Source organism: Aequorivita vladivostokensis (assembly GCF_000952855.1).
GTDB lineage: Bacteria > Bacteroidota > Bacteroidia > Flavobacteriales > Flavobacteriaceae > Aequorivita > Aequorivita vladivostokensis.
Window position 1 is genome coordinate 1 of record NZ_JSVU01000001.1, and the last position, 57,671, is coordinate 57,671.

The window sequence follows — 57,671 nt, forward strand, 5'->3', positions numbered from 1 at the left end:
AGGATCCTTTACCTCATCAAGAAAGTCTTCGGCTTCCTTGATTAAACCTTTCATGGCCTTACAGGTTTCCCCTTTTGGATCTATATCCAATTCGTCACAGATTTCCTCCAGTCGGGCCTTGTGTTCCTTAGTTTCCTCCAAATGGTCCTCAAAAGCCTTTTTCAACTTCGAGTTGTGGGCATTCTTCACCATTTTAGGCAAAGCTTTTGTCAATTGATCTTCAGCGCTATATAAATCCTTTAGCTGATGTTCAAAAAGTTCTTCTAAATTTTTCATGCTTATATTTTTTTTGGTTTAGCCTAAAATTAGTTTGAATGTTGACAATACAAAACAACCTTAAATTTATTTTAACAGCGTGGGGGGAAATGAGTTAAATTTTTCCGCTAATGAAATAATCGTTGGAGCCATAACAAATTTGAAAAAGCCTATCTGCTATTTTATATCCGTTAAACCGTAGTCCGTTAAAACACTGCACCCACCATAGATATGGCCTGTAAAATAGTGCCGTTTCCTATTAAAATGCCAAGAAGGAAATGGTCCCACCCAAGTTCATTTATGTAAAAATATTTAGAAAAAAATGTATCCTTTTCCCTCCTTTTCGGTCTTCCTATAAAACCCATAAAATAGTTAAGTTATGAATACTTGTGAATGTACCCAATGCGAATGCCAAAAATGCAACTGTGGCAATTGCCGCGACGCCCAATGTCCGTGCAATAGTTGCAATTGTACCAAATGCAGTTGCTGTTAAATAGCGAATAGGTTGGCCATTGTGCCAACCTTTCCTTATTTTTGAAGTGCTATGGACACACAAACCCTTTGGCAACGCTATGGCGATGGCATCTACTTCTTTATCTTAAAGAGGGTAAATGACCGTGCCAAGGCGCAGGATATTTTTCAAAATACCTTTTTAAAGATCCACTCCCACATCCACCAACTCCGCGATAAGGGTAGCGCCAAATCGTGGGCCTTTCGCATTGCGCGCAACGAGCTTGCCAATTATACAAATCGGGAAGCCTCCTATGCCCCACTCGAAGGGCCCGAATTGACGGAATTTTCTCGTCAGGAGAATGCTTTTTGTTGTTTCGACCGCTTCTTGGACGAATTGCCCGAAACCTATTTCCGCGCGGTACAGCTTGTATATGTGGAAGGCAAAAAGCAGGCCGAGGCAGCCGATATACTGGACATTAGCCTTCCCAATCTAAAGGCCAGATTGCGACGGGCAAAGGAAATTTTAAAAACCAATTTTCAGGAATGCTGCAATTATGCAGTGGATGCTCAGGGCCAACTCACGGGCGAAGCCGATTGCGGCCACTGCGGATAAATTTTTGATCGATTTTTGCCATGAAACGGTTGTGCTGGAAGTCAATTCTGAAAACGTCCTATACGTTCAGCCCCATCAAAAACTTCTTGGGCGTAGTGCCGAACTTCTTCTTAAAGGCAGCAATAAAGTGGCTGGAAGTGCTGTAGCCTACTTTCAATCCCACTTCATTCACATTGTGCGAGCCCGTGGCCAAAAGCTGCCGCGCCACCTCCATTTTATAGTCAAACAGAAAACTGAACACCGAATCGCCATATACCTGCTTAAACCCTTCCTTCAGTTTGTTCAGCGGTAGGTTTATTTCGTCTGCCAGCTGTTGGAGGGTAGGGGGTTCCGCCATGCGCGCAATGATTATCTGCTTCGCCTTTTTTATTTTTGAAACGTTGTCCTCATCGGCCAAAAAGGGGCACTGCTCCACATCGGCATCGGCGGGACGGTTAAAGTACAGGCTTAGCAGCTCGTATGCCTTCGCCTTAAAATAAAGGGGTTTTATGGTGGGGTGCAGGTTGTAGTTCATCAACTGGTTCAGCACTATGGCCATGGAAGGCGAAATCTGCGAATCTTTATAATATTTTCGGTCCTTGTTCTCCTCGCTCAAAAAAGTGATATAATCGGCTTCGGTTGAAAAAAGACTGTGGAATTTATTGATGGGAAGCAATACCGAGAGCACCCACGAATGTGGGTTAAGCGACAGATCCAGCGGCAAATCGCGTTGCGGATTATAGAGCAACAACGAATTCCCTTCCTGTATGGGCAGTTTGTAATTTCCTTCGTTAAAAACAAAGGAAGCCGAGCCCTTTATACAGAAATGAAACTGGATGAAATTGGAACTCACTTCCCGCTTAAAAGTTTGGTTATCATCGGTTTCACTGTTGAATTTTAAGATGAAAAACCCGGGTGAAATCGTTGTTTCTTCATAAAAACCTATCTCCTTGGCGGGTAAACTTTGAGCGACATTTTTTGATGCTTCCATATCAATTCTGAATGTTTTCTATTTAGAATAGTTCTAAATTAAATAGTGTTAACTTTGTCCTGAAACCGCGAATTTAGGGGTAAAAATATGATAATTGTCATATTTTGCCCTTTTTTAACAGCCAACGACATAAAAGATACCGCTGGCGTTATTTTTTAAAAAACAATGCGCTTACATTTGCTCCTGTTTTATATGGAAAACTTGAAAACATATTCTGGCCAATCCCTCGAAGGCAATTTTTACGCCATCGGCCTAAACTACAAAAAAGCAGATGCCGAAATCCGTGGCCACTTCAGCATTAGTGATATTGCGAAGGAAAAAATACTCCTTCAGGCCAAAGCAGACGGCATTCCTTCCCTTACCGTAATTTCCACTTGCAACCGCACCGAGCTTTACGGCTTTGCACAGCATCCATACCAAATTATAAAATTGCTCTGCGAGCACACCAACGGCACGGTGGAGGAGTTTGAAAAAGTAGCCTATATCTATAAAAACCGCGATGCCGTATCGCATCTATTTACGGTTGGTACGGGGCTGGATAGCCAGATTTTAGGCGATTTTGAAATTATAAGCCAACTGCGAAATGCTTTCCGCGAGTCCAAAAAACACGACATCATCAATCCGTTTATGGAGCGGCTTGCCAATGCGGTCATCCAGGCCAGCAAGCGTATAAAGAATGAAACGGAGATTTCCTCCGGCGCTACCTCGGTGAGCTTTGCGGCCGTGCAATACATAATGTCGCGCGTGCCCCATATTTCCGAAAAGAACATATTGCTCTTCGGCACCGGGAAAATAGGTAGAAATACCTGCGAAAACCTGATCAAGCATACCAAAAATGACCATATCACCCTTATAAACCGCACCAAGGAAAAGGCCGAGAAAGTGGCCGGCAAATTCAATTTGGTGGTGAAGGACTATGCCGATATACAAAGCGAAATAGCCCAGTCCGATGTGCTTGTCGTCGCTACTGGCGCGCAACAGCCTACTATTTCCAAAGAGCTTCTGTACTTGAAGAGACCATTGCTTATCCTGGACCTCTCGATTCCGAAAAACGTTTCCGAGGATGTCTTGGAGAACGAATTGGTTACCCTGGTGCATATGGACCATCTTTCTGCGGTAACGGACAATACCCTTGAAAAACGGGCGGCCCAACTTCCGCAGGCGAAGAAAATAATAGCCGAAATAGAAAAGGAATTCAATCAGTGGGCAGACAACCGAAAGTTTGCGCCTACCATTAAGGCCCTTAAAAGTAAGCTGTTGGAAATTAAGGAAGGTGAAATTGACTATCAACGCAAAAAGATTGATGGTTTCAACGAGGCCCAAGCCGAAATAATCAGCGACCGTCTTATCCAAAAAATAACTACACATTTCGCCAATCACCTAAAAGGCGAGGAAGGCGCTGCCGAAAGTATAGAACTCATCCGAAGGGTTTTCCAACTTGAAACTGCCTAATCTTGAAAAAAACAATCCGAATTGGCACCCGCGACAGTGAACTTGCACTTTGGCAAGCCAACACCGTAAAATCCAAACTTGAGGCTTTGGGCTATACCACCCAGCTGGTTCCCGTAAAGTCTGAAGGCGACTTGGTGCTGGACAAGCCCCTTTACGAAATGGGCATTACCGGCATTTTCACCAAAACGCTGGACGTCGCAATGATAAAAGGCACGGTGGACATTGCAGTACACAGTATGAAGGACGTGCCCACGCAATTGCCCAATGGCATCGTGCAGACCGCTGTTTTGGCGCGCGCCTCTTCCGAAGATATTTTGGTGACAAAGAATGTAATAGATTTCGAAAAACCATGCACGATTGCTACCGGAAGTTTACGCCGTCACGCACAATGGTTAAATCGATATCCGCATCATAAAGTTGTGGATTTACGAGGAAACGTAAATACCCGACTTCAAAAATTAAGTGATAATGACTGGCAAGGTGCAATTTTCGCAAAAGCTGGTTTACAGAGATTAGGATATGTGAGCAAAGCGAACATAAAAAGCCCCTCCTTTGGAGGGGTTGGGGAGGCTTTTTGGGAGGTTTTAGACTGGATGCTTCCCGCCCCGGCACAGGGCGCAATGGTTATTGTAACTTTGGAAAATGATGATTTTTGCAAGGAAGCCACTTCAAAATTAAATGATCCCGCTTCCGAAATCTGCACCCATATAGAACGCGAATTTTTAAGAACTCTCGAAGGTGGCTGTACCGCGCCAATCGGTGCGTTTGCTGAAATAATTGAGGACAAGGTCCTCCTAAAGGGCTGCCTATTTTCTTTGGACGGAAAGGAAAAATTGGAGATTGAAAAGGCTGTGGCCAAGACCGATTACCTACATTTTGGAAAGGAATGTGCCTTGCAGATTTTGAAAAATGGCGGCAGCGAATTGATGGCGCAAATCAAGAGCCAGATCAATAAGTAAGTATTTTAAATTTCATTGAAATGAAAAGCGTTCTCTCAACAAAAAAATTGAGTCCTTCTCAAAGGGAACTGCTCGTGAACGCCGGAATTTCTCTCGTAGATTACAATGCCATAAACATTGAATTTGTTCCTTTTAGAGCACCGAATACTGTGGAAAATGCTATTTTCACAAGTCAAAATGCTGTAAAGGCCTATTTAAATGAAAAAGACCATCTCCCCTCTCCTTTGGAAGGAGAGGGGTCGGGGGTGAGGATGTTTTGCGTGGGTGAAAAGACGAAATCGCTTTTGGAGGAAAACGGTTTCAAAGTGGTTAAAATGACCGAATATGCTTCCGAATTGGCTTCGTATTTAGTTGAAAACCACAAAAATGATTCCTTTCACTTTTTCTGCGGAAACATCCGAAGCGATGAAATTCCCTCAAAATTGAAGGAAAACCATATCGCTTTTGAAGAAATTGAAGTATATAAAACAACGTTGAATCCGAAGAAATTTGAAAGGCAGTTTGATGCAATCTTGTTTTTCAGTCCAAGTGGAGTAAGAAGTTATTGCGAGGAACGAAGCAATCTCATTAATGATCAACCAACATTCGTTTGTATTGGCACAACAACTGCTTCCGAAGCAAAAAAATATTCCGAAAATGTGGTTATTGCTAATGCCACAACCGTGGAAAGCGTAATTGCCAAAACAGTCAAAAAATTAAAAACATAGAAATTATATACCTAACAGGTTTTTAAAAACCCGTTAGGTTTGAACTAAAGCTTATGATAAAGAACGATTTATTCTTAAAAGCCCTCCGCGGCGAAACCGTGGAGCGGCCACCTGTTTGGATGATGCGTCAAGCCGGAAGATACTTGCCCGAATTTCAGGAGATAAAAGCGAAATACGATTTTTTCACGCGTTGCCAAACCCCAGAACTTGCAAGTGAAATTACCGTGCAGCCCATTCGCAGATACGGCATGGACGCTGCTATTTTGTTCAGCGATATTTTGGTAATTCCGCAGGCGATGAACATTCACGTTGAGATGAAACCCGGCGTTGGCCCCTGGTTGCCGGATCCAATCCGCTCGAAAAAGGATTTGGAACGCGTAACTGTGCCGGACATCAACGAAACCCTCGGCTATGTAATGGAAGCCATAAAGATGACGAAAGAAAAACTGAACGACGAAGTTCCGTTGATCGGTTTTGCGGGTAGTCCGTGGACCATTCTTTGTTATTGCGTGCAGGGGCAAGGCTCTAAAAACTTTGATAAGGCGAAGGAATTCTGCTTTACCCAACCCGTATTGGCCCACGAACTGCTTCAAAAAATAACCGATACCACCATTCTATATCTAAAGGAAAAGGTAAAAGCTGGCGTAAACGCCGTGCAGGTTTTTGACAGTTGGGGCGGGATGCTTTCGCCCACGGATTATCAGGAATTCAGCTGGCAATATATGCAGCAAATAATTGATGCGCTAAAAGATGAAACGCCCGTTATCGCCTTTGGGAAAGGTTGCTGGTTTGCGTTGGACACTATGGCGAAAAGCGGTGCATCGGCTTTGGGGGTAGATTGGACCTGTTCCCCAAGAAACGCTCGCTATTTGACTGGCGGAAAGATTACATTACAAGGAAATTTCGACCCAACGCGCCTTTTCAGTCCGCCATCCGAAATAAAAAAGATGGTGAAGCAGATGATCGATGAATTCGGGAAAGACCGTTATATCGTGAATTTGGGCCACGGAATCCTGCCCAATATTCCACTTAAAAATGCAGGTGCTTTTATTGAAGCGGTGAAGGAATACAAACAGGAATAGATGCTTTGGCGGATTGTAAGAAATCTGGATTTCAGGCAGCTCTTTGGGTTGCTTGGTCTTTTTCTTAGGAATCCGTTGTACACCTTTCCGACCATTTTCGCCACGAAGAAATGTATGGCAATTGCAGAAAGAGAGTACGGCAGCAAGCATCATTTGGGAAATCCGGCAAATGCATTCCGGCATGCGCTTTGGGTGATTTTGATAACCAAAAAGTGCCTGAAATGGCAAAACAACGAACAAAAGGCAAAAGCTTGGGCAAAGCAGTTTACCGATTGGCACGAGGATTTTTCGCCAAACAAAGCGTTGGAACGCGCCATGGATTTGCACAATAATGCAATGGGACTTCGTTATTTTGAGCAGATAAAAGACAGAAACGAAGCGGAAACGGTTTCATTTTTAAAACAAAGAGCTTCGGAAGCGGTAAAAGTTTTAACGGTTGAAGAGGTTAAAAGTATTGAGGATAAATTAGTTTATATCGATTGAAAAGAACCTAACGGGTTTTCGGAACCTGTTAGGTTTGGATTTAGGAAAATGGTCAAAAACATTCTAAAAGGCATAAAGGCATACGCAGGCACTTTCAAGCTCATTGGCAAACTCGGACTTTGGAAGTACTTCGGCATCCCGATGGCCATTAGTTTTTTGACCGCTGTTTTAATTGGGTTTTCCGCTTGGGGCTTGAGCGATAATCTGGGAGCCTTTATTTCAAAAATCTGGTTTTGGGAATGGGGCGCCGAAACGTTCCGGACTATTAGCGATTTTATTGGCGCACTTATAATCATTGCTTTGGGAATTATTCTATATCGGCATATTGTAATGGCATTGAGCGCACCCTTTATGAGTCCGGTTTCAGAAAAAATTGAAAAGCATTTTTATGGCGAAAACCATTCCCATAGAAATACTTCAAACGCGCAGCAGCTTTGGCGTGGCGTCCGAATAAACTTAAGGAATTTACTGATGGAGCTATTGCTCACACTCCCGATAATCTTGATAGGGTTTATACCCGTTGTGGGAATAATTTCTTCGGTACTTTTGTTTTTGGTGCAGAGCTATTACGCAGGTTTCGGGAATATGGATTATACGTTGGAACGGCATTATAAATATACCGAAAGTATCGAGTTTGTTAAAAGAAACCGCGGCTTGGCAATCGGCAACGGCATGATTTTTATGCTGATGCTTTTGATTCCGGTGATTGGGATTATTCTTGTATTGCCACTTTCGGTGACGGCGGCGAGTACGGAGACATTAAAGGTTTTGGAAACGACCAAGCAAATTGGTTTTAATAGAGATTTGGATAAAAATTAAAAGATACCCGCCTACGCGGGCATGGTGATGAAAGAAAAATTTGTAGCATATATAAAGAATTTGCAGAATGAAATTACTTCCGCTTTGGAGGAAATTGACGGTAAAGCAAAATTCAAGGAAGACAAATGGACACGTGCGGAAGGCGGCGGCGGCCAAACCCGAGTGATCGAAAACGGAGCAGTTTTCGAAAAAGGCGGGGTGAACATTAGTGAAGTCCATGGAAAACTTCCGGAGAGTATGCAGCAATATTTCGGCGTAAAGGATGCCGATTTCTTTGCTTGCGGCCTCAGTTTGGTGCTTCACCCAAAAAGTCCGATGGTACCAACGGTACACGCAAACTGGCGTTATTTTGAAATGTACAATTCCGAAGGAACAATCGTGGACAGCTGGTTTGGCGGCGGACAGGATTTAACGCCCTATTATTTGTTTGAAGAAGATGCCAAACATTTTCATCAAGTCTGCAAAACTGCTTGCGAAAGGCATAATCCGGATTTTTATGAAACTTATAAAAAGCGCTGCGACGAGTATTTTTGGAATGCGCATCGCGAAGAAGCGAGAGGAATTGGTGGTCTTTTCTTTGATTATTTAAAAGAAACGGACACGATGAAAATGCAGGATTGGTACAATTTCGTAACCGAAGTTGGCAACAGTTTCTTGGAATGTTATCTTCCCATTGTTGAAAAAAGAAAAAACCTTCCCTATTCCGAAGAAAACAGAACTTGGCAGGAAATACGCCGTGGCCGTTATGTTGAGTTTAATTTAGTTCACGATAAAGGCACGCTTTTCGGCCTAAAAACAAATGGCCGAATTGAAAGCATTTTGATGAGTTTGCCGCCGGTAGTTCAATGGAAATACGACCATCAACCGAAGTCTGGAAGTGAGGAAGCAAAACTTGTGGAGGTTTTGAAAAAGCCGAAAAAATGGCTAAAAATTTAAATTTGAGATATTATGAAATATGTTTTATCAGTCTTGCTATTAACAATTACAATTGGGTTTTCACAATCTAATCCACAAGAACTTAGTTTTGACACTAAATATTATAATGCTGTAGATAAGTGGATAGCATTTCCCAAAAAAGCAACTGATACATCTTATATCTTCGGATTTATTTATTTGGACGATACGGCGGGTTTTACTTTTAATTATGAATCGAAGTTTATAGAAACGGATAGTGGTCTTAAAAAATTACCAAGGAAGATTGAGGCTGGCTTAAAATCAAGACTTGTAGAAACAACTACTGATGTTGCAGTACTTTCAGATAGTCAACTTACCCAGTTAGAATTACCAAAATTCCCTGAATGGCTTTCGGTATACAAAGCAGATTCAACAAAAGTATCCTATTTAAAAAATATTGGATATCATTATAATCATGTGGGTGCAAACAATTTGGCTCTTAACCCTCTAAAAAAGGCCTACGTGCTAGATCCACATTATGCAGGGCTTGAATTTGAACTTGCATATGCATATAATGCCTTGCATGATTTTAATCAAGCGATTCTAATCCTTCAAGAAGCAATTAAAAATGATCCAAACAACTTTTTATTTTATCGTGAATTAGGTTTCTCTTTAAAAAATATTGGACAAAATGAAAATGCTGAAAAAATTTATAAAAAAGGAATTAATTTGACTGATGATAAATTTCAGAAAAGTGAAATGGCTATAAATATGGCACAATCCTATTATTTAGAAAAGAATCTGAAAAAATTTAAAGAATGGGCCGTAATTACACGGAAGTTTACAGAAAATGATTCCAGATTTGATCAATTTTTAAAAATCTGGGAAAAGGAATTAAAAATTAATTAGGCCTCGACGGCGCTCGACCTGACAAAAAAATTAAGATTATGTACCCACTAAGAAGAAACCGAAGACTGCGAACCAATGAAAGTATGCGAAGCCTGGTTCGTGAAACTATTATAAGCCCCAATGATTTTATTGTGCCACTTTTTGTGGTGGAAGGAAAGGGCGTAAAGGAAGAAATTGCCTCGATGCCTAACTATTACAGACTGAGTTTGGATAATCTTCAAAAAGAGGTAAAAGAGCTTTGGGAGCTCGGTTTGAAATCGGTTTTGCTTTTTGTGAAAGTTGATGATAAACTGAAGGACAATAGCGGAAAGGAAGCCTTAAATGCTGATGGATTGATGCAACGCGCCATAAAAACGGTGAAGGATGCCGTTCCCGAAATGATTGTGATGACCGATGTGGCCCTGGATCCGTTTTCAGTATATGGGCACGACGGAATTATTTCCGAAGGGAAAGTTTTAAATGACGATACCAATGCGGTCTTGGCTGAAATGTCCCTAAGCCACGCCATTGCGGGTGCGGATGTGGTTGCGCCCAGCGATATGATGGACGGACGCATTTTTGAAATCAGAACCCTTTTAGAGGACGAAGGTTTCTGCGATACCGCGATTATGGCGTACAGCGCCAAATATGCTTCGGCATTTTACGGGCCGTTCCGGGACGCGTTGGATTCAGCTCCAGTGGATGTTAAGGATATTCCGAAGGATAAAAAAACTTACCAAATGGATTACGGCAACCGGGAAGAGGCCATTCGCGAAACCTTGATGGACATTGACGAGGGCGCAGATATTGTGATGGTAAAACCCGGACTTTGTTATTTGGACATCGTCCGTGAGATTAAGGATGCCGTAAATGTTCCCGTGGCGGTTTATCAAGTAAGCGGCGAATACGCGATGCTAAAAGCAGCGGCCGAAAAGGGTTGGATAGACCACGATGCCGTAATGCTGGAACAGGTTACCGCCATAAAACGCGCTGGAGCCTCAATGATTGCGAGCTATTTCGCCAAAGATGCTGTAAAACTGATTAATTAGCAAAATTTTATCTTTCCGAATTCATTTTTCGCATACATTTGCGGCGTGAAACATGTTGAAAAACATATAAGTAGGTTACTGGTCTCGATTGCCGTTTTCCTGGTTTTCGGGAATGTGGCTTTTGCCGCCGAAACCTTTTCCGAAAAGAGCAAGAACACCGTTGTTTCTGAACTTCAGAAGGATGACCACAAGCCTTTTGTTTTTAATGAAATTTCTATTGGGGAGGTTTCGCAAACGGTTTCGCAGAATGAATATTTGGGGCTCGGATTGTTTGGAACATTTTATTCCAATCAGGATTTTTCCTTTGTCCGCGAATCTTCTTTAATCAATTCGTCCTTTACCCTAAAGGACAAACGGGAGCTAATCTTCCGGCATCTGTTTCCTTTCCATTTTTTTTGGTGATTTTTTGAGCATGCTTCGGCTTGTTTGGATTGGTTTCCAAGCATTTTCTTATTCAAATTTATTCACCTAAAAATTTATTCATCATGGAAATGAACACCACCCTAATTGGGATAATTATATTGTTATTGATTTTTGTGCCCGTAGGTTATTTAATCCTTAATACCACCGGGCAGGACAAAAAAGCAAAGAAAACCGTATCGCAACTGTCGCAGACCAAGGGCATACAGGTAAAAAATATAGAAGTGATAGGCAACTGCGTAATTGCTGTTGACGAGGCTTCAAAGAAACTAGTTTACACCTCAAAGACCAACCCCAGCGCAGACTTTAAGATTGTGGATATGACCGAGGTGCGCGACTGCAGGGCCAAGAGCATTAAGCAGACCGAAAAGACACTGGATTGGGTAGGGCTGGAACTGCTTGAGAAAACGGGCAGGGTAGAAATACCTTTCTACATTGAGAACGACGAAGAGGGCTATACCAAAGACCCTTTTGTTTGTCTGCAGGACGCAAAGCGATGGGAGGGAACGCTGAGGCCCTTGCTGAAGGCTTCGTAAAACCACTTTTTAAGAAAACCGTCCATTGTGGCGGTTTTTTTATGCAATTAACAAAGTGTTACGCATAAATCAGGTTATAAATCTTTATTTTAGATGAAAATTTCTAAAACCAACTATGACCTTACTGATTGTTTATGCGGTGCTTTCTATTTTCTTCTCCTTTTTGTGTTCTATCCTTGAGGCAGCGCTACTTAGCTTTACGCCCACTTATTTACGAATGAAGGCACAGGCGGGAAAGGTCTATGCCACGACCCTTACCAATTTTAAAAAAGATATAGACAAGCCGCTGATTGCAATCCTCACCCTAAATACCATTGCGCATACCGTTGGTGCCATTTTGGTTGGGGTACAAGCTGAAAAATTGCCTTATAAGGTGGAGCTATGGGGGATGAATCTGGTAGGAATTGTCTCTGCAATAATGACGATGCTTATATTGGTGGTTTCTGAAATTATCCCAAAAACCATTGGCGCTACCTACTGGAAGAAACTTGGTCCGTTTACGGCTATTTTCCTAAAACTAATAATTATCCCGTTAAAATATACGGGAATTCTGTGGCTGCTGATGCTCATTACGCGCTTGGTGGGCAAATCGGCTCATGTGAGTACGATGAGCCGTGAGGAATTTATGGCCATAACCGATGCCGCCGAGGAAGAAGGGGTTTTTGAGGAAAGTGAGACTACCGTTATAAAAAACCTACTTGTTTTTAAGAGCGTGCACGCCAAAGATGTAATGACGCCTTTTACCGTTGTTACTTTGGAAGATGAAACTAAGAGCCTTGATGAATTTCACCAAAACCATAAAAGCCTTCGATTTTCGAGGATACCAGTGTATAAAAACAAAACCCACAACATTACGGGGTTTGTACTTCGTGACGATGTGCTTGAGGAAATTGTGGAAGATCGCGGCGATAAGCTCTTAAGCGATTTAAAACGGGAGATTTTTGTGGTTTCGGCAGAAAAACCCATTCCAGAGCTATTTGAAACCTTTATTAAGCAACGCGTTCACATTGCATCGGTGGTTGATGATTTTGGAAATACCATTGGCGTTGTTACGATGGAAGATATTATTGAGACGCTCCTGGGCCTTGAGATTATGGACGAAAGTGACAGCATTGAGGACATGCAGTTACAGGCTCGTAAAAATTGGGAACGTCGTGCAAAGCGGATGGGAATTGAGATTAACAGAGATATAGAACTGGAACGGGGCGATGATGAACAGGAGCTATGATGATTATGTTGATACTCCCATAGGGATATTAATGCTTTCCTTTAATGAAAAGTTTGAATTGGTTTCGGCTATTTTTCCTGAGGATGAAATAGCGCTTCCCGTAGCCAATGGTTTGGGAAGTGTGAAAATTCAGCGTGTGAAGAAACAATTCGAGGAATACTTTAACGGCACCCGAAAAACTTTTGATATACCGCTTTCGCCGGAAGGAACCGAATTTCAAAAAAAGGTTTGGACGGAATTGTTGAACATACCCTACGGAGAAACTACCACCTATCAACAAATGGCGAACAAGTTGGGCGACCCAAAAGTAATCCGTGCGGCTGCCTCGGCCAACGGCAAGAACCCTATTTCCATAGTCATTCCCTGCCATCGGGTTATTGGCAGCGATGGTTCGCTCACAGGCTATGCGGGCGGTCTGCACCGAAAGAAATGGTTATTGGAGCTCGAAAGCCCTTCCCCCCAACAATCGCTTTTTTAAGATGAAACGTTTCAAGAATTTCCTCAAGTGGCTTTTTATATTGCTTGTCGCCGTGGTACTTGGCCTTTACATTAGCGGGTATGGCTATATTCTGAAAGGCATTTGGGTGGTCTATCTACACGGCCACACCACGGCCTATATTGACGATTTTAAATTTTTTGAAAACGAGACGATTCCCGCGAGCCGCGACCCGCAGCCTTGGCCATTCCATAAAGATTACAACAGCGTTGAGGCCACCAAAGCTCTTTCTGAAATGAACGACACTTTGGGAACGGTTGCTTTTTTAATTATAAAAAATGATAGCATTTGGTTTGAAAAGTATTTTGACGGCTTCACGAAAAACTCGCAGACCAATTCCTTTTCCATGGCGAAGAGTGTTACTTCTGCTTTGCTGGGAAAGGCAATAAATGATGGATATATAAAAAGCTTAGGCCAGCCCGTCGGCGATTTTTATCCGCAGTATGCCGGAACCGGAATGACGGTGGGCGATCTTTCTTCCATGGCTTCGGGGCTAAATTGGGACGAATCGTATTTCAATCCGTTTGGGATGACGGCGCGGGCATACTACGATGCCGATTTGGCCAAAACTATCTTGAAATTGAAAGTGGTAGATACGCCCGGCGTTCGCTTTAAGTATTTAAGCGGAAATACGGAGCTTCTGGCAATGGTTATCCAAAAAGCAACAAATAAAAAGTTGGCAGATTATTTACACGAAAGTTTTTGGCAACCGCTGGGCTTTGAAAATCCTGCGGTTTGGCAAGTGGATGATGAAGAAAACAGATTGGTAAAAGCCTACTGCTGTATTGGCAGCAATGCGAGGGATTTTGCACGTTTTGGGAAATTGTATAAAGAGTACGGCAAGTGGAACGGTCAACAAATTTTGGATTCTGCTTTTGTGGCAAAATCCATTGCACCACGCTTTGCGGAAAGCCCCGAATACGGTTATGGGTTTTGGCTGAGCGATTATTTGGAAAGGAAAATTTTTGTGATGCGAGGTATTCTTGGACAATACGTAATCGTGATTCCCGAAGATGATTTAATTATCGTACGCTTGGGGCATAAACGCGGCAATAAAACCGATTTGCCTTTTAGCAGTGATTTTTATGTTTATGTGAGGGAGGTTTATGAGATGATTGAAAATGGTGGCTCTTAATTCTATTGTTTCATTTTGTATATTTACTTATAAAATAATTTACGACAGATGAATACATCACTATTAAAAGAAGAACTTCATCAATTAATTGAAAAGGGTGACGAAAGTTTCGTAAAAAACTTTTATAAACTCGCTAAGCTATATCTTCAGAAATCTGAAATGGATAAAATGATAATGGATGGCGAGGCGGATATAAAGGCCGGTAGAATATACAGCTCAGAGGAAATGAAGGATTTTATCGATTCTTGGAATTGAACGGAAAACCTACGTATTGGACGCATCGTGCAAAGAGGGATTTGGAAAAAATCTTCCATTTCAATAAAGTATTGTACGGTACCGAAAAAGCAAAAGAGATTTCCTATAGTATTCGAGAAAGGACCTTGCTGCTTGAAAATCCAGAATATGATTTTGAGCGAATAGGGTCCGTGGACGAATCCTTTAACCATTTAAAACACACTTATAGAAAACTAATTGAAGGCTATTGCAAAATAACATATAGGATAGGTAAGAAAAGGATATATATTGTCCGGGTTTTTGATACACGACAGCATCCCTCAAAGAATTTATAAAAAATTGAAATTATTTTTGAATCAATAATTTTCCGTAGCTTTAAGCATCTCCCCAGTTTGAAAATTTCAGAATTATGATCAAGCGAATAAACTTGGAGCATATCCTGTTCTTGGATATTGAGACCGTGCCACAGTACGAAAATTTTGATGAACTGGACGATACCTCAAAAACACTTTGGGAGCTGAAAAGCCAATACCAAAGGAAGGATGAAATTTCCGCGGAAGAGTTTTACGAGCGCGCAGGCATTTGGGCGGAGTTTGGTAAAATTGTTTGCATATCCGTAGGCTATTTTGTGTTGAAAGGCGACGTCCGCAATTTTCGCGTAACCAGTTTTCACGGCGATGAGATTAGCATTTTAAAGGAGTTCAAGGCCTTGCTCGAAATCCATTTCAACAAACCACACCATCTCCTATGCGCGCATAACGGCAAGGAGTTTGACTTTCCGTACATTGCGCGAAGAATGATTATTAACAGTATCGACATTCCTTTTAAACTAGATCTTTTCGGAAAAAAACCTTGGGAGGTACCGCATTTGGACACTTTGGAATTATGGAAATTTGGCGATTACAAGACTTTTACCTCCCTCAAATTGATGGCGCATGTTCTCGGGATTCCTTCTCCAAAGGACGATATTGATGGCAGTCAAGTGCGAAGCGTTTATTACGATGAAAAGGATATTGACCGAATAATTACCTATTGCGAAAAAGATGCGGTTACGGTGGCACAGATTTTCCTAAAACTTCGCAATGAAGAAATGTTGCGGGATGACGAAATACTTTCGGTTTAAATCGCTTTTATGAGCCAACATCATTCTGCAAGGTTTTCTGTCTAAAATTTAGTAGTTTTACCGGCCACATTCAAATATACTTCTATGACATTTTCAAAATTTATCCCAAAATCATTTTTAATCCCTATGGTAGCGGCATTTCCTCTTTTTATGTCCTGCAAGGATGAGAAGGTAGCAGAACAGACGCCCGCAGCCACCCAAGAGGCAACCCTTGAACAGAAGAAACAAGCTTTGGAGAATGCCGCTCCGGCTTCTACTACTATAAACGCAGCAAGTAACGGTGGTGCGGTTAATCCGCCCCACGGGCAGCCCGGCCACGATTGCAAAATTCCAGTGGGCGCTCCCTTGAACGGGGCGGCTGGAGGCACCGACGCTACATCTATGCCAGCGATGAATCAGACCAAGGCTACTCCGGCGGCCATTTCAGGCAATGGCGTAAACCCACCCCACGGGCAGCCAGGCCATAGATGTGATATAAAAGTAGGCGATCCTCTTTAAAAAGAATATTTATAAAGTAAACGGCCCGTTTCATTTTTGAAACAGGCCGTTCTATTATCAATATTAATTAACTACTCTTTTATGAAACGTTTCATAAGCTTGTTGTTGTTGTTGTGGGTATTTACTTCAAGCATATAAACACCACTTCGCAATGAGGAAACATCTAAGCTTTCAGTATAAAGGCCTTTGCCAATAACCTGTCCCATAATGTTATAGATTACATAATCCTTTCCATTTGCCTCAACCAAAGAGATGTTAAGGGTATGTTTGGCAGGGTTTGGATAAATGGACATTTCTGAACTGTTGAAGCCTGTACCTCCAGAAATACCTTGGTTCACTGAATTACTGATGATCACGGTATAATCTTCCACTTCACCATAAGTAAAAGTTTCACAAGAAGTTGGATTTGCGTTATACTTCATAGAAACGCGCATTCTGGTTGCGCCCGAAAGTGCAGATGTAGGAACTGTAAAACTACCGGAAATTGAGGATGCAGTAGTTCTGGAGCGCGAGTAAACCTGCTCGCCAGCATCATTAAAGTCGCCATCCTGGTTATAGTCAATCCATACGCGGTATGCTTCGCTGTACGTTCTACCGGTCCAGCGTGGAGTTATGGTTATGGTATTGCTGCTTCCTTTGGTTAAGGATGTAGAAATACTTGTGAAATTTCCATAGCCACCATTATTTCCAGAAAGATTATTAATGCTTCCCAGTTGGACCCTGTCTATATATTCATCATTTGTATTGTTTCCTTGCGAAGTACAGTATGTAACCGTATTTGATAGAGTGGTAACATTTACAGTATTGCTGAAGCCAGAATTGTTGCCAGCCGCATCGTGTGCACGTACTCTAAAGGAATAAGCGGTAGCAGGTGACAATCCAGTAATGTTTGCTGAAGTGCCTGCAACGCTTCCTAAGTTGGTACTGCCTTGGAAAACGTCGTAGCCCGTTACGCCCACATTGTCTGTGGAAGCATTCCACGAAAGTGTAAGCGTGGTTTGGGTTACATTTGAAGCGGACAGACTTCCCGGCGCAGTTGGAGCCTGCGTATCTGGTGCAGCGCCTCCCAAGTTGATTGTATAGTCTTCTACTTCACCATAGCTGAAAGTTTCACAGGAAGTTGGAATTCCGTTGTATTTCATCGAAACCCTCATTCTTGTTTCGCCGCCAACAGTTCCTGATGGCACCGTGAATGTTCCGCTATTTGGAGTGTCTTTTGATGCGGCTTTGGACCAGACCAATTCGCCTGCATCACCGAAATCGTTATCACCATTGTAATCGATCCATACGGCATAACCTTCATTGTAGGTTGTTCCTGTCCAAGTAGGAGTTACTGTAATAGTGTAAGCGGTGCCTTCGTTTAAAGTAGTAGAAATACTTGTAAAATCTGAATAAAGTTGTGCGCCCGAAGCATTATTGATGGTGTTCAACTGTACGCGGCTTATGTATTCATCATTTACATTGTTACCCTGTGAAGCGCAATAGCTACTTCCCCCACCACCACCGTATGGAGCGCCAACACCTACAGCATACCAAGCGTTAGTGGTGGCAATTTCCTCTGGGCTATCTGCGCCGTAAAGATCTCTTGCGGCTTGAATAGCGCCATTTCTTGCATCGCTGTACTGTGAGTTTGAATTCAAATAGACAGTTAGGTTCCTGTAGGCAATTGCAGCTGCTTTGTCCATCCCGATTCCGGTAACGTTATAGCTGTTGCCTAAATCGTTGGTACCGCTTTTACCCAGGGATAGAACATAAAACCAAAAATTCTGCACCCCGGAGTTTATGTGTACCCCGCCATTATCGCCTGAGCCGGAATACCAATTGGTTCCCAAATACGTGTCTGGATCGCCATAGGCATTTGGGTTGCTCATGGAGCGAAGTGCACCACCGCTTCCGCCAGCACCAATGTCATCACCCATAAGCCAGTCGTTTGTTCCAGAGGCAAACTTTTCAATTGATTCACCGAAAATGTCTGAAAAAGATTCATTCAAAGCTCCAGATTGATAGCTATAAACAAGGTTTGCGGAATATTCGGTAACGCCGTGTGCAATCTCGTGGCCACAAATATCCAAGGATACCAATGGGCCATAGTTTACGCCATCCCCATCGCCGTAAGTCATTCGGCTACCGTCCCAAAATGCATTCACATAATTTGAGGAATAGCTAACGTACGATTTTATAATGGCTCCCGCATTGTTGTAGGAGTTTCTTCCATGCTTTTGGCTGAAGTATTTGTGGGTACGCTCCGCGCCAAAATGGGCTTGAACACCCGTTGGGTTCGATGTAAAATTTGTTGAAGAGCTGGTAACATCCACGGCGCTGTTATAGTTGGTACTATTGTTCAGGTCAAAGGTCTGTATTCCGCTGCCATCTGCTGTTTGGCGCAAACGGTATGGGCCAGAGGCATTATCGGCCGTAAAGGACACCGTGCCGTTATAAAGGCTGGTTCCCGTTGCTGGCACATTGGCATGGTGAATACGCTTGTTTTCAAAAATGAATTGTCCCGTTTTCGCATCAATATAAACATCTGCTCTGTAAAGCGGAGCCGTAGCATAAATATCAAACTTATAGGCTAGGCGGTTGGTTTCAGAAATATTCTTCATTGCAGGGAAAACCACCAATTCACCCGAAGGCTTTTGATAATCTGCCAAAGCTGCTTCCGAAGTATTTTGCCACATATATTTTGTGGCGCCTACGTGTGCCATAGCATTGTTCAAAGCCTGGGAATTGCTTACGGATGGGGTTACATTAAAATCTTCAGCAATGGGGGAATAGGAAGAATTTAAAGTTTGTACCGTTCCATTTTTACTGCTCAGGGTGGCAGTTGCAAATTCTACTTTTACACCTTTAAAATACTGCTGCATTTTTTGATGTGTAAAACCTAGGGGATCTTGTTCTTGTTTTAGCGTAGTGAAGGAAGTTTGTGGGGATGGATTTAAAACTTCCTTGAAAATTTGGGAGGAGTTTTGAAGCGAATAGGATTGCGAGGCATCAAAAACTACTAGACTTGGTGGTTCTTTTACGTTTCTCTTTTCATCTTTTTTGTCTTGGGCAGAAACCACCCCGGAAAACGCAAAGATGATCAACGAAAATAGAAAAACGATTTTGTTAATTTTTTTCATAATAAATAAGATTTAGTGAATAAATAGGTTTGATGTTTTGTTAAAAAACTATTAAAAGAACGATAATTTTAGATAAGATGAAATTTTATTCGATGAACGGCAGTTAAAGTTTTAATATTCCCTTTTATCCTATCTTTGGAATTATGAATGGAAAACCATTGTTATCGGTTAAGGAACTATCAGTTTCCTTTGGAAATAGGAAACAGCTTGTTGAAGTTTTACACCAAATTTCTTTTGATGTTTTCGAAAATGAAATAGTGGGAATAGTGGGTGAATCTGGTTCGGGTAAGTCGGTCACTTCACTTTCCATTATGGGTCTATTGCCAAAAAAGCAAGCAAATCTTTCCGGGAATATTTTTTTTGGAGAAAAAGAGCTATTAAAAGTCACCGAAAAAGAATTTCGAAGTATAAGAGGAAAGGAAATAGCAATGATTTTTCAGGAGCCTATGAGCGCGCTCAATCCTTCGCTGAAATGTGGCTTTCAGGTTGCAGAGATTCTCCGGCTTCATTTAAAGATGAACGCTTCCGAAGCAAAAAAGGAAACCATATCACTATTTGAAAAGGTAAAGCTGCCAAGACCTAACGATATTTACAACAGTTATCCGCACCAAATAAGCGGCGGGCAAATGCAGCGGGTGATGATTGCCATGGCCATTGCCTGTAAACCAAAACTGCTCATTGCCGACGAACCCACCACAGCGCTGGACGTAACCGTGCAAAAGGAAATCCTCTCACTTTTGAAATCCATTCAGCAGGAAACAAAAATGGCGATGATTTTTATCTCGCACGATTTGAGTTTGGTTTCTGAAATTGCCGATAGGGTGGTGGTTATGTATAGAGGCGATATTGTTGAAAACGCAACTACCGATGAAATTTTCAAACACCCAAAAGCGGAATATACCAAAGCGCTTTTGGCGTCACGACCGTCGCTAAGTGTTCGTTTGGCAAAATTGCCCACCATTGCCTCCATTGCCGATAAAAGCTTTGTCCCGCGGGAAGTGAAGGCTACCGAACGCGCAAAGAGACACAAACAGATTTATACCAAAGTGCCTATTTTGGAAATTTCCAATTTGGAAAAATACTATTTCAGCAATGTTGGAATCTTTGCAAAGCCCGAAATAGTAAAAGCCGTGGACAACGTTAGTTTTTCGGTTTTTGAAGGAGAAACTTTGGGGCTCGTGGGCGAATCGGGTTGCGGAAAATCTACTTTGGGAAAAACCATTCTTCGGCTTGAAAAGGCAACTTCAGGAAGCATAAAATATAGGGGAAAGGAACTTACAAGGCTTTCAAAAGTTGAAATCAGAAATCTTCGGAAGGAGATACAGATTATTTTTCAAGATCCCTATTCATCCCTCAATCCGCGTTTAATGATAGGCCAGGCACTGATGGAGCCGATGGAGGTCCACGGTTTGGGAAAGACTAAAAAGGAAAGAAAGGATCGGGTGCTAGCCTTGCTTGAAAGAGTGGGATTGGATGAAAGTTATTTTTACCGCTATCCACACGAGCTTTCGGGCGGGCAACGGCAGCGGGTAGGCATTGCTCGCACGATTGTGGTTGAGCCCAAGCTGGTAATTTGTGATGAATCGGTTTCGGCTTTGGACATTTCGGTGCAGGCGCAAGTGTTGAACCTGTTGAATGAATTGAAAAAGGATTTTGGTTTCACCTATATATTTATATCACACGATCTGGCAGTAGTAAAATATATGTCGGACCAGCTTTTGGTAATGAACAAAGGAAAGATAGAGGAATTGGGCGATGCCGATGAAATTTACGAAAATCCGCAGACAGCATATTCAAAAAAACTTATTGAGGCAATCCCGAAGGGAATTTAAAGCGTCTAAAAATTAAGCAATAAAAAACCCGTTCTAACCTCACGAAGAACGGGTTTAATAATTTATCTGTGTTTATGACAGATTTGGGGCATAAACAACCATAAAAAAAGATTAGACCAATAAAAACACTTTCTTAAAAATGAAAAGCACATTTTGTACTAATTCCTTTGTGCCTTTAAATGATCTAATTACTTTTTCCATATGAGGTTAAGTTGGTAAGATTTGGGACTGCTAATATGTGAAGGAATTTTCAATAAAGCGATAAAAAGCATTAATATTCGATGAAGTGCACTAAAATTTAACATATCGAGAGTTTTACACCTTTTTTTATCATAAAAAAACCATGACAGTGCATGGTTTGATATTTTAAAATTTGAAAAGGATGTTAAAATTTCATCTCTGCAATTTCTCCGTTTATTATTAAATCGCCCTCGGTGGCTTGCTGGATTTCTTCTATGGAAACTCCCGGAGCGCGTTCAAGTAAATGGAATTTTCCATCCTTGATTTCAAGTACAGCAAGATTTGTAACTATTTTTTTTACACAATTTACACCGGTAAGCGGCAAACTACACTCTTTTAGTAATTTTGATTCGCCGTCGCGGTTGGTGTGCATCATTGCTACGATAATATTCTCAGCCGAAGCTACGAGGTCCATGGCGCCGCCCATTCCCTTTACCATTTTACCGGGAATTTTCCAGTTGGCAATATCGCCGTTTTGTGAAACTTCCATTGCCCCAAGTATTGTTAAATCTACATGTTGCCCACGAATCATTCCAAAACTCATCGCCGAATCAAAAAAAGAAGCGCCGGGCAAGGCTGTGATAGTTTGTTTGCCAGCGTTTATTAAATCTGGGTCTTCTTCACCTTCATACGGAAAAGGGCCCATGCCGAGGATTCCGTTCTCGCTTTGGAATTCCACGCTTATGTCGTCGCGCACAAAGTTTGCAACCAGCGTAGGGATGCCGATTCCCAGATTAACGTAGTAACCGTCCTTTACTTCTTTCGCTATTCTTTGCGCTATTTGTTCTTTAGTTAAGGCCATTAGTTTCTTTTTCTAACTGTTAGTTGCTCAATTCGCTTTTCGTATTTTTCCCCTTGAAATATCCGTTGGACAAAAATTCCCGGGATATGGATTTGGTTGGGGTCCAATTCCCCAGCGGGAACCAATTCTTCCACCTCGGCAACGGTTATTTTTCCAGCACCGCACATGGCTGGGTTGAAATTTCTTGCGGTTCCCTTAAAGATGAGGTTGCCGGCTTCATCGCCCTTCCAAGCTTTTACAAAGGAAAAATCTGCCTCAAAGGCCTTTTCCATCACATACATTTTTCCGTGGAATTCACGGGTTTCCTTTCCTTCGGCCACTTCGGTTCCATAACCTGCGGGCGTGAAAAAGGCAGGAATACCACTTCGGGCGGCTTCACAGCGTTGTGCCAAAGTGCCCTGTGGAATGAGTTCAACTTCCATTTCGCCACTGAGCATTTGGCGCTCAAACTCGGCATTTTCTCCTACATACGAAGAAATCATTTTTTTTATTTGATGTTTTTTCAGAAGAAGACCAAGCCCAAAATCATCCACTCCAGCATTGTTTGAAATACAGGTAACGTTCTGAACATTTCGCCTTACCAATTCTGAAATAATATTTTCTGGGATGCCACAGAGACCAAAGCCGCCGAGCATAAAAGTCATTCCGTCTTCAATGCCTTCACAGGCTTCGCGAACGTTTGCAACTGTCTTTTTTATCATTTTTGAAATTTTCTGAAAATTACGAAATTTCAACCTATAAAAAAACCCCACGGCGCTTCAAAACGCGTGAGGTTTTTTATAATTATAAAAGGAACATTCTTTAAAAATCGAATTCATCCGGAATTTCCTCGACATCTGAATTGCCTTCGCGCCATTTGGAGCAATCGGTCTCGATGGAAAGATTTGCAGGTCGTTTGAAGTTGCCGGTGGAAACATCCAGATCCTCATCGGCATAGCAACTTTTCATATACATAGCCCAAATGGGCAATGCCATGGTGGCACCCTGCCCGTAGGCCGTGGAACCGAAGTGTATGGCGCGATCGTCGCCGCCTACCCAAACGCCCGTTACCAGGTTTGGCACCATTCCCATAAACCAGCCATCGCTGTTGTTTTGTGTGGTTCCTGTTTTACCGGCAATCGGATTTTTGAAATCGTACGGATATCCCGTAACAGCTTTTTTATAGATTGGCGAATTAACTGCCCAGGTGCCCCTTAGGCGCGCCCCAGAACCGGATTGTGTTACCCCTTCCATCAAACTTACGGTAACGTAAGCGGTTTCGTTGCTGATTACGTCTTTGGTTTTGGGAACGTTTTGGTAAAGCACGGTTCCATTTTTATCTTCGATCCGCTGAATGAGTATAGGTTCCACATAAACGCCTTCATTTGCAAAGGTGCTGTAGGCGCCCACCATTTCATAAACGGAAACATCTGGGGTTCCCAGCGCTATGGAAGGTACGGCTGGCATATTCTCGGTATCCACGCCCATTTTCGCCACCAAATCTATAACGGGTTCTGGGCCCACGCGATCAATCAATCGCGCGGTTATGGTGTTTATGGAGTTTGCCAGGGCATATTTAAGAGTAACCATGCCACCGTAGCTGTTTCCTGCATTTTTTGGCGCCCACGGCTTCAATAAATTGTGTTTGCCCGCGGGAATGGTGTACATGGTGTTGGGCAAGGTATCGCAGGGCGACATGTGCATTTGGTCTATGGCCGTAGCGTACACGAATGGTTTAAAGGTTGAACCTATTTGGCGTCTTCCTTTCTTTACCATATCATATTTATAATGTTTGTAATCTATGCCTCCAACCCACGCTTTTACCTCCCCGGTCTGTGGGGTCATGGACATCATGGCGGCCTGTAAAAATGATTTGTGGTACCGAATGGAATCCAGCGGGGTCATTACGGTATCAATATCGCCTTTCCAAGAAAAAACCCGCATGGGCACTTTCTTCTTAAAGCTTTCTATGATTTCTTCCTCATCCTTGCCTTGCTTGGCCATTTCGCGCCAACGGTCGCTTTTCCGCATGGCGGAATTTAAAATGCTTTCGGTTTCCTTTTCTGTAATATCGCGGAACGGAGCTGTTTTGTTCTTTTCGTTCTGCTCGTCAAAAGCCTTTTGAAGGTGGGCCATATGCTTTCTTACGGCCTCCTCGGCATATTCCTGCATCTTGCTGTCTATGGTTACATATACCTTTAGGCCATCTTGGTAAATATTGTATTTGCTGCCGTCAGCCTTTGGATGTTCCTGAATCCAATCTTCCATAAAATGACGGGCATATTCACGGAAATAGGTCGCGCTTCCTTCGTCATGGCCCTGTGGTGTGAATTTTAAGCCCAAGGGAAGCGCCTGTAATGAATCCATTACCTTTTCCGAAATAAAATCATATTTCTCCATTTGTGCCAAGACCACGTTTCGTCTTTCGCGCACCAATTCCGGTCTGCGGTTTGGATTGAAGAGCGAGGAATTTTTGAACATGCCCACCAGCATTGCCGCTTCCGCAGTGCTCAATTGCGACGGTGGTTTGTCGAAATAAATGTTTGCGGCGCTCTCGATGCCTACGGCCTGGTTTAAAAAGTCGTACTCGTTGAAGTACATCGTGATAATTTCCTCTTTGGTATAGCGCCGTTCCAAACGAGTGGCAATTATCCACTCCTTTACTTTTTGAACAACTCTTTCCAGTTTATTAGAGGCTCTTTGATCTGTAAAAAATAATTTGGCCAACTGCTGTGTAATGGTACTGGCACCGCCGCGCGTGCCCAAAAAGGCAACGGCCCTTATGGTTCCCCTGCCATCGATGCCGGAGTGGTCGTAAAAGCGCACATCTTCGGTAGCGATGAGAGCATTTACCAAATGATCGGGCAACGTATCGAATGGAACGGGGGTTCGGTTTTCTTTGTAAAATTTTCCAATGGTTTTGCCATCGGAAGAAATAATCTCGGTTGCCAAGTTTTTTTCAGGATTTTCAAGACTGGTCTCATCGGGAAGACTTCCGAATACACCCCAGGAAGCCAAAAGGAAAAATAAAATTATAAATAGAACGAAGCCTGCAAATAGCTTCCAAAATGTTCTGATGTGATGGCTCACATCAGCTTTGTTTTTCTTTTTCGGGGATGTCTTTTTCTTAGTTGCCATATTGTTTTTACTGTTTGGAGGCTTCTTCAATACTGAAACCTACATCTGTAATGCCTTCGAGTTTTGTAACGCCCTCCACATCGCCATTATTGCGCATAGCTTGGGCTATATCAACGGTATAAATGCCGTCCTCAAAAAACTGGACATTTTCCTTATACCAAAGTTTGTTTTCCTTTATGTTGCCTATGCCCTGGCCCATCCACGAACCATCGGGTTGAGCCATTCTGTATTCCAAAGTGTCCGTGACGGTTTTTCCGTGGGGAAAGGTCATATTTACAATTAAGAAAAGGTTGTTGTATCTATACTCGTTTGTGTTGCGAATGTTCAAAAATAGATTGTATTTTTTGAGCGAATCGAGTTGGGGAAGCTTAAACTGCACCACTTCATCTGCACCCCAATGGCCATCCATAGCCTGTGATTCACTAAATACGGTGTTTGACTCGCAGGAAACGAGCATGACCACCGTCAAAAAAAGTGCCATTAATCTATTCATTTTTCATCGGCTTCGGATTTCTGGGCTTGTTGCTGGGTTTGTTACCGGTTCTTTTGGGTGCCTTGTTTCGAGGCTTATTTTTTTGGGCGGTTCCGGCAGTGGCTTCGGCTTTTCCACGATTTTTATTGCGGCTTTTCTTTCGTCGTTTTTTACCTTTTTGCTTTGGTTGGTCAAAACGGGTCAAACTATCCTGGCCCACCACATTGCTGAAAGGTTCTTTCTCTGCCTTGGGGCTTTCGATAATAAATTCCTCCAGCGCCAAGGGCTTCTTGCCTTTTTTGTTGAGTTCTATTATTTCATTGGCCTTTTCAGCCGTAAGCTCATGCCAATTTGCAAATTCATTTTCATAGGCATACCAGAGCAGTCCCTTAAAAATATCTATCTTTTGGCAAGTGGCATTTCCTTTTTCGGTTTGAAGTTTGGTTTCGGTATTTGGAAATGATTCCAAGGCTTCCAAATAGGTATCCAGCTCATAATTCAAGCAGCATTTCAACTTTCCGCATTGCCCGGCAAGTTTTTGTGGATTCAAGGAAAGTTGTTGATAGCGCGCCGCGGAAGTATTCACCGACCTGAAATCCGTCAACCAAGTAGAACAGCAAAGCTCGCGCCCACAGCTACCAATACCGCCCAAACGTGCGGCTTCCTGGCGGAAACCCACTTGTTTCATTTCAATCCGGGTATTGAAGGTACGGGCAAATTCCTTTATCAATTCGCGGAAATCGACCCGTTCTTCGGCGGTATAATAAAAAATGACCTTGGAAGCATCGCCCTGAAATTCCACATCGCTTATTTTCATCTGCAGTCCGTGGCGGATGGCAATTTCCCGCGAACGCTTTTGTACATCGGCCTCTTTATTGCGCACGCCTTGCCAAATGTCTATATCTTTTTGTGAAGCCTTGCGATAAATTTTCGGCAGGGCTTCCACCTTTACTGGAACTTTCTTCTTTTTCATTTGTACGCGCACCAGTTCACCGGTAAGCGTAATAATGCCAATGTCGTGGCCCGGCGAAGCTTCGGTGGCAACCACATCGCCAATACTTAATGTAAGGTTCTCTGGATTTTGGAAGAATTCCTTTCTTCCGTTTTTAAAGCGCACTTCCACCGCATTGAAGGGTTCCATGTCGGCGGGAAGTTGCATATTTGAAAGCCAGTCAAACACCGTAAGTTTATTGCAGCCATCGGTTCCGCAAGTACCATTGTTCTTGCATCCCTTTGGCTGTCCGTTGGCGCCCGTGGCACAGCTGGTACAGCCCATATTTTTTATATATAAAGCCCTTTTTCTAAGCGAATAGGGACGAAAATTAAACAAATAATTTAATCAGTAAAGATACCAATAAAATTTTCGATTTAGGATTTACGATTTTAGATTTTTGAAGTCCTCTCCGAACCCCTCTAAATGAGGGGCCAATAAAAATTGAATATTACCCCCTTGGAGGCAAGGGGGGCTAATTACTATTTTTTAAACTTCAACTTCTCCGAACGTCCTTTTTTAAAAATCTTATTACTGTTCGGGATGCCCTGGCGCAGGCGTTTCTGCTCTTCGTAGGGCAAGTGGATTATCTCGATACATTCTTCGGAACAACAGTTTTCCATTGCCACGGCACATTTCTCACATTGAATAAAAAGCAAGTGGCAGGCCTCGTTGGCGCAATTGGTATGCGTGTCGCAGGGTTCACCGCATTGGTGGCAGTTTGAAATTACATCATCTGTAATGCGTTCGCCACGGCGATGGTCAAAAACGAAATTTTTTCCGATGAATTTATTTTCCAAACCTAAATTTTCCACTTGGCGCGCGTATTCAATAATACCGCCTTCCAGCTGGAACACATTCTTAAAACCTTTGTGTTTGTAGTAAGCGCTGGCCTTTTCGCAACGGATGCCGCCCGTGCAGTACATTACCAATTTCTTGTCTTCTTTGTGGTCTTTTAAATCTGCTTCTATAATATCCAAAGAATCACGAAACGTATCCACATCGGGCGTAACGGCGTTTTTGAAATGGCCGATTTCGCTTTCATAATGGTTGCGCATATCTACCAAAACCACATCGGGATCTTCAATAAGTTCGTTGAATTTTTGCGCATCCACGTGGATTCCCTTATTGGTAACGTCGAAGGTTTCGTCATTCAAGCCATCGGCAACAATCTTATCGCGCACTTTTACTTTCAGCTTTAGAAATGACTTCAAATCCTGCTCAATGGCAATGTTCAAACGTACGTCTTTCAGAAAATAAATACCGTCCAGGAATTCCTTAAATTCCTTAAAACGTTTCGCCGGAACGGAAAGTTGGGCGTTTATGCCTTCGTGGGCTACGTAAATTCGGCCCAAAACGTCCTGCTCGTGCCAGGCAACAAAAAGATGGTTACGGAAAAGATGCGGATTGCCAATTTTGGCATATTGATAAAAAGAAAGGGTTAGCCGTTCCTCGCCGGCCTGTTCCAATAATGCTTCCCTCTCTTTTGCACTTAATTTGTTGTACAGTTGCATGCTATACTTTTTTTTAGGTGAAAAGAATTGATTTTTTAAGTTGCAAAAATACAGGTTTTAAGGAAATAGGGGAGATTAAAATCTTTTTAATAGCTAATTAGCGCCAGCCAGCAATCCTACGATCAGCTCATCCAGCACTTTGAAGGCCTAATAGCTGTCCTGGCATCAGAACCAAGCTACGCCCCAAACGAAACAGAACTGCAAATTACCAGCCTACAGGCAAAGGCACAGGACCTAAAGGACAAAAACAACCAAGTGGCCACCGCTTACACCGCCGTAAGCAACGCCCGTCTGGAAAGAAATAGAATCCTCTATCAAGAAAATACAGGCCTGGTAGATACCGCCCTAGATATAAAAAAATACGTCAAGTCACTATTTGGAGCCTCCAGCCCAGAGTACAATCAAATAAGAGGCATAAAATTCAAAAACTATAAAGATTGAAAACCTAACACCTCGTGCCACATAAAGCACAACGCGTTCAGCAATAGGTAGTATGCTTAATCAGCAAGGTTCCGCTTTTTAGCTACACGCTACCACTTTTATACATATGGCTTCCGCTTTAACAAGTATAACTATCACTTTAACAAATATGCTCTCCGCTTTTTATATAATGGCGTTCGCAACAACAAATTTTGCGTTCGCCATTTATATTCTTGCGTCCGCATTAACAAATAACTGCTTGGCTTTAACACTTCTCGCGTTGGCTTTAACAAATATTGCACCCGCTTTCATAATAGTACCTTCCGCTCTCAAGAAAGTCTTGGTTCTTTCAGCAAACTTTGCTGCGCTTGTCGTAATAAGCGGTGTTGATTCTTTTTTGTTAACAAAAATCGTTTCTCCCTAGATTTTACTTTTGCCCCAAGCACAAAGAAATAGTATCTTAGCTACTTAAAAATTCCATCATAAAACATACTGAAAATGAGCACTGAAAAAGACGCAAAACTAAAAGCACTAAAGCTTACTCTCGATAAACTTGACAAAACCTACGGCAAGGGAACCGTAATGAAAATGGGCGATAGCGCCGTGGAGGATGTGGACGTAATCCCAACAGGTTCACTCGGCTTGGATGTGGCCCTGGGCGTAGGCGGTTATCCGCGCGGGAGGGTAATAGAAATCTACGGTCCCGAATCCTCCGGTAAAACAACCTTGACGCTCCATGCAATGGCAGAGGCCCAGAAAAAAGGAGGGATTGCCGCATTTATTGATGCAGAGCACGCCTTCGACCGCGGTTATGCCGAAAAGCTCGGCGTAGATATTGAAAACCTGATCATTTCGCAACCCGATAATGGCGAGCAGGCTTTGGAAATCGCAGACAATCTAATCCGAAGTGGAGCCATAGACATTGTGGTTATTGACTCCGTAGCCGCCTTGACGCCGAAAAGCGAAATAGAGGGCGAAATGGGCGACAGCAAAATGGGGCTCCATGCCCGATTGATGAGCCAAGCTTTGCGAAAACTTACGGGCTCCATCAGCAAAACGAAATGTACGGTAATCTTCATTAACCAATTGCGCGAAAAGATAGGCGTAATGTTCGGCAACCCAGAAACTACAACTGGCGGTAACGCTTTAAAATTTTATGCGTCCGTACGTTTGGACATTCGCCGTTCCACACAGATTAAGGATACCGACAGCAACGCTACAGGTAACAAAACCCGCGTAAAAGTGGTAAAAAACAAAGTAGCGCCACCCTTCAAACAAGCAGAGTTTGACATTATGTATGGCGAAGGAATCTCCAAAGTGGGTGAAATAATTGACCTGGGCGTTGATTTCGAAATCATCAAAAAGGCGGGCTCTTGGTTCAGTTATGACGATACCAAACTTGGGCAAGGGCGCGATGCCGTTAAAAATCTACTTCTGGACAATCCAGAACTGATGGACGAGCTGGAAAAGAAAATCAAAGATGCCATTGCGGCCATAAGCCAATAAAATTTCAGCAAAGTACGCAACCCTTTTGATACACTGGTATCTACACAATGTAGGAACCTTGATTATTACGGTTGCCCTCTGAAGAAAGAGGTATTTACAACGGAACGATAACTCACGGTACCGCATTTGACATTAGACGAGCTCATAATACAATGCAAAAAGCAGGATGCAACGGCGCAGGGCGAATTGTACAAGCAGTACAACAGAATCCTTTTTGCCATTTGTCTTCGCTATTCGCCTAACTATTCCGAAGCTGAAGACAATTTGCAGGATGCTTTTATCACCATTTTTAAAAAAATTGAGCAATATAACGCCAAAGGTTCTTTTGAAGGCTGGATGAAACGGGTAACCGTAAACACCGTGCTTCAAAAATACCGAAAGCAGCGAACCTTTGAAATTGTTGACGAAGGCCAGATCGAAGATGAAGCTGAGGTAGAAATTGAAAGCGAGGAAATTCCCTTGGACTTCCTGCTGAAAATAGTACAGGAACTGCCCGATAGGTACCGATTGGTTTTCAGTATGTACGTGATGGACGGCTATCAGCACAAAGAGATAGCGGAAATGTTAGGAATCAGCGATGGCACGTCTAAATCAAACCTGGCACGCGCCAGAATGATATTGAAAAATAAAATTGAAGACTATAATGCCAATAAACTATAACACTTAAGGTATTATATGAATTGTTTAGATTGAAAATGTAATCCCCCGCTCTTGGGTGGGGGTTTTACAAAAAAAGATTCCCGCCAGAGTTTATCTTGAGCGGAACCAATAATGAAAGAAAAGAAAAACATAGACAACATTTTTAACGAAGGTTTCAAAAACTTTGAGGCCACTCCTTCGCCACGCGTTTGGGAAAAGATCCAAGCCGAGCTTAAAAAGGAGAAGAAGGAGCGCAAGGTTATCCCGCTGTGGGTTAAACTTGGGGGTGTTGCCGCGTTGCTCGCGCTTTTGTTGACCGTTGGCAATTCGCTTTTCAATTCTTCGGAAATAGCAACGCCTGCGATTACGGAGGAAAAGGTGATTAAGACCGAAAAGGAACTACAGCAAAATGCTTCTGAAATAGAAAAAGATGCAAACAAAACACAAGTAGCTTCTGAGGACAATCCACTTCAAAATGAATCGTTGGAAAGCGAGAAGGTTTCCCATAAAAATGCTTCGGAAACTAAATCCCAAACAAAGGCTTCCAATAATATTTTCAAAAGCGCTTCTGAGAGAAACGGGGAAGCCGTAGTCGCTGCAAGCAATTCTGAAAAAAGAAATTCAAACACGGCTCAAGATTCCAAAGAAAATCTGGTAGAGAAGCAGATTTCTAAGAATGATTTAAATGAAGGGATAGCCGTTTTAAAAAATAGTTCTGAAAAAACAAACACGGAAAATAAAGAAATAGCTACCGAAAAGGGTATCAAAAAAGATGAAGCTATTTTCAACAACAAGAAAGAAGGCGTTGCGGTAAACGAAAATTCCGAAGTGAAAAAAATAGGAGAAAGCGTTGTAAAAACCGAGGAGGAAATGGCGGAAGCCTCCAAAAACAAAAAATCCATTTTTGACGCTATTGCCGAAAAAGATGAAGAAATAGTTCCCGAAAAGAAAAAGAAAGAAAAGCCGGAACAGCGCTGGAGTGTTGCCCCAAACGTTGCTCCCGTGTATTATAGCAGTCTTGGAAATGGGTCTTCCATTGACCCAAATTTTGCGGATAATCCACAGAGTGGAGACGTAAATATGAGCTATGGAGTGCAAGTGAGCTATGCGCTGAGCAACCGTTTAAGTGTTCGTGCCGGCGTTAACAATGTAGATTTAAGTTACAGTACGAGTGGCATTGAAGTAGGCACTGGCCCCGTTGCTGCGGCCTTACGTTCTGTTGACTATGGAAGTAGAGAAATCGTAGTTACTGCCGTAGATAAAGGTGCTTTGAGCAATGCAGCCCCATCCAATGGTTTTGGAGATATCATGCCGAAATCCTTACAGGGCGACGCCAGATTGGTACAGAACATAAATTATTATGAAGTGCCCGTAGAGTTGAAATACGCAGTAGTAAACAGTAGGTTTGGCGTAAATATTATTGGAGGTCTCAGTACGTTGTTTTTAGGTAATGATGAAATTTCTGTGAAGGCAGATAATTTCAATACTGTTCTGGGAGAAGCGAATAATCTTTCAAGCGTGAGTTTTTCAACTAACGTAGGGCTGGGAGTGGACTATAAACTGTCCAAAAAATTTACGTTTAATATTGAGCCCATGTTTAAATACCAGCTCAACCCTTATACCGATTCATCTGTAAACTTTAAGCCATATTATTTAGGTGTTTACAGCGGATTGAGTTTCAAGTTTTAGGTTAGTTTTTAGTTGAATGTGTTTGATATACTTCAAACAAAATGATTGCAAAAGACCGTCCTCCGCCATAGGACGGTTTTTTTATTCTTTCTTAATTTTGGATTAAGAACCTTATGGGACTTAATTGAAAGGGATTTTCCTGACCGCTAGAACAGAATTAAGAATATACTTCAAACCGTCGGCGCCAATAATTCCCCCAAAATAACATCCCGCGTTTTCTGTTTCAACTCCTTTCTATTTTCCAAAGTCAAGTTTTCGGTGGGGATAAGGTTGTGTACTTTTACGCGCATCTTGCCCGGCCCACCTTTAAAAAAGGAATACGGAAACCGCTTTTTGTTGTCGTGAAAAGTCATCGGCGCAATGGGAATTTGGTGCTCAATGGAAAGCCGAAAGGCGCCATCCTTAAATTCATCCAACAAAAGCGAGAGGTCTTCCGGCACGCCGCCTTCGGGAAAAATGCAGACGCTTAAACCCTCGTTCAATCTAATTTCCGCTCTGCGAAATGCTTCCACGCGACTTTTAGTATTGCCGCGATCCACCAAAATACAGGTGCGTTTATAGATGTATCCAAAAAGAGGAATCTTTGCCAATTCTTTTTTCCCAACAAACACAAACGGATTTTTTGTGGCGTAAAACATCAGCATAATATCGGTCATTGAAGTGTGGTTCGCCACAAACATATAGCTTTTGCCTTTTTTATAATTTACCTCCCTTTTGATGACGGGATAGCAGCCAATGCCATAAATTATAAAAGCCGACCAAGTGCGGGCCACTTTAAAGAAAAAGGGATACCAGGAATTTTTCAGAATGCTTATTACCAAGAACGGAAAGAGCAGGATAGTGGCCAGAGCGACTATCAAATAAAACCAAATGCGGTAAAGCGCCGCAAAAATTTGTTGAATTAGCTTCATGGAGCTCCAAAAGTACTAATTTGAACGATGCGAATAAATCAAAAAAAGTACCTTTGGTGAAATTTTTTAAGTTTAATTAAAAGGATTCCCGCCTGCGCGGGAAATGATATGTCAAGAATACTTACAGGAATACAAAGCACCGGCACGCCACACCTCGGAAATCTCCTGGGCGCGATCGTTCCGGCCATTGAGATGGCAAACGACCCGAAGAACGACTCCTTTCTCTTTATTGCCGATATGCACTCGTTAACACAGATAAAAAATGCCGAACTCCTTCGCGCAAATACCTATAGTGTAGCCGCAACTTGGCTGGCGTTCGGGTTGGATATAGAGCGCGTGGTATTTTACCGCCAGAGCGATGTGCCACAGACCGCAGAGCTATCGTGGTATTTAAGCTGCTTTTTTCCTTTCCAGAGATTGACGTTGGCACATTCCTTTAAGGACAAGGCTGACCGTTTGGAAGATGTAAATGCCGGACTTTTCACCTATCCCATGCTTATGGCGGCAGATATTCTTTTGTACGATGCCGAAATAGTTCCCGTGGGGAAGGACCAAATGCAGCACATTGAAATAACGCGCGATGTAGCGTCCCGTTTTCATGCGCAAATGGGCGAGACTTTTGTGATGCCCGTTGGCAAGGTTCAGGTAGAAACAATGTATATTCCGGGCACGGATGGTACCAAGATGAGCAAATCCAAAGGAAATTATATCAACATATTTTTGGATGATAAAAAACTTCGGAAGCAGATAATGGGTATTGAAACCGACAGTACGCCGATGGAAGCGCCGAAAAATCCTGATACCTGTAATGTTTTTGCACTTTATAAAATTCTCGGCACAAAAGAAGAAGTTGCGCAAATGCGAAACAACTACGAAGCGGGCAATTACGGCTATGGCCACGCAAAACAGGCTTTGTTTGAACTGATAACCGAAAGATTTTCGGAAGAACGAACGCGCTATCATTATTTTATGGAGAATCTCGCCGAGGTTGATGCCGCCTTGGCTACCGGTGCCGAAAAGGCTCGGAAAGTTGCCGATACGGTTTTAAAAAGGGTTCGCGAGAAAGTGGGGTATTAACTTCCGGGTCGTCTAACTATCGACAATAGTATAAGTTTTAAACCAACTGAAACAACTTCCCCGGCAAGGGGCGTACCACGCCCTTAATTTCCATATTCATCAACACACTTGCGGCTTTGTAGGCCGGGAGGTTGCACTCCAGGGCAATGATGTCCAATAGCTCTTTTTCCTTTTCCTTGAGAAAACGAAAAACTACTTTTTCATCTTCGTCCAATTCCACAAAAAGTTGGGTCTGTTTGGGTTTTTGGTTTTTTTCCAGTTCCCAGCCCAGCATATAGATTATATCGGCAGCACTGGTGAGCAAATGGGCTTTTTGCTGTTTTATCAAATTATTGCAACCACGGCTTTGGTTATCGTTGGCTCTTCCGGGAACGGCAAAAACTTCCCTGTCGTATGAATTTGCGATATCGGCTGTTACCAAGCTTCCCCCTTTTTCAGCAGATTCTATTACAATGGTTGCCTCGGAAAGGCCTGCGATTATTCGGTTTCGCTTTAAAAAGTTGTTTCGGTCAAAAGTATCGCTGCTCCAAAACTCAGTGATTAATCCGCCATTTTCTTCAATCTGTTGCACGTATTTTTTGTGGGTTTTTGGATATATCTGATTGAGCCCATGGGCCAAACATGCAATATTCTGCAACTTGTTGTCGATAGCGGCTTTGTGCGCACAGATGTCCACACCATAGGCCAAACCCGAAACGATTACCGGATTCAACGGCGCTATTTCCTCAATTAAATTTTCACAAAAAGCATTGCCGTAGCTCGTTATTTTTCGGGTACCGACGATGCTGATGATTTTCTTTCCCACCAAATCTATATTGCCACGGTGAAAGATAAGTATGGGGCCATCCAAACAGTGCTTTAACTTTTCGGGATAGGTTTTATCTTGAAAATAGCTGCACTCTATATTGTTTTCCTCAATAAATTTCAATTCGTCATCGGCCTGTTCCAACTGCTGTTTCAGATTGATTTCCTTTAAACGCACAAGACCGATGCCGTCAATTTTGGCGAGATTGCTTTTTTTCTCTTTGAAAACTGCTTCCGCAGAACCCATTTTCCGCAATAGTTTTTTTGCTGAAATATCACCCAGATTCGGAATTCGCTGCAAGGCAAGCGTATAGCGCAGTTCGGTTTTTGAAAGCATATTTTTGAGAATTACAATCGGGGGAGTTTCTAAAAATACGAAAAATTTGAGTTGTTGATAAATTACCAAAACAAAAAATTGGATTGCCTCCAAAAAACGCTAATTTTGTTAATATGCAACTTACAACCTACATAGCCGACCTGCTCTACCGATACGAATGTGTGATTATTCCTGGTTTTGGGGCGTTTTTGACGCGATACAAATCTGCGCATATTGACGATACTTCCAACACCTTTCATCCACCCTCTAAAATTGTTTCCTTCAACAAACAGTTACAGGCCAACGATGGTCTGTTCGCAAACTATGTGGCTTCGGTGGAAAAATGCAGTTATGAAACGGCGTTGCAACAAATAAGAAATTTTACGGCCCAAATATCAAAAGAGCTTTCTGAAGGAAAAACCGTTACTTTCAAAAATATAGGTGCGTTTTCACTGAACGAAGAAAAATCGCTTCAGTTTGAACCTTTACAGCAACAGAATTTTAGTACTTCGGCCTTTGGACTTTCTTCGTTTGTTTCCCCAAAAATAAGCCGCGAGGTTTATAAGGAAACTGTGGAAGCTTTGGAGGAAAAGGCACCGATACATTTTACGCCCGAAAGAAGGGAAGCCAAGCCGTATCTCAAATACGCTGCTATAGCAGTAATCGCATTATCGGCAATAGGTTTTGGAAGTTTAAAGCTTTATGAAAGCCAAGTTCAAAAATTTAACTATGCGGAAAGGGAAAAGGCTAATTCCCTTGTTGAAAACCAGATACAGGAGGCTACCTTCGTAATTGAAAATCCTTTGCCAGTACTTAGTCTTCAAGTTCCTAAACATGTTGGAATGTACCATATTGTTGCTGGGGCTTATCGTTTGGAAGAAAACGCGGAAAAAAAAGTTTCCCAACTGCGGGAGAAAGGCTATGCTCCCTTAAAAATGGAAGTTAATCGCTACGGACTGCACCAAGTGCTTTATGCGAGCTTTGATAATAAACTGGAAGCGCAGCAAAAGCTTTACGAAATTCAACGGTCTGAAAATGCCGATGCGTGGTTATTGGTACAGGAAATTCGTTAAATTTCAGTCTCCGTTTTAAGTATCAGTCTCAGTCTCAGTTTTCGGTGATGTGGCTGTAAAACTGTTGTCTCTTCCATTCATCCGAGTGAATTAATTTTTGGTTACAGGGTGGTTTTCTTTCCTCTTTTTTCGCTATTCTTTATTCCGAACTTAGGTATCTTTGCCAAAAATTTTCACAGATGCAATCCAAGACACCGCAACAATCCTTGACAATTTATACCGATATGGTCTTGCCCAGCGAGACTAACCCCATTGGCAATATGTTTGGGGGCGAACTGCTGGCGCGCATGGACCGCGCGGCCAGTATTGCTGCACGCCGCCATAGCCGCCGTATTGTTGTTACCGCTTCCGTAAACCACGTGGCGTTCAATAAAATGATTCCTTTGGGAAGTGTGGTTACAGTGGAAGCAAAAGTTTCCAGAGCGTTTAGCAGTTCGATGGAAGTTTATATGGACGTGTTTATCGAAGACCGTGAAAGCGGTGAAAGAAGCCTTTCCAACGAAGCTATTTACACGTTTGTGGCGGTTGATGAGATGGGAAATCCCGTTCGGGTGCCAGAGATAGTTCCAGAAACCGAGCTTGAAATAAAACGTTTTGAGGCGGCGCTTCGCCGTAAACAATTGAGTCTGGTTCTCGCCGGAAAAATGAAGCCCAAAGATGCTACAGAGCTGAAGGCTTTATTTCAATAAAACAATTCTAATTTCATAAACTATTGATTCAGTTGGTTTTTCGTCAAATATTTTTATGTTAAAATGAAATATTTAGACCGAAACTTGATGGGTTTAAAGTAGGTATTAAATATATTTGAAATCCTTTCTTGAAAATTTCATTTGAAATATTCCATAAGGGTGTCCAAAAACCTATTTTAAAATCTGTCGCAATTATGAAAAAAACTACCCTTCTCTCTTTTCGAAATCTCTGTTTTTTGGCAATGGCATTTGTGTTCTCCATGTCGTTCGGCCAAAATTCTACCAGCATCAATTTTCAAGGCGAAACAATTGTAATGCCTGAAAATATTTCAACTTTCCAATGGAGCCAAATGCCCGAATCGGCAAGACTTAATAACGGTTTTGTTGCTTGGGTTCAATTTTATGAAACTCCTTCACAAAACGTACAAAACCTTTTTAAAAGAAATAAGGTGGAATTGTTGGAATATATTCCCCATAAAACCTATTTGGCTTTTTTTCCAAATAACACCAGCGTTAATCTATTACGAAACAACGGGGTGCGCAGTGTGATAGCCGTGCCGGCGAGCGTGAAAATATCAAATGGATTAAAACTTCCTCCCTATGATTCTTACGCTATGGATGGGAACAATATTTTGGTGACACTTCAATTTCATAAAAATGTTTCTGCCGAATACGTAATTCAGCAGTTGGCAGAAAAGCAAATTGCGGTAAAACAACAATATAAAGGATCTAACAATATTGATCTTTCTATACCCAACAACTGTTTGGATGAACTAGCTGGGCAGCCTTTTGTTAAATGGATAGAATTAATTGTGGCACCGTCAGTTCCAGACGATACCCGAGGCCGAAGCTTGCACCGCTCCAGCAATTTGGATACCCAAACTTCTGCCGGAAGAAATTATACAGGATTGGACATAGGCGTATTGTGCCGCGATGATGGCATTGTAGGTCCCCATATAGATTTTCAGGGAAGAATTGATAACTCACAGGCCACAGGTACGGGCGCGAATCATGGTGACGGGGTTTCAGGAATTATGTCGGGCGCCGGAAATATAAACCCCTCGAATCGGGGAATGGCAGCAGGATCATTTTTATATGTGGTAAACTATCAACCCTCATTTCTGGATTCTCCTACCGTTTCGCTTATCAATAGCGGAGACGTACTTATTACAAATTCTTCCTACAGTAATGGTTGCAATGATGGTTATACCACCATAACCCAAACCGTGGATACGCAGGTGCATTCTATGCCAAATCTTCAGCATACCTTTTCCGCAGGAAACTCCAATGGAAGCAATTGTGGTTATGGTGCAGGAGGCCAGTGGGGAAATATAACCGGAGGGCATAAGCAAGGCAAGAATGTTATTGCTACGGCAAATGTGTTTTTTGACGGTTCGTTGGTTAATTCCAGCAGTCGCGGCCCAGCCCATGATGGTAGAATTAAACCCGACATTGCGGCCAATGGTCAAAATCAAATTTCAACAGATGAAAATAATACCTACAGATCTTTTGGCGGTACTTCTGGTGCCTCTCCGGGCATTGCAGGTGTTTCGGCACAGTTATACCAAGCTTATTCAGAGGCCAATGGCAATGTGCTTCCTCCTTCGGCACTCATAAAGGCAACGCTTTTAAATACTGCAAATGATGCTGGAAATGTAGGCCCTGATTACAAATTTGGATGGGGAATTGTGAATGGGCTTCGTGCTGCAAAGCTTATCGAAGACAATCGTTTTCTTTCCGGGGTTATTTCGCAAGGCGGATCAAACAACCATAATATTAGCTTGCCCGCTGGCACCAAACAAGTTCGCTTTATGGTTTATTGGAGTGATAGTCCTGCTGCACCCGGTGCCAATCCGGCCTTGGTAAACGATTTGGACTTGCTGGTTACAGATCCGGCAAGCAATGTTTTGGAGCCCTATATTTTAGACCCAACGCCCAATCCGGTTACACTGAATCTTCCCGCCACAAATGGCCCAGACCACTTGAATAATATGGAACAAGTGGTTATCAATAATCCTGCTGCCGGTAACTATAATGTTAACATTGCTGGGTTTAACGTGCCGATGGGCCCGCAGGAATATTTTGTGGTTTATGAAATTATTTCAGATAACATAACCGTGACCTATCCAAATGCAGGAGAAAGCTTTGTTCCCGGGGAAACGGAATCCATCCATTGGGACGCCGTGGCTGTAAATACCACTTCAAATTTTGTTCTAGAATATTCCACCAATAACGGAAGTAGCTGGAATGCTATCGCAACTGTTCCAAACACAACTACTAATTATGGTTGGTCTGTTCCAAATTCAGTTACAGGAGATGCCTTAATTCGTGTGAGCAATGGTTCGTCACAAGATGTGAGTGATGAAAACTTTTCTATCGCACCGTTGGTTACAAACGTGCAGGTAAGCCAAGTTTGTCCTACCGAAGCAACCTTTTCCTGGAATGCAGTAAGCGGTGCGGAATCGTATGATCTATATATTTTAGGCGATAAGTATATGGAAGTTGCCGGTACTTCAACAACCAATAGCATTACCGTATCCATCCCAAATTCTGCGGACCCAATTTGGTTCGCCGCTTTGGCGAAGAACACAACAGAAGCTTGGGAGGGTAGAAGAAGTATTGCTGTTCTATATGGAGGCGGTTTGCTGAACTGTACACTTGCTAATGATTTGGCTATTGAAAGCAACAACGAGGCGAGCGATTTCAACTTAATATGTAATCCAGGCCCTGCGACTGTTTCAACAACCATTTGGAATTTTGGAAGTAGTCCCGAAAGTAATTTTGAAGTAACCTATCAATTGGATAGCGGATTGGTGATAAGTGAAACCTATACAGGAACCTTGGCGCCCGGCGAACAAACAATCTTTGATTTTTCAACACCTTTGGATATTACCGCGGCGGGCAATTATACACTAACCGTATCGGTAAACTTGAGCGGTGATGAAAATCCAAATAACAACACCGATATCCTAACCTTTTATGCCGCAACAGATGCCGAGCAACTGGATTATGCGGAACCTTTTGATGTGAACGGGCTTCCACCCGCAGGTTGGAATATTATAAATCCCGACAATGACGATACGTGGCAGGAAAGATCAAATGTAACAGGAAGCGATGGGGCACCAACGGTAACAGGCTATATTGACAATTTTTCCTATAATGGTCAGGGCGATGAGGATGTTTTGGAAACCCTTTATATTGACTTAACCTATGCTACTTCAGCTCAACTAGACTTTGATCTGGCGAAAGCGCAATATTCAACCACCTTTACAGATGCATTTAGAGTTGATGTTTCTATAGATTGTGGTGCTACTTTCACACAAATCTATTATAAGGAAGGCCTTGGCCTTTCCACGGTTTCTGGATATATTACCACTTTATGGACTCCCAATTCCGCTTCTGATTGGCGTACCGAAATGGTAGATCTTGCCCCATACTTGGGAGAGAATGTTCAGTTCCGTTTTGTGAATATTAACGGCTATGGAAACAGTACTTTTATAGATAACATTAATGTTAGCGGCGTTTTGGGAGTTGCCAAAGAAGAATTGAATGGGATAAAAATGTATCCAAATCCGGCCAATAGCGAAGTATTCATCAATTTTAAAAATGTATCGACCGATGCTTCCATCACTTTATTTAATAGTCTGGGGCAAAGGTTACAGTTCATTTCTGAAACAGAAATGGCAGGAAAATCCCAAGCTATCTTGAACGTTTCTGGATTAGCGAGTGGTGTTTACTTTGTGAAGATTAAGATGGGAGAAAACACTTCAACCAAAAAATTGATAGTTCAATAATAATCGAGGAATCAATTGTAGAAAAGGGAGCCGTGTTGGACTCCCTTTTTTTACATCCTATAAATCCAGTCTGACGGATTTATTTTCGTGTTATTCTTATAAATGTAGAATTTTAAAACGGTTCTTCCTTCCGTTGGACTTTTGGCAACGGTTCCTATTACCTGCTTGGTAGCAATTTTATCGCCTTTTTTCACCGTCACGGTCGCCAAATTGCTATAAGCGCTCAAATAATCTCCGTGCTGGATGATCACTACTTTATTGGCGCCTTTTATCATTTGTATTGACAGTACTTGCCCTTCAAAAATAGACCGCACGGGGGCGTTATCCTCGGTGGCTATTTCAACACCGCTGCTACTGGTTGTTACATTGGGAAACTGTGGGTGCTGGTGCGTTCCAAAACTTTTTACGACCATACCTTTTTCCACGGGCCACGGAAGCTTGCCTTTATTGTTCGTAAAGCTTGCGGCAAGAGATTTTTCCTCTGCCGTTAAGGCGAACTCCTCAGTTTTTGCAGGTTTGGTTATAACATTTTTGGTTGAGGTAGATGTAGGGGTAGTCGTGTTTCCTTTGGCTTTTTCTTCGGCAAGCGCCTTTTCCCTCGCTATCCGGTTTGCTTCTTCGATGGCGGCCTTGATCAGGGCGTCTATCTGGCGGTCTATCTCGTCTGCCTGTTTCTGTTTTGCTCTAATCTGTGAGGCAAACTTGCTTTCGTCCTTCTTCAAGGTTGCAACCAAGGCTTGCTGGTTTTTGCGCTCCTCCGTGAGTTGTGTTTTGGCTTTTTCGTTTTCAGCGATGAGCTTTTGTTTGGTTTTTTTCTGGTCGATTAAAGCTGCATTCAATTGTTGTAGCTCTTCGGTCTTTGTCTTTATGCTCTCTCCCTGTTTTTTTCGGAATTTGGCATACTGTTTCATATATTGAATACGCTTGTATGCCTGTAGAAAATTCTGCGAAGACAGTAAAAACATAATCCGGCTCTGTTGGCTTTTGCTTTTGTACGATTTGCGGATCATTTCGGCATAATCTGCCTTCATTACCTTCAGCTCTTCGCGCAGGGCACTGATTTTTTCAATATTGTCATTGATATTTCGGGTGAGCAGGTTTGCCTGCTGGTTTGTGACCCGAATTAAATTTTCGGTGGCGGAAATGCGTTGGTTAAGGTCCTCCACCTGTGAAAGAACGGATTTCTCCTCTTTTTTTGTTTTGAAAAGAAGCGAATTTATCTGCTTTATTTCTTCCAGAATAGCCTGTCGTTTTTCTTCCAGTTCCTTTTGTTTATCCCCTTGGGCAAGGGCGGAAACTGAGAGTAAACAGATCAATAAAAAAAGATATGTGCGGAAATGCTTCATTTAGTTAAGTTGGATTTCTTCGTAGCCTTGTGGAATTTCAAACGGAAAACTCACGTCTGCATTCAGATCAATTTTTCTGTAATTCATTTCAATTTTTGTCGTTGCGCCTTTTTCCGAAGTGTCTATCGAGATGGTGGACGGAAAATATTGGTCGCCAATTTTTTGGTAATCGCCGTAACGAATGCTCAACAATCTATCAGAATTGGGCTGGGCCAGCGTTTCCATGGCAATCTTGAAATTTTCAGGATTCAAAAACAGCGAATGTATGAAATTTTGGGGCTGCTGCTTGGGTTGGATCTTAAATCTATTCTGAAAAATCTCGGATCGATATTCCGAAGGGTTCAACGTAAAAATAGATTGCCCCAAAAGCATATTCTGCGCCTGCTGGAAGTTTATGGGTGTGCCGATCCAATCACCCAAAAGTGCAAAATCGCCTTCAAAATAAGTCTTCCCCACGGTTTCATAATAGCTAACACTTGTGGGCGTTATCAAAACCTTTGCAATGGTGATTCCTAAAATAGAAGCTTTTACCCAAATGTTTTTATCCTTTTCCATTCGAAGGCTCACGGTAATGCTCTGCAATTTTTCCTCGGTTTCGTAAACCAGTTGTACGCGGCCTGCCAGAGTTTTAAAATCGGGAGCGGCTGCTTTGTGGGCGGCAATAATTTCTTTGGCCGAAGCATTTTCAATATTGGTAATTTTTTTGGCGCCGCCGCAAGAAGCAAGGACTAGGGCCAAAAGAAGGTAAAAGGATTTCAGTTTCATAGTTTTTAGTTCGGCATTTTGGTTGCTGCGGCTTTATCTGCATACATTTTGCCCTTTTTTGAATCCCCTTTTGCAGTGTACGCCAAGCTTAATTGTTCGTAAAAATCACGTTCCATTTTCGGGTTTTCAAAAACAAAATCCAATCCCGTCTCAAGGCTTTCAATGGCGGCATCACTCTTTTGAAGACCGTTGTTTGCTACGCCGTTCAGCAAATATAAAAGTGCCTGTGCGGGAAAAATTTCTAAACCTTCCGCGCTCAATTTAGCAGCGGCTTCATATTTTTTGAAATCAATTTGGAACAATAATGTATTCTTTAGCAGGTTGTAATTATCCGGGTCTTTTGCTATTCCTTTTTCATAAGCGTTTAAGGCATCCTCATTTTGGTTTTTTGCCGCATAATAATCGCCCAATTTTTCATAAACCCGTCCGTTTTCAACTGAAAATTGATTTACGATTTCAGCCAAATCTGTTTCGTACTGCGGGTTTTCATTCACAAATTGAATAAAATCGCCCAGTACTTTATATTTTGTTTCCTTATCGACTTCCTCTGAAGCAAAAACGATTTTAATGGATTTTATGGCTTCCGAAGCATTGCCTTCATCCAGATAAAACTTGTAAAGCGCCAAATGCACCAATTCTGATTTTGGATTGTTTTTCAGAAGATTTTTTGCAACTTCGAAGGCCTTTTCCTTGTTGCCCTGTTCGCTATAAAGAAAGATGAGGTTTAAATATTCCTTCTCGTTTTTAGGATTGTCATCTATTTTTTGTTCCAGGTTTTCAATGGCACCTTCCGTATTGCCGGTAGCGCGGTAGATTTGGGCGCGCAGGGCATTGCGGATGTCGCTCTCGCCCCAAACTTGGTCGAGTTCGTCCAATTGCACCAAAGCCTTGTCGTATTGCTGCGTGAGTATATATAGATTGGCCAGATCCTCCTTGTAATCTTCATCAAAAGGTATTAATTTTTGCACCAAGGGGATGGATTTTTCGTATTCCTTTTGCTGGTAATAGAGTTCGTAAAATTGTTCCAAAACATCCAAGCGGTCGCCCTGACTTTTCAATACTTTGTTGAAGTTTGTCTCGGCCTCGGCATATTGTTTTAGATAGGTGTGGTTTTTGCCCATTTCAAAATAGACCACCGCTTTGTTTTCTTCGGTTTTTGCGGCTTTTTCGGCTTTGTTCAGGGCGGCGAGGGCCAGTTCATAGTTTTCTATGCCCTTTTGTTTCAGTGCCTCAAAAAAGCTCTCCTGAAACGCATCGGTCACATTCTCCGGTTCGCCACTTGCGGGAGCTTCGGTTTCTTGGGCACCGAGTTGCTTCGGAATTAATAGTATCCCAAGAAAAAGGTTTATGAATAGAAAAAATTTAAATGTCATTTTTATAACTGATGTTGCTTTTTTCAGTAACCAATTGAAAGGACTTTTGATAACCCATCCTTAATTTTTTCAAGTGTTTCCGAGTCAATTTTTCCAAGTTTGTTGATAATTCGTTTTTCCGAAAGCGAACGTACCTGAAAACAATCTGCGGAAGAAATCTTCTTTAATTTGTTGCTGTTGTTCGGCAAAATTTGAACCATCCAGGGCGCAATTTCGTAATGGTCTTCCCAGTCAGTAATGGGAACGATGACTTTAAGGGGAAGTTTTCCAATGGAATTTTCATTCACAGTGATTGCTGGCCTTGTCTTTTTAAGTTCTGCGCCTATTGTTGGATCGAGATTTATGAGCCAGATTTCACCTTGTTTCATAGAAATTTTCATAATCCAATTCGGTAAAAACGGTTAATTCCCGATCTGTTTCATAATCTGGACCAAGTTTTTCAGCAGCCATCAACATGCTTTTTTCAAAATTGCTTTTGCGAATGGACTTCAGCGTTTTTTCAATCAACCGCATTCTTTGGTCAACTGGCAAACGCTTAATTTCTTTAAATAACTCTTTTGTTCCCATAATTTAAAGTTACAAAATTTTAAACAGGCTGTTAGTGGCGTTTATTGTTTCAATTCAGAATAATCGCCGATGCTCACATTGGTAAACTTGCCATCAAAAGTAGCGTAATTGCCAATCATTGCGTTGTCCAAAGTGGCATTCTTTATTGTTGAATTGGTTTGAATAATGCTGTTTTTTACCGTACTATCCTCAATTACCGTGCCCTCCCCGACCGAAGCAAAGGGGCCTATTGTACTGTTTTTCAAGACAACGCCATTGCCGATAAAGCAAGGTTCAATTATTTTTGAATTTTCTTTTGAAATATTCTCTGAGATAAGCGGTTCATTTGCTTCGGAAAGAAACCCCAACATTTTCTGGTTGGTTTCCACGGTAACTTCTTTGTTGCCGCAGTCCATCCACTCATCAACCGTTCCGGTTTTGAAAATTTTTCCCGAAGCCATCATTCTTTTGATTCCGTCGTTTATTTGGTATTCGCCACCGTTGATGATGTTGTTGTCCAACACGTACTGCAGTTCATTTTTCAATTGCGAAACATCCTTAAAATAGTAAATACCTATAACGGCTTGGTCGCTTACATATTCTTTAGGTTTTTCAACCAATTCGATTATTTCGTTTTTATCGTTGAGATTTACAACGCCGTAGGCTTCCGGATTTGCAACTTTTTTGGTCCAGATTACAGCGTCTGCATCTTTGTCCAAATCAAAATCGGCACGTATCAAAGTATCTGCGTAAGCAATCACCGCAGGGCCCGAAAGCGAATCTTTGGCGCACATAATGGCGTGGCCCGTGCCTTTGGGGTCGAGCTGGCGGTAAATAGTTGCTTTGGCCTCTAAATTTGTTGCAAGTTCTTTTAAACTTTCAACCACATCATCCCCAAAAAAAGCGGGGTCGCCGAGGATGAAGGCAATTTCGTCAATATCTTCGTTAAGCACACCCACGATATCTTCCACCAAACGGTGAACTATTGGTTTTCCTGCAACCGGAATCAATGGTTTTGGAACGGTAAGTGTATGTGGGCGAAGACGGCTTCCGCGGCCTGCCATTGGGACTATAATCTTCATATTTGCGATTGTCGATTAACGATTTTAGATTTTTTTTGAATTGCTATTTTTACTTTGTGCCCGTTGAACCAAAACCCCCAGCGCCGCGCGAAGTATCCGTCAGTTCTTCCACTTCTTCCCAAACGGCGCGTTCGTGTTTTGCGATTACCAATTGGGCGATGCGTTCGCCATGCTCGATAGTGAAATCTTCATTGGAAAGGTTTACCAAAATCACTCCAATCTCACCGCGGTAATCGGCATCAATGGTACCGGGCGAATTAAGAACGGTGATTCCTTTTTTTGCTGCCAAACCGCTTCGCGGACGCACTTGGGCTTCGTAACCGATTGGCAATTCAATAAAAAGTCCCGTCTTTACGATGGCGCGTTGCAAGGGTTTTAATGTTGAAGGCCCGTCAACGCAGGCGCGTAAATCCATTCCGGCGGAAGCTATGGTTTCGTAGGAAGGCAGCGGGTGGTTTGATTTGTTGATTATTTTAATTGTCATTGAATTTATTTTCGGATGATTTTTAAAAATTCCTTCTTTTCAGAATAGAACATAATTACGGCAAACACTACTAACAACGCAGTTCCCAGCCAAATATTTCCGTTGAAAGCGTAAAAGGAAATTGCCGAAAACCCAATGGCCAGCAGCAGGTATCCGCTTATTTTTTTCACTTCGTATGGCACATCGTAATACTTGCGGCCGTAAAGATACGAAAGCACCATCATACTGCCATAGGCGGCAAGCGTTGCGATTGCGGAGCCCATATAACCGATAATTGGAATCAAAACATAGTTCAAAACTAAAGTTACAATTGCTGCGAAAACCGAGATATAGGCTCCGAACTTAGTACGGTCCGTAACTTTGTACCATACCGAAAGGTTGTGGTAAATTCCCAAAAAAAGATTGGCCAAAAGAATGAGGGGTACAATTTTCAACGCCTCCCAATATTGGCTGTTTGGGATGAGGATTCTTTTGAAAACGTCAATATACACAACTACTACCAAAAGAATGAGGCAGCCGAAAAGCGTGAAATATTTGGTAATGGTGGCGTAGGTGTTTTTCGCATTTTCATGGCCGGAATGGTTGAAGAAAAACGGTTCAATCCCCAAACGGAACGCCATTACGAAAAGCGTCATAAACATTCCCAGTTTATAGCAGGCTGAGTAAAGCCCCACTTGGGTTTCGGCTATATTTTCGGGGAGTAGATATTTCAGAAGAATTCTGTCAAAAGCTTCGTTTACGCTGAAAGCAATTCCTGCAATCAACACGGGAATGGCGTATTTCATCATCTGTTTCCAAATGGTTTTATTGAAGCCGAAGCCTATTTTCACATAAAGCGGCAGCAATACCAAAAGTGTTACCGCACTCGCAATTAAATTTGCGACAAACACATAAGCCACTTTGTTTTCCGGAAACCAAAGGGAGTCCCAAAAACTACTATTTACGGCAAGTTTTGGAAGCAACAAAAGAAAAAATAAGTTGAAAGCGAGATTGACAACGACGTTGAAAATTTTAACCACTGCATAGCGCATCGGTCTTTCGTTTACGCGAAACCATGCAAAGGGCAAAACCACTAAAGCATCTAAAGCTAGAATCAGTAAACCGTAGGTTACATATTCGGGTTTAAATTCGGCAACTGTGGCAATTTGGTTGGTAAATAGAGGCGTAATTCCCAAAAAAAGAAAGGTAGAAACGGTGATTGAAGTAAGGGTGGTGGACTGTACAATTTTCTGCTGGTTACTGTCTTTGGTGATAAACCTGAAAAACGCCGTTTCCATGCCGTAACTCAATAAAACGTTTCCCAGAATAAGGTACGCCATCAAGGTGGCATAAACCCCATATTCCTCGGGAAGCATAACCGTAGTGTAAAGCGGCACGAGAATAACCGCTAAAACCCGCGGCAGCACGGTAGCCAATCCGTAAATAAAAGTTTGTTTGAAAAGTTTTTTGAAAACGCTCAAGGCGGTGCAATTTTATAGCGCAAAAGTATTGAAAATAATAGTATTGAAGGCTACTTCGCTGACTTCATATTTAGATGAAAAGATTAGAAATATTTTCTGTAATTTTCGTGGGCCGAAATGTCTTGGCATCCAAAAAGCACCAAAGCGTGGTTGCTTCCACGATTGTTTTTCCGTCAGCGGGACGGATTATTTTGTAATGTCGTTCACTTTTTACGCCTTCGTAGCTTTCAATCCAGGTTTGCGTTTCAAGTTCTTCGCCCAAAAAGGAAGGATTTTTATAGGAAATGAAATGGTTCAGTACTACCCAAACGTATTGCTCGCGCTGCGCTTCGGTAGTTTTTGAAATCCAATGTGCTTCCGCGGCTTCAAGGCACCACTGCAAGTAAATTACATTATTTACGTGATTCAAACCATCGATGGCTGAAGCGGGAACGGTGAAGCGCTGTTTGAAAATGTCCGATTTCAAAAGCCAAGGATTAATTTCGCAATAAGAAAATAGGTAAGTATCCCGAAAATATCATTGCTTGTAGTTATAAACGGACCAGTTGCTACGGCAGGATCAATCCCTCTCTTGTCCAAAAGAATAGGGATAAAAGTGCCAATTAAGGCGGCAAGGACGATAACTGTGATAATGGCTATTCCGATGCTAATGGATTCCAGATAGGTGGTGAAAAAAACGAAATGACTTATTATCAAAACAACTAAGGCGATGGCAATCCCGTTTACCAATGCCAAGGACGATTCTTTTAGTAAGCGGGCAAAAAGATTTCCTTTTAGGGAATCGTTTGCGAGGCCCTGAACTACGATGGCACTGCTCTGAACTCCCACATTTCCGGCGGTTGCCTGGATAAGTGGTACAAAGATGATGATCTTGGGAAATGTGGACATCATTTCCTGAAATCCCGTTATGATACTTGCCGCTCCCAAGCCGCCAAACATCCCTATTAACAGCCACGGTAAGCGGGCACGGGTCTGTTTGAAAATTCCATCGTCCGCTTCCACGTCTTGCGAGATACCGGCCGCCATTTGATAATCTTTTTCGGCTTCTTCTCTTATGAAATCTACGATATCGTCAATGGTTACCCTTCCCACCAAAATACCATCATCATCAACCACGGGAATAGCTTCCAAGTCGTATTTCTGCATAATTCGGGCAACTTCCTCGGCCTCGGTGTGAACGTTCACGTAATCTACCTTCGGAATGTAAATATCGCTGATGTGCGCCCGTTCCGGTGCCGTGAGCAAATCTTTTAGGGAAAGCCTTCCCTTAAGTTTTCCGTGTTTGTCTGTAACATAAATAGAATGCACGCGCGTAACGTTTTCGGCCTGCCGACGCATTTCACGTACACATCCGGCAACGGTCCACGTTTCCTTAACTCGAACCAATTCCTTCGCCATCAAACCCCCTGCGGTATCTTCATCGTAACGCAACAGATCTACTATATCTGCGGCGTGCTCTTCATCTTCTATATGGTCAATTACCTGCTTTTGGATATCGTCATCAAGCTCGGCGATTATATCTGCCGCGTCATCGGTGTCCATTTCGTCCAGCTCGTCGGCAATTTCGGAAGGGGAAAGATTGTCCAAAATCCGCTCACGGAAATCTTCATCCAGCTCCATCAGGGCTTCACTGGTAATTTCACTGTCAAGAAGTTTAACCAGATAAGTGGCTTCCTCGTGGTTCAGTTCCTGTAGCAGTTCGGCAACATCTGCAAAGTGAAAATCGTCCAAAAGCCCTTTCAGCGCATCGCCATCATTATTGGCGATGTACTGTTCAATCTGCTCGATAAATTCATCAGTCAGTTCAAATTGCATCTTTTTCAAGTTTTTGTGTAAGGGCTATAAATTGCGGAACGGAAAGTTGTTCCGGGCGTTGGCCAAAGATAGCATCTTCTTTTATTTTATCGGAAAGATTGAAGGATTTTAAGCTGTTACGCAGTGTTTTTCTGCGTTGCTGAAAAGCGGTCTTTACAACTTTATAAAGCATTTTTTCATCACATGGAAGCGAAAAATTTTCTTTTCTACGAAGCCGAAGCACACCGCTATCCACCTTTGGCGGCGGATTAAAAACCGATGGCGGCACAGTAAAAAGATATTCAGCATCGTAAAAAGCTTGCGCCAAAACTGAAAGAATGCCGTAGGCTTTACTGCCTTCTTTTTCGCAAATGCGCTGCGCCACTTCTTTTTGAAACATGCCCGTAAATTCGGGAATCTGTTCTTTCCATTCCAGCATTTTGAAGACGATTTGTGTTGAAATATTATACGGAAAATTCCCCGTAATGGCGAATTGTTCGTCCCCGAAAAGTTGCGAAAGGTCGAATTTCAAGAAATCTGCTTCAACTATTTTGAGATTTTTTTCGGGATAGTTCGCTTCCAAATAGGCGATAGATTCCGTGTCGAGGTCCATCGCGATTACTTCTATGTTCTTTTGAATTAAATATTTGGTGAGCACGCCCATGCCGGGGCCTATTTCCAAAACGTTTTTATAGCCTTCAAGCGTCAAGGTATCGCCAATTTTTTCGGCAATGGCTTCGTCTTTTAGAAAATGCTGGCCTAAGTGTTTTTTGGCACGAACTCCACCCGTTTCCATATTTCCTTTTGACTTATTTAGGTTTTCTCTTTTCATTTAAAAAAATCTGGAATTTTGTTTAACCGCAAAGTACACAAAGGTTTTCACAGAGGACGCAGAGCGATTTAGCTTTTTTTGAAAAGTTGGTTATGGGCTTCGCCAACAATTTCAAGTTCGGTGCGGAAGGCTACGAATTTTCCCTCAAAGGGTTTGCTCTGCGCTCGGAGCTCTGCGGCGTTTTCGGCATAGTATTTTTGTAGTGTTTCCTTGCTGTCGGTTGTATATTGGACCGAATAGGTAATCCCGCCCATTTCTTCAGTAATAACAACCCGGGTCATCAATGCCTTGCTGAATTTTCCGGTGGCAAGCATGGCAGGAATGTGTTCGGTTTTCATCCAATGCAGCCAACGGTCGTTGATGGTTTCTTCTATGTTTATGGTTACGTTGTAGATGTACATGTTTTTAAAATTCCAATTTTAAAATTCCAAATTCCAAAAACAGAGACGGAATATTCTTAAAATCCCTTTGGAATTTGGAATTTGAATCTTGGTGCTTTTTAGTTTATCGCATCTCCGCGCAGTGCTCTATACTTCTTCCGCGCTTCCACAAAGTAAATGCTGTCCGCAAAGTTGAAAATTATGGCTTCGTACTGCGTCTTTGCCTTATCGGGCTGGTTTAGCTTTTCTTCGTAAATCTTCGCCAAGCGGAAATGGGCATCGTCGGCTAAAATATCGTCGTTGTAAAACTCGATTATTTTAAGGTAGTTGGCTTCGGCTTTTGCATATTCTCCGGTCTTTTCATAAATCTCGCCTTGCTTTAAAAGTGCCTCGTCCTCTATTTTTTCGCCTTTGTGGTTCGTTAAAATATCATTTAATGCGGCAATTGCCTCCGTATTTTTATCCTGAAAAGCCAAGAGGTCTGCGCGGGCGTATTTTTTTAGTGCGGTTTGGGTGCTATCTTCCAAAGAATTGTCGCGAATCAATAAACTGAGTTGCATGGCATCGTTCGCCATTAATTGTGAAGTAGATTTTTTCAACACATCAAGCTGCACCTGCGCCCATTCAAAATCGCCCTTAAAATAGCTGGTGCGGGCCACCTTGAAACGAGCTTCCTGCGCCAGCACGTCGTTCTGTACTTTTTTCTGGATTTGGGAGTAATAAATCAGCGCTTCGTTGAATCTTTCATCAAAGACCAAAATATCGGCAAGCTCCATTTTAACACGTGCTTCCTGATAGGCGGTTAAATCTTGTTTTGCCAAGGTTTTTAGGTTCTCGATAGCAACTTCTTTTTTATTATTCTGAAATGCCAAAAAATGATTGTAGTCTATTTGCAATAAATAAGTTTCGCGGTTTCTTCCGAATTCATCCAACAGGTTTTCAAACTTTTTTTCCACTTCTGCATATTCTTTTGGGATAGCGGTTTTCACCTCCATTTTCATCAAAATTTGATTGCCCTGCAACTTGTTTTGGGGCGTGAAGGAATTGTCGATTATGAAGTTTACTATTTCCCTTCCTGTTTCATAATCTTTATCTGCGATGGCAATGTAGGCGAGTTCGGTAATTCCGCCAAGGTCTTCGCCTATGCGCTTGTAGATGGCTTTTTCTTGTGTAAATGCTTTTTTGTATTCCTTTTGCTGAATGAACAACCAACTTAGCAATTCATTGTAAAGAATGTCGGGATTTTGCTGCGAGCGCTGCAGGAGTATCTTTTTTAGCTGTTGGTTGGCTTCATTGTTGGGGTCTTCGGAAGTGTAAAGGCTAAAATAGCGCTGTGCGGCTCCCTTGAAGGCATTGTTCTTTTCCACCAGCCCCAGATAGCTGTCAAACATTTTTTCCAGATTGCCCTGTTCGCCATAAATCTGGGCGAGCTGCATGTTGAAGTCCAATTTATCGCTCAGTGCCATCGCCTTCTCATAGGCAGCAATAGCCTGGTCCAATAGACTATATTTTTCAAAGGTATTGCCTATGTTATAGGAATAATTGGGGTTTGATTCTATAGCCTCTATTGCCTTGTTGTAGTTTAAGGTTGCCTGCTCCGGCTGATTTTGTAGGGAATAGTTATGCCCCAGTTCTACATATAGTTGTGGATAATTTCTGCCGTTGCCCAGTTTGTGCTTTATTAAACGTTCGGCTTCTTCAAATTTTTCAAGTTGTTGATTGCTTTGTACCATTCCCATAAAATAATCGAGACGGTAGGGACTTTCCTTGTTGAGTTTTTCATAGATGCGCAGGGCTTTTTCAAACTGGCCCTGTTCAAAATAATTTTTGGCCAAGGCATCGCTCTGCGCCAGACTTGCCGAGACCGTAAAAAGGAAGAGTATAATAAGAATATTCCGCATGCCGTAAATATAAGCAAATGACGCGATAGCCATAAGGTTCTTTAAAGAATTATCAAAAACAGCACCATTGCGAATATGGCAAGAAAAGTTTTTTCAAGGAACTTTTTTGAAATGAAAAAGGGACCGCGATAAAGCAAGTCCCCTCTTTTCAACATTAAACAATCTCCTCATTATTGTTTAATGAATTTGTAAGTGGCCGATTGGCCATTTATGGCTAATTTCAATACATAAACTCCGGGGCTAAACTTAGCAACGTTTAGGGTTGCATCATTTTGATTTGGCGAAGCTTCCAAAACTTTCTGACCTAGAATGGAGTAGATTGAAAGATTTTCAATCGCATCTTTGGAAGAAAGGTTTAAAACATCGCTTGTGGGATTTGGATAGAATTTGAAGCCCTCAAAACTGTTTTCAGCTGTGGAAGCCGTTGAGTTTTGTGCGTCGAAATATAGTCCATAACCGAAAGTGCCGCCGGCACTGGTCCCCGCAAATGCGATGCACGGATTGTTGTCTGGGGTTTCAGCTACCGCAGAGGCGAATCCATCAAATACATCGCGACCGGTGTCGCCCACTCCCTCAAAGGGACCGAAAGAAGTTCCGTCATATTGAAAAGATCGATTCTGGTCATTTTCAGAGTTGTCAATGTCATCACGGACGTATGAAGTTTCTATGATTTCAGAATTATTCACTTTCTGCATCCAGGTGTCTATATGGGCAATGTTTGCGTCAGCACCTGCAGATATATAAGGGGTTGGGGTGTAGGCAGCACTATTTTCACGAAGGTATGCCTGTCCAATAAAGGAGTCTGAGCTGCTAGCTGCCCTAGAAGATGCAATAATCAATACCTCATCAGAAGGAAGGCCTTTGCGGGCTGCACGTATGGTAGGATTTACCGATTCCACACTGGCTCCGTCTGCAATGGTTTCATTACTGCCCCAAGATGCGGGGTCATTATAATCGCTATTCGCATTTGTGCGGAGACTTCTGGAATTGAAACCAATAAAGACTGTATATGTGGCGCCAAGGTATCCGTAGGCAAACTCTATCTGTTCCGTAACTATGCCGAGGGAGGTTTCATCGACCCAATCAAAACCGTGGCTTCCTGCAGTGCTGCGTGCCGAATATGTGCTGTTATCTGATTTGTTGTATGTGGCAAAGCTTCTTTGGCTTCCAACACCAGGATAATTGGTGTCCACCCCAAAATCTATAACATCGGAGGCAATAACTTGTGCGTCAAAGGTACCCGTATTTGTGTCCCATCTCCACGCTTGAAAATTCTTGGATTCCGTTACCAAATAGGCCACGAGATAGCTATCATCATAAGTTATGAGTTGCATTTTGCGCATTGGCGCAGTTACTCCTACTTTTTTCCACTCATCAAATGAGAGTCCGCCGTCTTGTGAACGATAGATAAATATAGAATCAAAAGTTCCACCAAAGTCAATAATATTTTCATATACGCCTATGTATATATTATCGGAGGTTTTGTCCTTATCCATATCCACACCATCAATATAATCCTCGCGCAATAGCTGGTCGAATCCCCACTCTGGAATTATGCCTTCCCCATCGCGCTCCAGTATTCTATCGGGAGAATAGATGCCGTTGATAGGAAGATTTTCCACAGTTTCGGGTACTCGGTTTGTGGCTATAGGCTTATAGAGGGCCGCTACATCTGGATCGACTTCCTGCCACGCATTTTTAATAGCCATACGGTTGGCGTTTATTTCGGCTGCCGTTCCATTCTCTTCAAGGGTTTTTGCTTGCTGATACAAGGCTTCAAGTTCTGGTGTTCTTTCAGGAATAATAATATTGTTCCCGCTAAAGTCTGATTGTGCTATCCCTGTGATGATACAAAGTGAGCACATTAAAAAAGTAATTACATTTTTCATGATTACGTGTTTTTTTAATTAATACTTGTTTATTTCACTTTATAATCGAGGAGTTTACTAATGAGTGATTTAAAAACTTACGACAAATCTAAGGGGGTCTTTTGTGAAGCTTTATAAGTATTGTACCAAAAACTATAACAGATGTAACACGCATGAAAAAAGCCGAAAACACAAGGGTTTTCGGCTCTTAGAAAATTTGAAAAAAACGATTTTAGCCTAAGTTTTCAATATCCAAGTCTTCAATAGCGTCCCAGGTTTCGTCCAAATCCATATTGCTTCCGGTGGCTTCTAAATAGAAACGATTGCCTTCCATAAGTTGGATTTTGCTTCGGTTGTTGCTGGTACGGTATTCCTCAATGGCTTTTTTGCCATTTTTGTTTACCGTTCTTCGGGAGCCATTTTCGTCTTCTTCCTCAAAATCCTGGGACATGACCATACGTATTCCTGCAGTTGCCGCAGCGCCCACTTGTCCGGCTCCGTCTATGATATTTATCGAGAATTTTTTTGATTTGTCTTCGTTGGCATACGTAGCCTCAATAGATGAAATGTTCATCATTCCGGCTTGTCCGGCTTTATAGCTAATACGTTTTAGGCCTTCTACTTCCTCTGGAAGCCAAGCCTTTAGTTCTTCATTTGTAAGTGGGGCGGTTTCTTGCAGTTCCTTAATATCGTCCTGCATTTTGTTCATTTCCTGAACTGCATTGGTAGAGTTGGATACGGCATCTTTGGTTTCCTTGATTTTTTTGCTCACAGGGTTGTCCTTACAGCCAAGCAAAGCCGAAAAAACAAAAAGAATCAATACATACTTTTTCATAATTGAGAATTTTAGTTAGTGAATAAATTTGTTGAATTGAAACACTAATATAATCAATATCAGTAAAATATGCGGTTTTAATAAAGAAGTTGGGGGAATGTTTACATTTGGGAAGCTACCTTTTCCAATTCGGAATACCAATTTTCACCAAATTTTCGGATAAGGGCAGCTTTTACAAATTTATAAACCGGTACTTGCAGCTCTTTTCCCAAAGTACAGGCATCATCGCAAATAGGCCATCTGTGGTAGTTTACGGCTGCAAATTCACTGTAGTCCTGAACGCGAACGGGGTAGAGGTGGCAGGAAATTGGTTTTCTGAAATCAATGGATCCTGCATTAAAAGCATCTTCGATGCCGCAGCTGGCTATGCCTTTATCGGTAAAGGTAACGTAAGCACACTCACGACCATCTACTAATGGGGTTTCCAGTTCATCAAGATCGGTCTTTATGTGGGTGCCCTGTTTCTCGATAGCTGCAATGCCTTCGGGACGGAGGAAGGGTTTTACTTTTGGGTAGATTTCCTTTAGAATAGTTACTTCCTCTTCGGTTACGGGCGCACCCGCCTCGCCTTCAATACAGCAAGCTCCTTTGCAGGCATTGAGATTGCACACAAAATCTTTTGCGATAATGTCTTCAGAAACAATTGTTTTTCCCAGTTGAAACATGCGGCAAAACTATGAAATTCCACGTTACGAGCGCAAAATTCCAATTAAAAAAACAGCGATCATTCTCTTTCGGAAAACTAAGCTCGGAATAGTTTCAAAAGTTGGAACAATAAACTTAATTTTGCCCCCTCAAACAGAAAGAATGGTTTTAAACTTTAAGGAAATAGTAACTGCCACTATGGTGCTTTTTGCGGTAATCGATATTATAGGAAGTATTCCCATTATTATCGGGCTTCGCGAAAAGGCGGGCCATATCAATTCTGGTAAGGCTTCAATTATTGCCGCAATAGTGATGATTGTTTTTCTCTTTTTGGGAGAAAGTATTTTGAAGTTAATAGGCGTTAACGTTAACGAATTTGCAGTTGCGGGTTCCTTGATTCTATTCTTTATTGCTTTGGAAATGATCCTGGGCGTCACCCTTTTTAAGGAAGGCGACACCAGTCCCGACGTGGCATCCATCTTTCCTTTGGCTTTTCCGTTATTGGCCGGTCCGGGTAGTTTAACAACCTTGCTTTCGCTTCGCGCGGAATATGCCATTCAAAATATAATCGTGGCAATTTTGGTGAACATAATAATCATTTTTGTGGTGCTGAAAACCTCTGGGAGATTGCAGCGTTTTTTGGGAAAGAACGGAATTGCAGTGATTCAAAAAATATTTGGCGTAATTTTGTTGGCCATTGCGGTGAAACTTTTCACCTCAAATATTCAGGAATTATTTAATTAAAGTATAATGAAGATTTTTATTTACATATTGATGGCATTAGCCGCGGGACTTATAATTTTCAACGCTACTAAATTGGATTTTGACAATTTATTTGCGGGCGAAAGTGGTGTGGCGTCCATTAGCATTCTGGCTGGACTTTGCGCAATTTTGCTTTTGGGGATTTTACTTGTCTCTAAAATGATTGCCGCCCAGGTCAAAAAATAACTTCTTATTTTTTATCCAAATGATTAGCGGCCTCCAGTTCCAAAACTTTTAGGAGCATTGGGTCGTTTTCGTTAAGGATGATCTCGTACTCATTAGGGCCGAAAAGTTGC

58 protein-coding genes (1 of these 58 running past the window's edge) are annotated in these 57,671 nt (G+C 42.2%); 30 read left to right on the forward strand and 28 right to left on the reverse strand.

From position 1 onward, the window contains the following. On the reverse strand, positions 1 to 276 hold a 276-nt coding region (locus MB09_RS00005), incomplete at its 3' end, for a YciE/YciF ferroxidase family protein (RefSeq protein WP_045078828.1). A 523-nt stretch (positions 277 to 799) separates the two neighbouring features. On the opposite strand from MB09_RS00005, the gene MB09_RS00010 reads away from it, so the two are divergent. Beyond that, positions 800 to 1,321: a sigma-70 family RNA polymerase sigma factor gene (locus MB09_RS00010; RefSeq protein WP_045078829.1), complete on the forward strand. Its 522-nt coding sequence runs from the start codon at positions 800 to 802 to the stop codon at positions 1,319 to 1,321. 58 nt (positions 1,322 to 1,379) lie between these two features. Here MB09_RS00010 and MB09_RS00015 read toward each other — a convergent pair whose 3' ends face one another. After that, positions 1,380 to 2,291: a helix-turn-helix transcriptional regulator gene (locus MB09_RS00015; protein WP_045078830.1), complete on the reverse strand. Its 912-nt coding sequence runs from the start codon at positions 2,289 to 2,291 to the stop codon at positions 1,380 to 1,382. A gap of 192 nt (positions 2,292 to 2,483) precedes the next feature. On the opposite strand from MB09_RS00015, the gene hemA reads away from it, so the two are divergent. From hemA to MB09_RS00105, 18 genes are all read left to right on the forward strand, one after another. Beyond that, on the forward strand, positions 2,484 to 3,743 hold the full coding sequence (gene hemA / locus MB09_RS00020) for a glutamyl-tRNA reductase (RefSeq protein WP_045078831.1): 1,260 nt from the start codon (positions 2,484 to 2,486) through the stop codon (positions 3,741 to 3,743). A 2-nt stretch (positions 3,744 to 3,745) separates the two neighbouring features. Next, the gene (gene hemC / locus MB09_RS00025; RefSeq protein WP_045078832.1) at positions 3,746 to 4,702 is read left to right on the forward strand and encodes a hydroxymethylbilane synthase; all 957 of its coding nucleotides are present in this window, start codon (positions 3,746 to 3,748) and stop codon (positions 4,700 to 4,702) included. Positions 4,703 to 4,722: 20 nt separating this feature from the next. After that, positions 4,723 to 5,409, forward strand: a complete 687-nt coding sequence (locus MB09_RS00030; protein ID WP_045078833.1) for a uroporphyrinogen-III synthase — start codon at positions 4,723 to 4,725, stop codon at positions 5,407 to 5,409. 53 nt (positions 5,410 to 5,462) lie between these two features. Beyond that, positions 5,463 to 6,491: a uroporphyrinogen decarboxylase gene (gene hemE / locus MB09_RS00035; protein ID WP_045078834.1), complete on the forward strand. Its 1,029-nt coding sequence runs from the start codon at positions 5,463 to 5,465 to the stop codon at positions 6,489 to 6,491. Next, positions 6,492 to 6,974 carry a DUF6973 domain-containing protein gene (locus tag MB09_RS00040; protein WP_052671258.1) on the forward strand — a complete coding sequence of 161 codons (483 nt, stop codon included), beginning with the start codon at positions 6,492 to 6,494 and terminating at the stop codon, positions 6,972 to 6,974. It abuts the gene before it with no gap. A 48-nt stretch (positions 6,975 to 7,022) separates the two neighbouring features. Beyond that, positions 7,023 to 7,793, forward strand: coding sequence for an EI24 domain-containing protein (locus MB09_RS00045; protein ID WP_045078835.1), 771 nt, complete (start codon positions 7,023 to 7,025; stop codon positions 7,791 to 7,793). 27 nt (positions 7,794 to 7,820) lie between these two features. After that, positions 7,821 to 8,729, forward strand: coding sequence for an oxygen-dependent coproporphyrinogen oxidase (gene hemF, locus MB09_RS00050; protein WP_045079300.1), 909 nt, complete (start codon positions 7,821 to 7,823; stop codon positions 8,727 to 8,729). 12 nt (positions 8,730 to 8,741) lie between these two features. After that, on the forward strand, positions 8,742 to 9,596 hold the full coding sequence (locus tag MB09_RS00055) for a tetratricopeptide repeat protein (protein WP_045078836.1): 855 nt from the start codon (positions 8,742 to 8,744) through the stop codon (positions 9,594 to 9,596). Between the two features lie 38 nt (positions 9,597 to 9,634). Continuing rightward, a complete protein-coding gene (gene hemB / locus MB09_RS00060; RefSeq protein ID WP_045078837.1) occupies positions 9,635 to 10,624 on the forward strand; it encodes a porphobilinogen synthase in 990 nt (329 codons plus the stop codon). Between the two features lie 45 nt (positions 10,625 to 10,669). Then, positions 10,670 to 11,026: a hypothetical protein gene (locus MB09_RS00065; protein ID WP_045078838.1), complete on the forward strand. Its 357-nt coding sequence runs from the start codon at positions 10,670 to 10,672 to the stop codon at positions 11,024 to 11,026. 89 nt (positions 11,027 to 11,115) lie between these two features. After that, positions 11,116 to 11,580 (forward strand): hypothetical protein, encoded by a 465-nt coding sequence (locus MB09_RS00070; protein WP_131459783.1) that lies wholly within the window; start codon positions 11,116 to 11,118, stop codon positions 11,578 to 11,580. A gap of 115 nt (positions 11,581 to 11,695) precedes the next feature. Further along, positions 11,696 to 12,808: a CNNM domain-containing protein gene (locus tag MB09_RS00075; protein WP_045078840.1), complete on the forward strand. Its 1,113-nt coding sequence runs from the start codon at positions 11,696 to 11,698 to the stop codon at positions 12,806 to 12,808. Next, positions 12,789 to 13,286, forward strand: coding sequence for a methylated-DNA--[protein]-cysteine S-methyltransferase (locus MB09_RS00080; RefSeq protein ID WP_045078841.1), 498 nt, complete (start codon positions 12,789 to 12,791; stop codon positions 13,284 to 13,286). Before MB09_RS00075 ends, MB09_RS00080 begins: the two co-directional genes overlap by 20 nt. Position 13,287: 1 nt before the next feature. Next, the gene (locus MB09_RS00085) at positions 13,288 to 14,439 is read left to right on the forward strand and encodes a serine hydrolase domain-containing protein (RefSeq protein WP_045078842.1); all 1,152 of its coding nucleotides are present in this window, start codon (positions 13,288 to 13,290) and stop codon (positions 14,437 to 14,439) included. Positions 14,440 to 14,487: 48 nt separating this feature from the next. Continuing rightward, positions 14,488 to 14,694 carry a hypothetical protein gene (locus tag MB09_RS00090; RefSeq protein ID WP_045078843.1) on the forward strand — a complete coding sequence of 69 codons (207 nt, stop codon included), beginning with the start codon at positions 14,488 to 14,490 and terminating at the stop codon, positions 14,692 to 14,694. After that, positions 14,691 to 15,008, forward strand: a complete 318-nt coding sequence (locus tag MB09_RS00095) for a type II toxin-antitoxin system RelE/ParE family toxin (RefSeq protein ID WP_262987119.1) — start codon at positions 14,691 to 14,693, stop codon at positions 15,006 to 15,008. Before MB09_RS00090 ends, MB09_RS00095 begins: the two co-directional genes overlap by 4 nt. A 74-nt stretch (positions 15,009 to 15,082) precedes the next feature. Next, a complete protein-coding gene (locus tag MB09_RS00100) occupies positions 15,083 to 15,796 on the forward strand; it encodes a 3'-5' exonuclease (protein WP_045078845.1) in 714 nt (237 codons plus the stop codon). An 84-nt stretch (positions 15,797 to 15,880) separates the two neighbouring features. Further along, entirely contained in the window at positions 15,881 to 16,294 is a 414-nt protein-coding gene (locus MB09_RS00105) for a hypothetical protein (RefSeq protein ID WP_045078846.1), read from the forward strand. 71 nt (positions 16,295 to 16,365) lie between these two features. Here MB09_RS00105 and MB09_RS00110 read toward each other — a convergent pair whose 3' ends face one another. Beyond that, complete coding sequence (locus tag MB09_RS00110; protein ID WP_052671260.1) at positions 16,366 to 19,416, reverse strand: M4 family metallopeptidase; 3,051 nt, start codon at positions 19,414 to 19,416, stop codon at positions 16,366 to 16,368. 143 nt (positions 19,417 to 19,559) lie between these two features. Here MB09_RS00110 and MB09_RS00115 point away from each other — a divergent pair, with 143 nt between their 5' ends. Further along, on the forward strand, positions 19,560 to 21,248 hold the full coding sequence (locus MB09_RS00115) for an ABC transporter ATP-binding protein (RefSeq protein WP_045078848.1): 1,689 nt from the start codon (positions 19,560 to 19,562) through the stop codon (positions 21,246 to 21,248). Between the two features lie 385 nt (positions 21,249 to 21,633). Here the strand turns inward: MB09_RS00115 and MB09_RS00120 are convergent, their stop codons facing one another. From MB09_RS00120 to trhO, 6 genes are all read right to left on the reverse strand, one after another. Continuing rightward, positions 21,634 to 22,290, reverse strand: a complete 657-nt coding sequence (locus tag MB09_RS00120) for a CoA transferase subunit B (RefSeq protein ID WP_045078849.1) — start codon at positions 22,288 to 22,290, stop codon at positions 21,634 to 21,636. Next, positions 22,290 to 22,991 (reverse strand): CoA transferase subunit A, encoded by a 702-nt coding sequence (locus MB09_RS00125; RefSeq protein ID WP_045078850.1) that lies wholly within the window; start codon positions 22,989 to 22,991, stop codon positions 22,290 to 22,292. The genes MB09_RS00120 and MB09_RS00125 overlap by 1 nt, the downstream gene beginning before the upstream one ends. 100 nt (positions 22,992 to 23,091) lie before the next feature. Then, complete coding sequence (locus MB09_RS00130) at positions 23,092 to 25,407, reverse strand: penicillin-binding protein 1A (protein ID WP_045078851.1); 2,316 nt, start codon at positions 25,405 to 25,407, stop codon at positions 23,092 to 23,094. A gap of 7 nt (positions 25,408 to 25,414) precedes the next feature. After that, the gene (locus tag MB09_RS00135) at positions 25,415 to 25,900 is read right to left on the reverse strand and encodes a gliding motility lipoprotein GldH (RefSeq protein ID WP_045078852.1); all 486 of its coding nucleotides are present in this window, start codon (positions 25,898 to 25,900) and stop codon (positions 25,415 to 25,417) included. Further along, a complete protein-coding gene (locus tag MB09_RS00140; protein WP_045079301.1) occupies positions 25,893 to 27,155 on the reverse strand; it encodes a PSP1 domain-containing protein in 1,263 nt (420 codons plus the stop codon). The genes MB09_RS00135 and MB09_RS00140 overlap by 8 nt, the downstream gene beginning before the upstream one ends. 197 nt (positions 27,156 to 27,352) lie before the next feature. Further along, on the reverse strand, positions 27,353 to 28,384 hold the full coding sequence (gene trhO / locus MB09_RS00145) for an oxygen-dependent tRNA uridine(34) hydroxylase TrhO (RefSeq protein WP_045078853.1): 1,032 nt from the start codon (positions 28,382 to 28,384) through the stop codon (positions 27,353 to 27,355). Positions 28,385 to 28,639: 255 nt separating this feature from the next. Here trhO and MB09_RS16260 point away from each other — a divergent pair, with 255 nt between their 5' ends. The 4 genes from MB09_RS16260 (at position 28,640) to MB09_RS15360 (ending at position 32,638) form a co-directional block, all read left to right on the forward strand. Next, positions 28,640 to 28,825 (forward strand): hypothetical protein, encoded by a 186-nt coding sequence (locus MB09_RS16260; RefSeq protein ID WP_205618080.1) that lies wholly within the window; start codon positions 28,640 to 28,642, stop codon positions 28,823 to 28,825. Between the two features lie 477 nt (positions 28,826 to 29,302). Further along, positions 29,303 to 30,310, forward strand: a complete 1,008-nt coding sequence (gene recA, locus MB09_RS00155; protein ID WP_045078855.1) for a recombinase RecA — start codon at positions 29,303 to 29,305, stop codon at positions 30,308 to 30,310. Between the two features lie 126 nt (positions 30,311 to 30,436). Next, a complete protein-coding gene (locus MB09_RS00160; protein ID WP_045078856.1) occupies positions 30,437 to 30,970 on the forward strand; it encodes an RNA polymerase sigma factor in 534 nt (177 codons plus the stop codon). A 111-nt stretch (positions 30,971 to 31,081) separates the two neighbouring features. Next, on the forward strand, positions 31,082 to 32,638 hold the full coding sequence (locus MB09_RS15360) for an outer membrane beta-barrel protein (protein WP_052671261.1): 1,557 nt from the start codon (positions 31,082 to 31,084) through the stop codon (positions 32,636 to 32,638). A gap of 170 nt (positions 32,639 to 32,808) precedes the next feature. Here the strand turns inward: MB09_RS15360 and MB09_RS00170 are convergent, their stop codons facing one another. Further along, on the reverse strand, positions 32,809 to 33,549 hold the full coding sequence (locus MB09_RS00170; protein ID WP_045078857.1) for a lysophospholipid acyltransferase family protein: 741 nt from the start codon (positions 33,547 to 33,549) through the stop codon (positions 32,809 to 32,811). 108 nt (positions 33,550 to 33,657) lie between these two features. Here MB09_RS00170 and trpS point away from each other — a divergent pair, with 108 nt between their 5' ends. Beyond that, positions 33,658 to 34,626, forward strand: coding sequence for a tryptophan--tRNA ligase (gene trpS / locus MB09_RS00175; protein ID WP_045078858.1), 969 nt, complete (start codon positions 33,658 to 33,660; stop codon positions 34,624 to 34,626). Positions 34,627 to 34,663: 37 nt separating this feature from the next. Here trpS and dprA read toward each other — a convergent pair whose 3' ends face one another. Further along, the gene (gene dprA / locus MB09_RS00180; RefSeq protein WP_045079303.1) at positions 34,664 to 35,767 is read right to left on the reverse strand and encodes a DNA-processing protein DprA; all 1,104 of its coding nucleotides are present in this window, start codon (positions 35,765 to 35,767) and stop codon (positions 34,664 to 34,666) included. 113 nt (positions 35,768 to 35,880) lie between these two features. Between dprA and MB09_RS00185 the strand changes: the two genes are divergently transcribed. From MB09_RS00185 to MB09_RS00195, 3 genes are all read left to right on the forward strand, one after another. Next, positions 35,881 to 36,819, forward strand: a complete 939-nt coding sequence (locus MB09_RS00185; RefSeq protein ID WP_045078859.1) for an HU domain-containing protein — start codon at positions 35,881 to 35,883, stop codon at positions 36,817 to 36,819. Between the two features lie 179 nt (positions 36,820 to 36,998). Next, entirely contained in the window at positions 36,999 to 37,508 is a 510-nt protein-coding gene (locus MB09_RS00190; protein WP_045078860.1) for an acyl-CoA thioesterase, read from the forward strand. A 194-nt stretch (positions 37,509 to 37,702) separates the two neighbouring features. Further along, positions 37,703 to 41,302: a S8 family serine peptidase gene (locus MB09_RS00195; protein ID WP_045078861.1), complete on the forward strand. Its 3,600-nt coding sequence runs from the start codon at positions 37,703 to 37,705 to the stop codon at positions 41,300 to 41,302. Between the two features lie 50 nt (positions 41,303 to 41,352). Here the strand turns inward: MB09_RS00195 and MB09_RS00200 are convergent, their stop codons facing one another. From MB09_RS00200 to MB09_RS00275, 16 genes are all read right to left on the reverse strand, one after another. Beyond that, positions 41,353 to 42,648, reverse strand: coding sequence for a murein hydrolase activator EnvC family protein (locus MB09_RS00200; RefSeq protein ID WP_045078862.1), 1,296 nt, complete (start codon positions 42,646 to 42,648; stop codon positions 41,353 to 41,355). Further along, positions 42,649 to 43,413 (reverse strand): DUF4292 domain-containing protein, encoded by a 765-nt coding sequence (locus MB09_RS00205; protein WP_045078863.1) that lies wholly within the window; start codon positions 43,411 to 43,413, stop codon positions 42,649 to 42,651. Positions 43,414 to 43,418: 5 nt separating this feature from the next. After that, positions 43,419 to 44,786, reverse strand: coding sequence for a tetratricopeptide repeat protein (locus tag MB09_RS00210; RefSeq protein ID WP_045078864.1), 1,368 nt, complete (start codon positions 44,784 to 44,786; stop codon positions 43,419 to 43,421). Between the two features lie 23 nt (positions 44,787 to 44,809). Then, positions 44,810 to 45,154, reverse strand: a complete 345-nt coding sequence (locus tag MB09_RS00215) for a type II toxin-antitoxin system PemK/MazF family toxin (RefSeq protein ID WP_045078865.1) — start codon at positions 45,152 to 45,154, stop codon at positions 44,810 to 44,812. Continuing rightward, on the reverse strand, positions 45,141 to 45,353 hold the full coding sequence (locus tag MB09_RS00220) for a hypothetical protein (RefSeq protein WP_045078866.1): 213 nt from the start codon (positions 45,351 to 45,353) through the stop codon (positions 45,141 to 45,143). The genes MB09_RS00215 and MB09_RS00220 overlap by 14 nt, the downstream gene beginning before the upstream one ends. 41 nt (positions 45,354 to 45,394) lie before the next feature. Next, positions 45,395 to 46,414: a sugar phosphate nucleotidyltransferase gene (locus MB09_RS00225; protein WP_045078867.1), complete on the reverse strand. Its 1,020-nt coding sequence runs from the start codon at positions 46,412 to 46,414 to the stop codon at positions 45,395 to 45,397. Between the two features lie 49 nt (positions 46,415 to 46,463). Further along, complete coding sequence (gene dut, locus MB09_RS00230; protein ID WP_045078868.1) at positions 46,464 to 46,898, reverse strand: dUTP diphosphatase; 435 nt, start codon at positions 46,896 to 46,898, stop codon at positions 46,464 to 46,466. Between the two features lie 5 nt (positions 46,899 to 46,903). Continuing rightward, complete coding sequence (locus MB09_RS00235) at positions 46,904 to 48,358, reverse strand: oligosaccharide flippase family protein (protein ID WP_045078869.1); 1,455 nt, start codon at positions 48,356 to 48,358, stop codon at positions 46,904 to 46,906. A 70-nt stretch (positions 48,359 to 48,428) separates the two neighbouring features. Then, positions 48,429 to 48,824 (reverse strand): acyl-CoA thioesterase, encoded by a 396-nt coding sequence (locus MB09_RS00240; RefSeq protein WP_045078870.1) that lies wholly within the window; start codon positions 48,822 to 48,824, stop codon positions 48,429 to 48,431. Continuing rightward, positions 48,821 to 50,173 (reverse strand): magnesium transporter, encoded by a 1,353-nt coding sequence (gene mgtE / locus MB09_RS00245; RefSeq protein WP_045078871.1) that lies wholly within the window; start codon positions 50,171 to 50,173, stop codon positions 48,821 to 48,823. Before mgtE ends, MB09_RS00240 begins: the two co-directional genes overlap by 4 nt. Beyond that, positions 50,163 to 50,984 carry a 16S rRNA (adenine(1518)-N(6)/adenine(1519)-N(6))-dimethyltransferase RsmA gene (rsmA, locus tag MB09_RS00250; protein ID WP_045078872.1) on the reverse strand — a complete coding sequence of 274 codons (822 nt, stop codon included), beginning with the start codon at positions 50,982 to 50,984 and terminating at the stop codon, positions 50,163 to 50,165. The genes mgtE and rsmA overlap by 11 nt, the downstream gene beginning before the upstream one ends. Positions 50,985 to 51,052: 68 nt before the next feature. Next, positions 51,053 to 51,385: a DUF4286 family protein gene (locus MB09_RS00255; RefSeq protein WP_045078873.1), complete on the reverse strand. Its 333-nt coding sequence runs from the start codon at positions 51,383 to 51,385 to the stop codon at positions 51,053 to 51,055. Positions 51,386 to 51,483: 98 nt separating this feature from the next. Then, positions 51,484 to 53,298, reverse strand: coding sequence for a tetratricopeptide repeat protein (locus MB09_RS00260; RefSeq protein WP_240484785.1), 1,815 nt, complete (start codon positions 53,296 to 53,298; stop codon positions 51,484 to 51,486). A 137-nt stretch (positions 53,299 to 53,435) separates the two neighbouring features. Then, positions 53,436 to 55,154: a T9SS type A sorting domain-containing protein gene (locus MB09_RS00265; RefSeq protein ID WP_084708999.1), complete on the reverse strand. Its 1,719-nt coding sequence runs from the start codon at positions 55,152 to 55,154 to the stop codon at positions 53,436 to 53,438. 211 nt (positions 55,155 to 55,365) lie between these two features. Then, positions 55,366 to 55,968, reverse strand: coding sequence for a hypothetical protein (locus MB09_RS00270; RefSeq protein ID WP_045078875.1), 603 nt, complete (start codon positions 55,966 to 55,968; stop codon positions 55,366 to 55,368). A 101-nt stretch (positions 55,969 to 56,069) separates the two neighbouring features. Then, positions 56,070 to 56,633, reverse strand: a complete 564-nt coding sequence (locus MB09_RS00275; protein WP_045078876.1) for a DUF3109 family protein — start codon at positions 56,631 to 56,633, stop codon at positions 56,070 to 56,072. 142 nt (positions 56,634 to 56,775) lie between these two features. Here MB09_RS00275 and MB09_RS00280 point away from each other — a divergent pair, with 142 nt between their 5' ends. Together MB09_RS00280 and MB09_RS00285 are read left to right on the forward strand one after the other, a co-directional pair. Continuing rightward, the gene (locus MB09_RS00280) at positions 56,776 to 57,357 is read left to right on the forward strand and encodes a MarC family protein (RefSeq protein ID WP_045079305.1); all 582 of its coding nucleotides are present in this window, start codon (positions 56,776 to 56,778) and stop codon (positions 57,355 to 57,357) included. A 6-nt stretch (positions 57,358 to 57,363) separates the two neighbouring features. Continuing rightward, entirely contained in the window at positions 57,364 to 57,561 is a 198-nt protein-coding gene (locus MB09_RS00285) for a hypothetical protein (protein ID WP_045078877.1), read from the forward strand. A 4-nt stretch (positions 57,562 to 57,565) separates the two neighbouring features. On the opposite strand, the gene MB09_RS00290 is transcribed toward MB09_RS00285, so the two are convergent. After that, positions 57,566 to 57,671, reverse strand: the 3' portion of a protein-coding gene (locus MB09_RS00290; protein ID WP_045078878.1) for a S41 family peptidase. The gene runs 1,496 nt beyond the window's last position; the window shows 106 of its 1,602 coding nt (coding positions 1,497–1,602); the start codon falls outside the window, past its right edge — the gene reads right to left on this strand; the stop codon is at positions 57,566 to 57,568.

What these genes read in the sequence shown, in the direction of transcription:
- MB09_RS00075 (WP_045078840.1), top strand. Translation starts at nt 11,696, where the DNA reads ATGACCTTACTGATTGTTTATGCGGTGCTTTCTATTTTCTTCTCCTTT.
- MB09_RS00280 (WP_045079305.1), top strand. Translation starts at nt 56,776, where the DNA reads ATGGTTTTAAACTTTAAGGAAATAGTAACTGCCACTATGGTGCTTTTT.
- MB09_RS00210 (WP_045078864.1), bottom strand. Translation starts at nt 44,786, where the DNA reads ATGACATTTAAATTTTTTCTATTCATAAACCTTTTTCTTGGGATACTA.
- MB09_RS00115 (WP_045078848.1), top strand. Translation starts at nt 19,560, where the DNA reads ATGAATGGAAAACCATTGTTATCGGTTAAGGAACTATCAGTTTCCTTT.
- MB09_RS00170 (WP_045078857.1), bottom strand. Translation starts at nt 33,549, where the DNA reads ATGAAGCTAATTCAACAAATTTTTGCGGCGCTTTACCGCATTTGGTTT.
- MB09_RS00270 (WP_045078875.1), bottom strand. Translation starts at nt 55,968, where the DNA reads ATGAAAAAGTATGTATTGATTCTTTTTGTTTTTTCGGCTTTGCTTGGC.
- MB09_RS00090 (WP_045078843.1), top strand. Translation starts at nt 14,488, where the DNA reads ATGAATACATCACTATTAAAAGAAGAACTTCATCAATTAATTGAAAAG.
- hemF (WP_045079300.1), top strand. Translation starts at nt 7,821, where the DNA reads ATGAAAGAAAAATTTGTAGCATATATAAAGAATTTGCAGAATGAAATT.
- hemA (WP_045078831.1), top strand. Translation starts at nt 2,484, where the DNA reads ATGGAAAACTTGAAAACATATTCTGGCCAATCCCTCGAAGGCAATTTT.
- MB09_RS00265 (WP_084708999.1), bottom strand. Translation starts at nt 55,154, where the DNA reads ATGAAAAATGTAATTACTTTTTTAATGTGCTCACTTTGTATCATCACA.
- MB09_RS00135 (WP_045078852.1), bottom strand. Translation starts at nt 25,900, where the DNA reads ATGAATAGATTAATGGCACTTTTTTTGACGGTGGTCATGCTCGTTTCC.
- rsmA (WP_045078872.1), bottom strand. Translation starts at nt 50,984, where the DNA reads ATGAAAAGAGAAAACCTAAATAAGTCAAAAGGAAATATGGAAACGGGT.
- MB09_RS00120 (WP_045078849.1), bottom strand. Translation starts at nt 22,290, where the DNA reads ATGGCCTTAACTAAAGAACAAATAGCGCAAAGAATAGCGAAAGAAGTA.
- MB09_RS00225 (WP_045078867.1), bottom strand. Translation starts at nt 46,414, where the DNA reads ATGAAGATTATAGTCCCAATGGCAGGCCGCGGAAGCCGTCTTCGCCCA.
- trpS (WP_045078858.1), top strand. Translation starts at nt 33,658, where the DNA reads ATGTCAAGAATACTTACAGGAATACAAAGCACCGGCACGCCACACCTC.
- MB09_RS00110 (WP_052671260.1), bottom strand. Translation starts at nt 19,416, where the DNA reads ATGAAAAAAATTAACAAAATCGTTTTTCTATTTTCGTTGATCATCTTT.
- MB09_RS00255 (WP_045078873.1), bottom strand. Translation starts at nt 51,385, where the DNA reads ATGTACATCTACAACGTAACCATAAACATAGAAGAAACCATCAACGAC.
- MB09_RS00015 (WP_045078830.1), bottom strand. Translation starts at nt 2,291, where the DNA reads ATGGAAGCATCAAAAAATGTCGCTCAAAGTTTACCCGCCAAGGAGATA.
- MB09_RS00185 (WP_045078859.1), top strand. Translation starts at nt 35,881, where the DNA reads ATGCAACTTACAACCTACATAGCCGACCTGCTCTACCGATACGAATGT.
- mgtE (WP_045078871.1), bottom strand. Translation starts at nt 50,173, where the DNA reads ATGCAATTTGAACTGACTGATGAATTTATCGAGCAGATTGAACAGTAC.
- dprA (WP_045079303.1), bottom strand. Translation starts at nt 35,767, where the DNA reads ATGCTTTCAAAAACCGAACTGCGCTATACGCTTGCCTTGCAGCGAATT.
- MB09_RS00085 (WP_045078842.1), top strand. Translation starts at nt 13,288, where the DNA reads ATGAAACGTTTCAAGAATTTCCTCAAGTGGCTTTTTATATTGCTTGTC.
- dut (WP_045078868.1), bottom strand. Translation starts at nt 46,898, where the DNA reads ATGACAATTAAAATAATCAACAAATCAAACCACCCGCTGCCTTCCTAC.
- MB09_RS00140 (WP_045079301.1), bottom strand. Translation starts at nt 27,155, where the DNA reads ATGGGCTGTACCAGCTGTGCCACGGGCGCCAACGGACAGCCAAAGGGA.
- MB09_RS00205 (WP_045078863.1), bottom strand. Translation starts at nt 43,413, where the DNA reads ATGAAACTGAAATCCTTTTACCTTCTTTTGGCCCTAGTCCTTGCTTCT.
- MB09_RS00100 (WP_045078845.1), top strand. Translation starts at nt 15,083, where the DNA reads ATGATCAAGCGAATAAACTTGGAGCATATCCTGTTCTTGGATATTGAG.
- MB09_RS00285 (WP_045078877.1), top strand. Translation starts at nt 57,364, where the DNA reads ATGAAGATTTTTATTTACATATTGATGGCATTAGCCGCGGGACTTATA.
- MB09_RS00130 (WP_045078851.1), bottom strand. Translation starts at nt 25,407, where the DNA reads ATGGCAACTAAGAAAAAGACATCCCCGAAAAAGAAAAACAAAGCTGAT.
- MB09_RS15360 (WP_052671261.1), top strand. Translation starts at nt 31,082, where the DNA reads ATGAAAGAAAAGAAAAACATAGACAACATTTTTAACGAAGGTTTCAAA.
- MB09_RS00040 (WP_052671258.1), top strand. Translation starts at nt 6,492, where the DNA reads ATGCTTTGGCGGATTGTAAGAAATCTGGATTTCAGGCAGCTCTTTGGG.
- MB09_RS00030 (WP_045078833.1), top strand. Translation starts at nt 4,723, where the DNA reads ATGAAAAGCGTTCTCTCAACAAAAAAATTGAGTCCTTCTCAAAGGGAA.
- MB09_RS00195 (WP_045078861.1), top strand. Translation starts at nt 37,703, where the DNA reads ATGAAAAAAACTACCCTTCTCTCTTTTCGAAATCTCTGTTTTTTGGCA.
- MB09_RS00125 (WP_045078850.1), bottom strand. Translation starts at nt 22,991, where the DNA reads ATGATAAAAAAGACAGTTGCAAACGTTCGCGAAGCCTGTGAAGGCATT.
- MB09_RS00215 (WP_045078865.1), bottom strand. Translation starts at nt 45,154, where the DNA reads ATGAAACAAGGTGAAATCTGGCTCATAAATCTCGATCCAACAATAGGC.
- MB09_RS00045 (WP_045078835.1), top strand. Translation starts at nt 7,023, where the DNA reads ATGGTCAAAAACATTCTAAAAGGCATAAAGGCATACGCAGGCACTTTC.
- MB09_RS00220 (WP_045078866.1), bottom strand. Translation starts at nt 45,353, where the DNA reads ATGGGAACAAAAGAGTTATTTAAAGAAATTAAGCGTTTGCCAGTTGAC.
- recA (WP_045078855.1), top strand. Translation starts at nt 29,303, where the DNA reads ATGAGCACTGAAAAAGACGCAAAACTAAAAGCACTAAAGCTTACTCTC.
- MB09_RS00200 (WP_045078862.1), bottom strand. Translation starts at nt 42,648, where the DNA reads ATGAAGCATTTCCGCACATATCTTTTTTTATTGATCTGTTTACTCTCA.
- MB09_RS00080 (WP_045078841.1), top strand. Translation starts at nt 12,789, where the DNA reads ATGATGAACAGGAGCTATGATGATTATGTTGATACTCCCATAGGGATA.
- MB09_RS00275 (WP_045078876.1), bottom strand. Translation starts at nt 56,633, where the DNA reads ATGTTTCAACTGGGAAAAACAATTGTTTCTGAAGACATTATCGCAAAA.
- MB09_RS00055 (WP_045078836.1), top strand. Translation starts at nt 8,742, where the DNA reads ATGAAATATGTTTTATCAGTCTTGCTATTAACAATTACAATTGGGTTT.
- hemB (WP_045078837.1), top strand. Translation starts at nt 9,635, where the DNA reads ATGTACCCACTAAGAAGAAACCGAAGACTGCGAACCAATGAAAGTATG.
- MB09_RS00010 (WP_045078829.1), top strand. Translation starts at nt 800, where the DNA reads ATGGACACACAAACCCTTTGGCAACGCTATGGCGATGGCATCTACTTC.
- MB09_RS00070 (WP_131459783.1), top strand. Translation starts at nt 11,116, where the DNA reads ATGAACACCACCCTAATTGGGATAATTATATTGTTATTGATTTTTGTG.
- hemE (WP_045078834.1), top strand. Translation starts at nt 5,463, where the DNA reads ATGATAAAGAACGATTTATTCTTAAAAGCCCTCCGCGGCGAAACCGTG.
- MB09_RS00190 (WP_045078860.1), top strand. Translation starts at nt 36,999, where the DNA reads ATGCAATCCAAGACACCGCAACAATCCTTGACAATTTATACCGATATG.
- MB09_RS00105 (WP_045078846.1), top strand. Translation starts at nt 15,881, where the DNA reads ATGACATTTTCAAAATTTATCCCAAAATCATTTTTAATCCCTATGGTA.
- MB09_RS00260 (WP_240484785.1), bottom strand. Translation starts at nt 53,298, where the DNA reads ATGGCTATCGCGTCATTTGCTTATATTTACGGCATGCGGAATATTCTT.
- trhO (WP_045078853.1), bottom strand. Translation starts at nt 28,384, where the DNA reads ATGCAACTGTACAACAAATTAAGTGCAAAAGAGAGGGAAGCATTATTG.